The organism is Variovorax sp. J2L1-78 (assembly GCF_030317205.1).
In the GTDB taxonomy this organism is placed as follows: Bacteria; Pseudomonadota; Gammaproteobacteria; order Burkholderiales; family Burkholderiaceae_C; genus Variovorax; species Variovorax arabinosiphilus.
Genome location: NZ_JASZYB010000001.1, coordinates 392,942 through 449,541, shown reverse-complemented (window position 1 = coordinate 449,541; position 56,600 = coordinate 392,942). Strand labels below are relative to the sequence as shown.

Annotated in this window: 49 protein-coding genes (1 of these 49 cut by a window edge); 14 read left to right on the top strand and 35 right to left on the bottom strand. The window is 68.9% G+C overall.

The annotated features are described in order from the left end of the window. The 3 genes from QTH86_RS02140 to ompR all read right to left on the bottom strand — a co-directional run. Positions 1–1,087 carry the 5' portion of a peroxidase family protein gene (locus QTH86_RS02140; protein WP_286646307.1) on the bottom strand. It extends 503 nt beyond the left edge of the window, so only the first 1,087 of its 1,590 coding nucleotides appear in the window; its start codon is at positions 1,085–1,087; its stop codon lies beyond the left edge, outside the window. A 311-nt stretch (positions 1,088–1,398) separates the two neighbouring features. Next, positions 1,399–2,730 carry an ATP-binding protein gene (locus QTH86_RS02135; protein ID WP_286646308.1) on the bottom strand — a complete coding sequence of 444 codons (1,332 nt, stop codon included), beginning with the start codon at positions 2,728–2,730 and terminating at the stop codon, positions 1,399–1,401. After that, positions 2,727–3,488, bottom strand: coding sequence for an osmolarity response regulator transcription factor OmpR (ompR, locus tag QTH86_RS02130; RefSeq protein ID WP_286646309.1), 762 nt, complete (start codon positions 3,486–3,488; stop codon positions 2,727–2,729). Before ompR ends, QTH86_RS02135 begins: the two co-directional genes overlap by 4 nt. A gap of 189 nt (positions 3,489–3,677) precedes the next feature. Between ompR and QTH86_RS02125 the strand changes: the two genes are divergently transcribed. The 4 genes from QTH86_RS02125 to QTH86_RS02110 are packed head-to-tail and all read left to right on the top strand — an operon-like array spanning position 3,678 to position 6,263. After that, positions 3,678–4,208 carry a hypothetical protein gene (locus QTH86_RS02125; protein ID WP_286646310.1) on the top strand — a complete coding sequence of 177 codons (531 nt, stop codon included), beginning with the start codon at positions 3,678–3,680 and terminating at the stop codon, positions 4,206–4,208. Between the two features lie 24 nt (positions 4,209–4,232). Then, positions 4,233–4,547, top strand: a complete 315-nt coding sequence (locus QTH86_RS02120; protein ID WP_286646311.1) for an EF-hand domain-containing protein — start codon at positions 4,233–4,235, stop codon at positions 4,545–4,547. Between the two features lie 10 nt (positions 4,548–4,557). Beyond that, the gene (locus QTH86_RS02115; RefSeq protein ID WP_286646312.1) at positions 4,558–5,418 is read left to right on the top strand and encodes a sterol desaturase family protein; all 861 of its coding nucleotides are present in this window, start codon (positions 4,558–4,560) and stop codon (positions 5,416–5,418) included. Beyond that, positions 5,415–6,263, top strand: coding sequence for an alpha/beta hydrolase (locus QTH86_RS02110; protein WP_286646313.1), 849 nt, complete (start codon positions 5,415–5,417; stop codon positions 6,261–6,263). The genes QTH86_RS02115 and QTH86_RS02110 overlap by 4 nt, the downstream gene beginning before the upstream one ends. 9 nt (positions 6,264–6,272) lie before the next feature. On the opposite strand, the gene QTH86_RS02105 is transcribed toward QTH86_RS02110, so the two are convergent. Together QTH86_RS02105 and QTH86_RS02100 are read right to left on the bottom strand one after the other, a co-directional pair. Further along, complete coding sequence (locus tag QTH86_RS02105; RefSeq protein ID WP_286646314.1) at positions 6,273–8,648, bottom strand: Tex family protein; 2,376 nt, start codon at positions 8,646–8,648, stop codon at positions 6,273–6,275. Positions 8,649–8,743: 95 nt separating this feature from the next. Continuing rightward, positions 8,744–8,962: a hypothetical protein gene (locus QTH86_RS02100; protein ID WP_286646315.1), complete on the bottom strand. Its 219-nt coding sequence runs from the start codon at positions 8,960–8,962 to the stop codon at positions 8,744–8,746. An 89-nt stretch (positions 8,963–9,051) separates the two neighbouring features. Between QTH86_RS02100 and QTH86_RS02095 the strand changes: the two genes are divergently transcribed. Next, positions 9,052–9,675 carry a DUF938 domain-containing protein gene (locus tag QTH86_RS02095; protein WP_286646316.1) on the top strand — a complete coding sequence of 208 codons (624 nt, stop codon included), beginning with the start codon at positions 9,052–9,054 and terminating at the stop codon, positions 9,673–9,675. On the opposite strand, the gene QTH86_RS02090 is transcribed toward QTH86_RS02095, so the two are convergent. From QTH86_RS02090 to QTH86_RS02080, 3 genes are read right to left on the bottom strand one after another with little or no spacing between them, the layout of a single operon-like run. Further along, on the bottom strand, positions 9,672–10,109 hold the full coding sequence (locus tag QTH86_RS02090; RefSeq protein WP_286646317.1) for a hypothetical protein: 438 nt from the start codon (positions 10,107–10,109) through the stop codon (positions 9,672–9,674). The genes QTH86_RS02095 and QTH86_RS02090 overlap by 4 nt on opposite strands. Before the next feature lie 46 nt (positions 10,110–10,155). Continuing rightward, the gene (locus tag QTH86_RS02085; RefSeq protein WP_286646318.1) at positions 10,156–12,912 is read right to left on the bottom strand and encodes a galactose oxidase-like domain-containing protein; all 2,757 of its coding nucleotides are present in this window, start codon (positions 12,910–12,912) and stop codon (positions 10,156–10,158) included. 19 nt (positions 12,913–12,931) lie between these two features. Further along, positions 12,932–14,899, bottom strand: coding sequence for a galactose oxidase early set domain-containing protein (locus QTH86_RS02080; protein WP_286646319.1), 1,968 nt, complete (start codon positions 14,897–14,899; stop codon positions 12,932–12,934). 35 nt (positions 14,900–14,934) lie between these two features. Here QTH86_RS02080 and QTH86_RS02075 point away from each other — a divergent pair, with 35 nt between their 5' ends. Then, the gene (locus tag QTH86_RS02075; protein WP_286646320.1) at positions 14,935–15,150 is read left to right on the top strand and encodes a hypothetical protein; all 216 of its coding nucleotides are present in this window, start codon (positions 14,935–14,937) and stop codon (positions 15,148–15,150) included. A 29-nt stretch (positions 15,151–15,179) separates the two neighbouring features. On the opposite strand, the gene QTH86_RS02070 is transcribed toward QTH86_RS02075, so the two are convergent. Next, positions 15,180–15,752: an OmpA family protein gene (locus QTH86_RS02070; RefSeq protein ID WP_286646321.1), complete on the bottom strand. Its 573-nt coding sequence runs from the start codon at positions 15,750–15,752 to the stop codon at positions 15,180–15,182. 52 nt (positions 15,753–15,804) lie between these two features. Next, entirely contained in the window at positions 15,805–20,130 is a 4,326-nt protein-coding gene (locus QTH86_RS02065) for an autotransporter outer membrane beta-barrel domain-containing protein (protein WP_286649371.1), read from the bottom strand. 487 nt (positions 20,131–20,617) lie between these two features. Here QTH86_RS02065 and QTH86_RS02060 point away from each other — a divergent pair, with 487 nt between their 5' ends. Continuing rightward, positions 20,618–21,916, top strand: coding sequence for an MATE family efflux transporter (locus QTH86_RS02060; protein WP_444813781.1), 1,299 nt, complete (start codon positions 20,618–20,620; stop codon positions 21,914–21,916). 34 nt (positions 21,917–21,950) lie between these two features. On the opposite strand, the gene QTH86_RS02055 is transcribed toward QTH86_RS02060, so the two are convergent. The 3 genes from QTH86_RS02055 to QTH86_RS02045 all read right to left on the bottom strand — a co-directional run bounded on the left by QTH86_RS02055 (position 21,951) and on the right by QTH86_RS02045 (position 24,990). Beyond that, positions 21,951–22,310 (bottom strand): hypothetical protein, encoded by a 360-nt coding sequence (locus QTH86_RS02055; protein ID WP_286646326.1) that lies wholly within the window; start codon positions 22,308–22,310, stop codon positions 21,951–21,953. Positions 22,311–22,414: 104 nt separating this feature from the next. Further along, the gene (locus QTH86_RS02050) at positions 22,415–24,280 is read right to left on the bottom strand and encodes a sensor histidine kinase (protein WP_286646327.1); all 1,866 of its coding nucleotides are present in this window, start codon (positions 24,278–24,280) and stop codon (positions 22,415–22,417) included. 53 nt (positions 24,281–24,333) lie between these two features. Continuing rightward, complete coding sequence (locus tag QTH86_RS02045) at positions 24,334–24,990, bottom strand: response regulator (RefSeq protein ID WP_286646328.1); 657 nt, start codon at positions 24,988–24,990, stop codon at positions 24,334–24,336. A 133-nt stretch (positions 24,991–25,123) separates the two neighbouring features. Between QTH86_RS02045 and QTH86_RS02040 the strand changes: the two genes are divergently transcribed. Both QTH86_RS02040 and QTH86_RS02035 read left to right on the top strand, forming a co-directional pair. Then, entirely contained in the window at positions 25,124–25,726 is a 603-nt protein-coding gene (locus tag QTH86_RS02040; RefSeq protein WP_286646329.1) for a CHAP domain-containing protein, read from the top strand. A 218-nt stretch (positions 25,727–25,944) separates the two neighbouring features. Next, on the top strand, positions 25,945–27,681 hold the full coding sequence (locus QTH86_RS02035) for a methyl-accepting chemotaxis protein (RefSeq protein ID WP_286646330.1): 1,737 nt from the start codon (positions 25,945–25,947) through the stop codon (positions 27,679–27,681). A gap of 198 nt (positions 27,682–27,879) precedes the next feature. Here QTH86_RS02035 and QTH86_RS02030 read toward each other — a convergent pair whose 3' ends face one another. From QTH86_RS02030 to QTH86_RS02005, 6 genes are read right to left on the bottom strand one after another with little or no spacing between them, the layout of a single operon-like run. Then, positions 27,880–28,506 (bottom strand): PqiC family protein, encoded by a 627-nt coding sequence (locus QTH86_RS02030; RefSeq protein ID WP_286646331.1) that lies wholly within the window; start codon positions 28,504–28,506, stop codon positions 27,880–27,882. Continuing rightward, positions 28,503–30,158, bottom strand: coding sequence for a PqiB family protein (locus QTH86_RS02025; protein WP_286646332.1), 1,656 nt, complete (start codon positions 30,156–30,158; stop codon positions 28,503–28,505). Before QTH86_RS02025 ends, QTH86_RS02030 begins: the two co-directional genes overlap by 4 nt. Next, entirely contained in the window at positions 30,155–30,820 is a 666-nt protein-coding gene (locus QTH86_RS02020; protein ID WP_286646333.1) for a paraquat-inducible protein A, read from the bottom strand. Before QTH86_RS02020 ends, QTH86_RS02025 begins: the two co-directional genes overlap by 4 nt. Beyond that, entirely contained in the window at positions 30,817–31,470 is a 654-nt protein-coding gene (locus QTH86_RS02015) for a paraquat-inducible protein A (RefSeq protein ID WP_286646334.1), read from the bottom strand. The genes QTH86_RS02020 and QTH86_RS02015 overlap by 4 nt, the downstream gene beginning before the upstream one ends. Before the next feature lie 10 nt (positions 31,471–31,480). Then, the gene (locus QTH86_RS02010) at positions 31,481–32,923 is read right to left on the bottom strand and encodes an MFS transporter (protein ID WP_286646335.1); all 1,443 of its coding nucleotides are present in this window, start codon (positions 32,921–32,923) and stop codon (positions 31,481–31,483) included. A gap of 1 nt (position 32,924) precedes the next feature. Continuing rightward, a complete protein-coding gene (locus QTH86_RS02005; RefSeq protein ID WP_286646336.1) occupies positions 32,925–34,142 on the bottom strand; it encodes a multidrug effflux MFS transporter in 1,218 nt (405 codons plus the stop codon). A 315-nt stretch (positions 34,143–34,457) separates the two neighbouring features. On the opposite strand from QTH86_RS02005, the gene QTH86_RS02000 reads away from it, so the two are divergent. Further along, a complete protein-coding gene (locus QTH86_RS02000; protein ID WP_286646337.1) occupies positions 34,458–34,808 on the top strand; it encodes an alpha/beta hydrolase in 351 nt (116 codons plus the stop codon). A gap of 31 nt (positions 34,809–34,839) precedes the next feature. Here the strand turns inward: QTH86_RS02000 and QTH86_RS01995 are convergent, their stop codons facing one another. Beyond that, positions 34,840–35,400, bottom strand: coding sequence for a methylated-DNA--[protein]-cysteine S-methyltransferase (locus QTH86_RS01995; protein WP_286646338.1), 561 nt, complete (start codon positions 35,398–35,400; stop codon positions 34,840–34,842). Continuing rightward, positions 35,397–36,323, bottom strand: a complete 927-nt coding sequence (locus QTH86_RS01990; protein ID WP_286646339.1) for a LysR family transcriptional regulator — start codon at positions 36,321–36,323, stop codon at positions 35,397–35,399. Before QTH86_RS01990 ends, QTH86_RS01995 begins: the two co-directional genes overlap by 4 nt. Before the next feature lie 78 nt (positions 36,324–36,401). Between QTH86_RS01990 and QTH86_RS01985 the strand changes: the two genes are divergently transcribed. From QTH86_RS01985 to QTH86_RS01970, 4 genes are all read left to right on the top strand, one after another. Next, positions 36,402–37,586 (top strand): MFS transporter, encoded by a 1,185-nt coding sequence (locus QTH86_RS01985; RefSeq protein ID WP_286646340.1) that lies wholly within the window; start codon positions 36,402–36,404, stop codon positions 37,584–37,586. A 33-nt stretch (positions 37,587–37,619) separates the two neighbouring features. Continuing rightward, positions 37,620–38,651, top strand: a complete 1,032-nt coding sequence (locus QTH86_RS01980) for an aldo/keto reductase (protein WP_286646341.1) — start codon at positions 37,620–37,622, stop codon at positions 38,649–38,651. A gap of 61 nt (positions 38,652–38,712) precedes the next feature. Then, the gene (locus tag QTH86_RS01975; protein WP_286646342.1) at positions 38,713–39,354 is read left to right on the top strand and encodes a dioxygenase family protein; all 642 of its coding nucleotides are present in this window, start codon (positions 38,713–38,715) and stop codon (positions 39,352–39,354) included. A gap of 76 nt (positions 39,355–39,430) precedes the next feature. After that, positions 39,431–39,910 carry a VOC family protein gene (locus tag QTH86_RS01970; RefSeq protein ID WP_286646343.1) on the top strand — a complete coding sequence of 160 codons (480 nt, stop codon included), beginning with the start codon at positions 39,431–39,433 and terminating at the stop codon, positions 39,908–39,910. Between the two features lie 46 nt (positions 39,911–39,956). Here the strand turns inward: QTH86_RS01970 and QTH86_RS01965 are convergent, their stop codons facing one another. The 14 genes from QTH86_RS01965 to QTH86_RS01900 all read right to left on the bottom strand — a co-directional run bounded on the left by QTH86_RS01965 (position 39,957) and on the right by QTH86_RS01900 (position 56,417). Then, positions 39,957–41,771: a pectate lyase gene (locus tag QTH86_RS01965; protein WP_286646344.1), complete on the bottom strand. Its 1,815-nt coding sequence runs from the start codon at positions 41,769–41,771 to the stop codon at positions 39,957–39,959. 236 nt (positions 41,772–42,007) lie between these two features. After that, complete coding sequence (locus tag QTH86_RS01960; protein WP_286646345.1) at positions 42,008–42,913, bottom strand: hypothetical protein; 906 nt, start codon at positions 42,911–42,913, stop codon at positions 42,008–42,010. 42 nt (positions 42,914–42,955) lie between these two features. Further along, positions 42,956–43,858 (bottom strand): SDR family oxidoreductase, encoded by a 903-nt coding sequence (locus tag QTH86_RS01955; protein WP_286646346.1) that lies wholly within the window; start codon positions 43,856–43,858, stop codon positions 42,956–42,958. A 91-nt stretch (positions 43,859–43,949) separates the two neighbouring features. Then, on the bottom strand, positions 43,950–45,749 hold the full coding sequence (locus tag QTH86_RS01950; RefSeq protein ID WP_286646347.1) for an FAD-dependent oxidoreductase: 1,800 nt from the start codon (positions 45,747–45,749) through the stop codon (positions 43,950–43,952). A gap of 53 nt (positions 45,750–45,802) precedes the next feature. Then, entirely contained in the window at positions 45,803–46,741 is a 939-nt protein-coding gene (locus tag QTH86_RS01945) for a glutathione S-transferase family protein (RefSeq protein ID WP_286646348.1), read from the bottom strand. A 29-nt stretch (positions 46,742–46,770) separates the two neighbouring features. Then, positions 46,771–48,411 carry an isovaleryl-CoA dehydrogenase gene (locus QTH86_RS01940; RefSeq protein ID WP_286646349.1) on the bottom strand — a complete coding sequence of 547 codons (1,641 nt, stop codon included), beginning with the start codon at positions 48,409–48,411 and terminating at the stop codon, positions 46,771–46,773. Between the two features lie 22 nt (positions 48,412–48,433). Next, a complete protein-coding gene (locus QTH86_RS01935) occupies positions 48,434–49,450 on the bottom strand; it encodes an NADP-dependent oxidoreductase (protein WP_286646350.1) in 1,017 nt (338 codons plus the stop codon). Positions 49,451–49,464: 14 nt separating this feature from the next. Beyond that, positions 49,465–49,935, bottom strand: a complete 471-nt coding sequence (locus QTH86_RS01930; protein ID WP_286646351.1) for a PaaI family thioesterase — start codon at positions 49,933–49,935, stop codon at positions 49,465–49,467. Then, positions 49,932–50,723: an SDR family oxidoreductase gene (locus QTH86_RS01925; protein WP_286646352.1), complete on the bottom strand. Its 792-nt coding sequence runs from the start codon at positions 50,721–50,723 to the stop codon at positions 49,932–49,934. The genes QTH86_RS01930 and QTH86_RS01925 overlap by 4 nt, the downstream gene beginning before the upstream one ends. A gap of 16 nt (positions 50,724–50,739) precedes the next feature. After that, positions 50,740–51,018 carry a Dabb family protein gene (locus tag QTH86_RS01920; protein ID WP_286646353.1) on the bottom strand — a complete coding sequence of 93 codons (279 nt, stop codon included), beginning with the start codon at positions 51,016–51,018 and terminating at the stop codon, positions 50,740–50,742. Further along, positions 51,015–51,239, bottom strand: a complete 225-nt coding sequence (locus QTH86_RS01915; protein WP_286646354.1) for a hypothetical protein — start codon at positions 51,237–51,239, stop codon at positions 51,015–51,017. Before QTH86_RS01915 ends, QTH86_RS01920 begins: the two co-directional genes overlap by 4 nt. 19 nt (positions 51,240–51,258) lie before the next feature. Continuing rightward, complete coding sequence (locus QTH86_RS01910) at positions 51,259–53,091, bottom strand: acyl-CoA dehydrogenase (protein WP_286646355.1); 1,833 nt, start codon at positions 53,089–53,091, stop codon at positions 51,259–51,261. Positions 53,092–53,101: 10 nt separating this feature from the next. After that, positions 53,102–54,277, bottom strand: a complete 1,176-nt coding sequence (locus QTH86_RS01905; protein ID WP_286646356.1) for an acetyl-CoA C-acyltransferase — start codon at positions 54,275–54,277, stop codon at positions 53,102–53,104. Between the two features lie 34 nt (positions 54,278–54,311). After that, positions 54,312–56,417: a 3-hydroxyacyl-CoA dehydrogenase NAD-binding domain-containing protein gene (locus QTH86_RS01900; RefSeq protein ID WP_286646357.1), complete on the bottom strand. Its 2,106-nt coding sequence runs from the start codon at positions 56,415–56,417 to the stop codon at positions 54,312–54,314. Between the last annotated feature and the right edge of the window lie 183 nt (positions 56,418–56,600).

Sequence of the window (56,600 nt, the reverse complement as noted above, 5' to 3'; positions counted from 1 at the left end):
GGCCCAGGTCCGGGAAGAAGCCGCTGAAGTCGAGCAGCCAGTTCGTCGGGTACTGCAGCAGCGGACCGCCAGGCGCCGTAGCAAAGCCGTCGCCGGTGAAGGCGAAGGCCAGACGGAAGTCGGTGCCCGCGGCGAACACGCGGTTGAACTCGTACTTCGAGCGCACCATGCTGTGGCCGAAGCGGTACGCCGCCCCCGAGAACTCGAGCGGAATGAAGGGCTCGGTGGCCAGCTCGCCGGGGCCGATGCGATAGAACTTCAGTTCGGTCATCGCATCGTCGACCGCCTGCTGCCCCACGACGAGCGGCAGGAACTGGTTGAGCAGGATGCGCTGGTAGTGGTGGATCACCAGCCGGCGCACGTCGAGGAAGGACTTCTCCGGGAAGGCCAGGCAGATGGCATTGTGGAAGTGCAGCATCGTGCGGTGCAGCTGCGCGACGATCAGGTTCTCGTCGTTGCGCTTGTCCCCGAGGATGGCCGTCGCATCGCCCTGCAGGAAGCAGGTGCGCGGCAGGTCGTACGCCGCGCCGTCGAGCGCATGCACCTGCGGCAGTTCGGTGCCCGGCCCCGGTCCGGAGTCCTTCACCGGCCCCAGGATGAACTGGTTCGCGTTGGTGTCCGTCTGCCGCCGGTAGAGGAAGGGCTGGTCGCGCGGCCCGGAGCCGTAGAGGCTGTCCAGGTCGAGCGCGGGCGAGCGGAAGTTGACGAGGTCCGCCACATCCACCGCGTTCTCGCCGATGCTGGTCGGATCGAAGGTGATGTCGTGGTCGACGAACTGCCCGAAGTAGGTGAAGCCCGCCGGGATGACGCCGGGCGTCGGGTTGGTCACCGGCGCGTGCATCGCGGCGCCCAGTTCCTCGGCGACCTGTGCATCGGTGGTCGGGCTGCCGGTGGTCCATGGGCTGGTGGACAGCTCGGGAAACAGGAAGCCGAAGCGGCCGGGCTTGACCATGTTGCTGCGCACCGGGTCGGCGTTGGCGGTGCTGTAGCCGTGGCTGCGTGGTGGTGGCAGCGGGGAGGACGAGGCGTGCGATTTACCGGTCGACTTGGTGGCAGGCATGGACGTCGGCGGGGCGGTCTTCTTCATGGCGGGTCTCCTTCGGGATGGGGCGTTCATCGTGGAACTCCGCGTGCTGGCGCGGAGGTGTCGGCCACCCGTGCGGAACGGACGCCGATGCAGCGCAGGCCTCAAGGCGCGAGCGATACCCGCGTGCCCATCGAGGCGTGCCTATTGAAAGCCCATCACCCGATTTGTCCAACGCCTCCACGGCGTGCATCGGCCATAGGCCGACTCCCCGAAAGTCGGGGACCTCCTCTCGCAGAAGTGGTAGTGCTGGCGTGCGCGCAACGCGCGCTGTGACAGCGTGTGTGCGAGCCCTTCAGCCGCGAAGGAGTTCGTTACGACGTGCGGCCGAGGCCATGATCGGACGGCGGCAGGCTCACCCGCGCCCGCAGCCCGCCGCCCTCTCCCGGCAGCAGTTCGAGACGGCCACCGTGGGCCTGCGCCACGCGCTGGACGATGGCCAGCCCCAGCCCGGCCCCCGCCGGCCCGCCGCGCGCATCGCCGGCGCTGCGGCGGAAGGGCTGCTTCAGGCGTTCGGCCTCGGCCGGGTCGATGCCATGGCCCCGGTCGAACACCTCGAACCACGGGCCTTGCGGGCCGCTGCCCGTGGCGATGCGCACCGGCGCGCGTCCGTGTCGCCAGGCGTTCTCGACCAGGTTGACCATGGCGCGGCGCATCGCGGCGGCGCGCAGGGGTGTGGCCGGTACATCGCCCAGGTCCAGGCCCACCTCCCGGCCGTGGTCGGCATTGCTCGCGGCCACGTCGCGTGCCACCGCATCGAGCGAGGTGGGCACCGGCGCCTCGTCGGCCTCGCTGCGTGCGAAGTCCAGAAACTGGCCGACGATGGCATCCATCTCCTCGATGCTGCGGACCATGCTGGCGCTGACCGCCGGTTCGCTGGCCCTCGCCATGATCTCGACGCCCAGGCGCAGTTTCGCCAGCGGCGTGCGCAGGTCATGCGACACGCCGGCGAGCATCAGCGCGCGCTCGCGCTCGGTTTGCTGCAGGCTGCCGACCAAGTGATTGAAGCTGCGGCTCACGGTGGCGATCTCGGTCGGCCCGTCCTCGGGCAAGGGCGGCGGCACCTGGCCGCCGGCCAGCGCACTCGCCGCCTGCACCACCCGCGCCAGCGGCCGGTTGAGCCGTCGCTGGAACCACAGCGCGCCGATCACCGCCAGCAGGCCGCTGCCCGCCGTGACGGCGAGCCAGGCACCGGTGAAGTCGCGTGCCGGCAAGGCGCCGGGCAGTGCGATCCAATGGTCGGTGCCGTCGATGGTCATGCGCACCGCGAGGCCACTGCCGCCCTCGCGCCGCCACACGGCCTCGGTGCCCTGGGACGCGATGCGCGCCGACACCGCCCGCACGAAATTGCGTTCCATCGGCGTGAGCAACGTGCGGGCACGGGCACCCGTCCCCTCACGCTCGGTGGGCAACGCCGCGCGCTGATTGAAACGTTCGATGAAGCCGTTTCGCTCGGCCGCAGGCAAGGCGCGCAACCCGTCGCGCAAGGCATTGACGGTGCGTGCCACGCTGTCGGCCGCCTGCTCGACGCGGGGACGGATCACCATCTGGCGCACCAGCAGCGCGCCGCCCAGTTGCCCCAGCGCGATGAGCGCCACGATCAGCAGCGCGTTGCGGCCCAGCAGGCTGCGCGGGAACAGCCTCATGCGTCGTCGCCCGCGGGTGGGACCGACGCGCGCCCCGCTGCTCGACCGTCGGGCACGAAGACATAGCCCTGGCCCCACACGGTCTGGATGTGCCGTGGCTGGGCCGGGTCGGTTTCGATCAGCCTGCGCAGTCGCATCACCTGCACGTCGATGCTGCGGTCGGTCGCCGCATGGTCGTGACCGTGGGCCAGCACCATGAGGCGGTCGCGGCCCAGCGAACGGTTCGGGTGCTGCGCCAGCGCCTGCAGCAACTTGAATTCGACCGTGCTCAGGGGCACGTCCTCGCCATCGCGTTCGAGCCGGCGCTGCGACAGGTGCAGCGCGTACGCACCGAAGCGCACGGTGCCGGCGTCGGCGGCCGGCCCGGCATGCGCGCCCAGCACGCGCTGCCGCCGGATCAGCGCCTGGATGCGCGCGAGCAGCTCGCGCGGCGTGAAGGGCTTGGGCAGGTAGTCGTCGGCGCCCATCTCCAGGCCGACGATGCGGTCGATGGGGTCGCCGCGCGCCGTGAGCATCAGGATGGGAATGGTCTCGCCCTGTGCGCGGAGGCGGCGGCACAGGGCCAGCCCGTCTTCGCCGGGCATCATCACGTCGAGCACCAGCACATCGAAGCGCTCGCGGGCCAGCAGCCGTTCCACCGGTTGCGCGTCTTCGACGGTGCGCACCACCAGGCCCTGGTCACCCAGGTAACGCTGCAGCAGCGCGCGCAGGTCGGCTTCGTCGTCGGCGATGAGGATGCGGCCCGGTGTGGCGGTCATGACGCGATCGTAGTCGCGGCCCTGCCCACCGTACCGCCACGAAACCATGACAAACGATGACACGCCCGCCCCGGCTGTCATGGCTTGCCACCGACCACGACCGCCGTGACACCCTTTCCCGGCGAGGCGCGGCGACAGTGAGGCCACGGTGCCGCACGGTGTGGCGCCGGCCCTCGAAGGAGTCGTCCCATGACACACGCCCTGTCCATTTCCGCCCTCGGCGCCGCGCTGCTGGTCGCCGGCTTCGCCATCACCACCGACGCCGAAGCGGCCAGCCGCCGCGTCGTGCGCCCCAACGCCGCCGGCGGCACAACCGCCACGGCGGCCGTGGTGCGCCAGGGCCCGTATGGCGGCGGCATCGCCCGCGGCCGCGCTGTCGCGACCGACGGTCAGGGCAACGCCACAGCCGTGCGCGGCGGCGTCGCGCGCGGCCCGAACGGCGGCACGGCTTCGCGCGCCGGCACCAACACACGCAACGCCGACGGCTCGGCCACCCACCAGAGCAGCCTGTCGGCCAGCGGCAGCCAGGGCAGCGTACAGAGCAGCGGCAGCGCCAGCCGCGACGCATCCGGCAACGTGACGCAAAGCCGCAGCACCAGCGCCACCAATGCCGCGACAGGCAACAGCGTGCAGAGCAGCAGTTCGTACAACAGCGACACCGGGCTGACACGCAGCGCGACCTGCTACAACGCCAGCGGCGCCGTCATCGCCTGCCGCTGATTGCCGCACCTGTAGGAGAAGACCATGAAGATCACCCGCTCCATCCACCGTGTTGCACCCGGCGCACTGGCTACCCTGCTGGCGCTGACGAGTGTCGCCGCCTGCGCGCAGGCGCCCGCCGGCCAGCGCGCCGAACGCATGCAGACCGAACTGCGCAAGCGCTTCGGCGCGGCCGACACCAACGTCGACGGCCAGCTCACCCGGGACGAAGCCAGCAAGATGCCATGGGTGTCCAAGAACTTCGATGCCATCGATACCACCCGCAAGGGCAGCGTGACCCTGGCCGAGATCGAGGCCTACGCGATGACGCAGCGCGGTATGCGTCAGGCCGGCAAATAAGGAGCGTTGCATGTCCCTCCATGCCCTCGGCGAATCGCTGGGCGCCGACGCCCTGCGCTGGCTGGCGCTGCTGCCGCTGGTGGTGATCGGCATCGCCACGCTCGAAGGGCTGGTGCACTCCTTCTGGCTGCGCCGCGCCTACGACTGGCGCGCCTTCGCCGCGTCGATCGCCGATGCGCTGGGCCGTCGTGCCATCGATGCGCTCGGCCTCTCGCTGGCCACGCCGCTCCTGCTGTGGGCCCACGAGCACCGCCTGCAGACGCTGGCGCTCTCGACGCCGCTGGCCTTCGGGCTGCTCTTCGTCGGGCAGGAGTTCTTCTACTACTGGTACCACCGCAGCGCGCACCGGGTGCGCTGGTTCTGGGCCACGCACGCGGTGCACCACTCGCCCAACGAGCTCACGCTGGCGGCGGCGATGCGCCTGGGCTGGACCGGCAAGCTCACCGGCACCGCCCTCTTCTTCACGCCGCTGGTGTGGCTGGGCTTTCCGCCGAATGCGGTGCTCGCGAGCGTGGCGCTCAACCTGCTCTACCAGTTCTGGCTGCATGCGCCGTGGATGCCGCGCCTCGGCCCGCTCGAATGGGTGCTGAACACGCCGACCCACCACAAGGTGCACCACGCCTCGAACACCGAGTACCTCGACTGCAACTACGGCGGTGTGCTGATCATCTTCGACCGGCTCTTCGGCACCTTCGTCGACGAGCGGGCCGAGGTGCCGATCCGCTACGGCCTGACGACGCCGCTGCGCACGCACAACCCGCTGCGCATCGCCTTCCACGAATGGCTGAACCTGGGGCGTGATCTGTGGGCGGCGCGCGGCTGGCGCGCCCGGCTGCTGACCGTGTTCGGCCCACCGGGAGCCCGACCATGAAATGGAGGACGCATGCCGCCGCGGCGATGCTGCTCGCCCTCTTCGCCTTCGGAGCCCAGGCGGCACTGCCTGACGACATCCGCCGCCTCGACGACCTGCCCTACGGCCCCGACGCCCGCCAGCGCATGGACATCTTCCTGCCGGCCGCGCCGCAGCGCGCGCCGATGCTGCTGATGGTGCACGGCGGTGCATGGATGGTCGGCGACAAGTCGATGTCGCGCGTGATCGACGCCAAGGTCGCGCACTGGGTCGGCGAGCGCGGCTACATCGTGGTGTCGATCAACTACCGCATGGTGCCGGACATCGATGTGCAAGCACAGGCCCGCGACGTCGCCCGTGCGCTGGCGGCGGTCCAGGCCCGCGCCGGCGAATGGGGCGGCGACGCCTCGCGCGTGGTGCTGATGGGCCACTCGGCCGGCGCACACCTGGTGGCGCTGCTGAGTGCCGACCCGACGCGGGCCGCTGCCGAGGGGGCGGGGCCGTGGCGCGGCACGGTGGTGCTGGACTCTGCCGCCATCGACACGGTCGCGCTGATGTCGCGCCGGCACCTGCGCTTCTACGACCGCGTGTTCGGCGCCGACCCGGCCTACTGGCGCAGCGTGTCGCCGACCGCCGCGTTCACGCCGCGCGCCGTGCCGACGCTGGTCGTGTGCTCGACGCTGCGCCGCGACGATTCGTGCGGCCAGGCGAAGGTGTTCGTCGACCGCGCCCGGGCCCTGGGCGCAACCTCCGAGCTGTTGCCGCAGGCACTCGACCACGCAAGCGTCAACGGCGAACTTGGCCTGCCGGGTGCGTACACCGCATCGGTCGACGCCTTCATCGACCGGCTCCTGGCCGCCCGCTGACGCCGGACCTTACTTGCGCAGCCCCTGCAGCTTGGCGAAGGCGCTCGCCATCTGCCCCGCAGGTTGCGGCGCGTTATCGCGGCGCGCGCCCTGCTGCTGGCCGCGGCCCGCGCCCTCGAAGCGGTTCTCGCGCGGGCCGTCGCGGCGCGCGGGGGCCGCGTCGAGCCGCATCGACAGCCCGATGCGCTTGCGGGCCACGTCGACTTCCATCACCTTGACACGCACGATGTCGCCGGTCTTGACGATCTCGCGCGCGTCCTCGACGAACTTGTTGGCGAGCTGGCTCACGTGCACCAGGCCGTCCTGGTGCACGCCCAGATCGATGAAGGCGCCGAACTGCGCGACGTTGCTCACGGTGCCTTCGAGGATCATCCCTTCCTTGAGGTCGGCGATGTCGTCGACGCCGTCGTTGAAACGCGCCACCTTGAAGTCCGGGCGCGGGTCGCGGCCGGGCTTCTCGAGTTCGCCCAGAATGTCCTTGACCGTGATAACGCCGAACTTCTCGTTGGCGAACAGTTCGGGCCGCAGCGTCTTGAGCATCTCGGCGCGGCCCATCAGCTCTGCGATGGGCTTGCCGGTCTTGGCCATGATCTGCTCGACCACCGGGTAGGTTTCCGGGTGCACGCCGGTCACGTCGAGCGGGTTGCTGCCGCCGCGCACGCGCAGGAAGCCGGCACTCTGCTCGAAGGCCTTGGGGCCGAAGCCGGTCACTTCGAGCAGTTGCTTGCGCGTCGCGAAGGCGCCGTTGGCCTCGCGCCAACGCACCACCGCCTTGGCCACGCTAGCCGACAGGCCCGACACGCGCGACAGCAACGGCACGCTGGCCGTGTTGAGGTCGACGCCCACGGAGTTCACGCAGTCTTCCACCACCGCGACCAGCGTGCGCGCGAGCTCGCTCTGGTTCACGTCGTGCTGGTACTGGCCGACGCCGATCGACTTCGGGTCGATCTTCACCAGCTCGGCCAGCGGGTCCTGCAGGCGGCGCGCGATGCTGGCGGCGCCGCGCAGGCTCACGTCCACATCGGGCATCTCCTGCGAGGCGAATTCGCTGGCGGAATAGACCGAGGCGCCGGCCTCGCTCACCACCACCTTGTCGATGGCCATCGGCGGTGCGCCGGCCTGCTCGGCCATCTTCGCGAGCAGCTTGATCAGGTCGCCGGCCAGCTTGTCGGTCTCGCGGCTGGCGGTGCCGTTGCCGATGGCGATGAGGTTCACGCCGTGCTTGGCGCACAGCTTGCCCAGCGTGTGCAGCGAACCTTCCCAGTCCTTGCGCGGCTCGTGCGGGAACACGGTGGCGGTCTCGACCAGCTTGCCGGTCGCATCGACCACCGCGACCTTCACGCCGGTGCGGATGCCGGGGTCCAGCCCCAGCACCACGCGCGGGCCGGCGGGCGCGGCCAGCAGCAGGTCGCGCAGGTTGTCGGCAAAGACCTTGATGGCGACCTTCTCGGCCTCTTCGCGCAGACGGGTGAACAGGTCGCGCTCGGTCGAGAGCGCGAGCTTCACGCGCCAGGTCCAGGCCACGCACTTGCGGATCAGGTCGTCGGCCTTGCGGGCCGAATGGCTCCATCCGAGATGCAAGGCGATCTTGCCTTCGGCGATGGACGGCTTGCCCGGCTCGGGTTCGACCGGCAGCACCAGCTTGGCATCGAGGATGTCGAGCGCGCGGCCACGGAATACGGCCAGTGCGCGGTGCGACGGCACGCGGCCGATCGGCTCGTCGTAGTCGAAGTAGTCGCGGAACTTGGCGACGTCGGCGTTGTTCTCGTCCTTGCCCGCCATCAGCGTCGACTTGAGCAGGCCCTCGGCCCACAGCCATTCGCGCAGGCGCTGCACCAGCGCCGCGTCTTCGGCCCAGCGCTCCGACAGGATGTCGCGCACGCCGTCGAGCACGGCCGGCACGGTGGAGAAGTCGGCGCCGGGCTTGCCGTCGTCGAGCGTCTCGGGCGGTTTGAGAAAGGCCTGCGCCTCGACGGCCGGGTCGAGCGTCGGGTCGGCGAAGAGCCTGTCGGCCAGCGGTTCGATGCCGAACTCGCGCGCGATCTGGCCCTTGGTGCGGCGCTTCTGCTTGAAGGGCAGGTAGAGGTCTTCCAGCTCCTGCTTGGTGGTCACGTTCGCGATGGCGGCTCGCAGCGCGTCGGTCAGCTTGCCCTGTTCGTCGATGCTCTTGAGTACCGCGCCACGGCGGTCGTCGAGCTCGCGCAGGTACGACAGGCGCGCCTCGAGTTCGCGCAACTGGATGTCGTCGAGGCCATCAGTCACTTCCTTGCGGTAGCGGGCAATGAAGGGCACCGTGGCACCGCCGTCGAGCAGCTCGATGGCCGCCTTCACCTGGTGCTCGCCGACCTTGATCTCGGCGGCGAGCTGGCGAATGATTTTCTGCATGTTCGAATGAGTCCCTGGGGCGCAATGAAGCGCGGAAGTTTGCCATAGGCCTCCGGGGGCGCGGGGTCGTGATCGCAGGCGCCTACCGGCTCTCTCTAGGTGAAGACGGTGTCACCGGCCCCGAGCAAGGGCGGACGCGTCAGGTCCTGGTCGATGCCCATGACCTCGCTGGCGCGTTCGACGGCCTGCCAGAGCGGCGCGGGCATCTTGAGAATGTCTTCGGGCGAGTTCGCGCGCGCAATCCAGTCGCCGATCTGGCGGTGCTGCTCAGGGGTGAGCAGGTCGAGGTTCAGCATCTCGTCGATGGTCTTCATTGGGGGGAGTAGAACAGTGGCGTGTCAATGGGCTCATCAGCGAACGCCGATGGCGGGGGGTATGGCCATCGTGCCGCAAAATCCGGCCGATGACCGATCTGCCCCTCAGCACCGCCGCCGAACGCAACAAGCAACCCATTCTCGACGCCCTGCGCGAGCTGCTGGGCGAGCGCGGTAACGCCCTCGAGATCGCCTCCGGCACGGGCCAGCATGCGGTGTGGTTCGCCGCGGGGCTGGAGGCGTGGATCTGGCACCCCAGCGATGTCGATGCCCAAGCGCTGCCGGCGATCGCCGCCCGGATCGCGCAGAGCGGCCTGCCCAATCTGCGGCCGCCGGTGCGGCTGGACGTCATGTCGGCGCCGTGGCCCGCCGCGGATGCCCCCTTCGCCGAGCGCTTCGACGCCATCTTCTGCGCCAACATGCTGCACATCGCCCCGCCCGCCACGTGCGCCGCGCTCATGCAGGGTGCGGTCCGCCATCTGCAGCCGGGCGGTGTGCTGATCACCTATGGACCTTATCTGGAGGACGGTCCGGTCGCGCCGAGCAATGAGGCCTTCGATCGGAGCCTGCGGGCGCGTGATCCGGCCTGGGGCATCCGCAGGCTGGACAACGTGGTGCGCGAAGCGGCCCAGGCGGGCCTCGCGCTGCGCGCACGGCGTCCGATGCCGGCGAACAACCTGTTGCTCGTGTTCGGCGGCGCCGCGGTGGCCTAGCGCTTTTTCCAGGTTCGCCCGTCCACGGAGCGGTAGGTGCCGCCCGTGGCACAGCATCCGCCCGCGCCGATGGCCATGCGGCCGAGCGTGACGGTCAGGACGCCGGCGTCGAACGACAGGGACTGGCGTTGGCACACGGTCCAGAACGGGTAGAACTCGGGCGCCAGAACACTGACCCAGCGGACGCCGCCCTCTTCCCGGCGCTCGACCCGGTACACCTCGCAGTCGTGCAGCACCAGGAACGTAGGTTCACCGGCCAGCCGGCCCTGAAAGACGCGCTCGGCAGGCGCTTCGCGCGTGGCGATGGCCTCCTTGCTCATCAAGGGATCGGAAGGCGTCGCCGTGAACGGTTGGAGGTCGCAACCCGACAGGCTGCCCAACGCCAGCAGCCAACCCAAGGCACGACACAGTTTCGCGGTCATGGCCTCGAGCATGCCACCGCTGCCGGCAGCGACATCGGCGCCCGCAGCCCCTGCCCGCTCACTGCTGCGCGGCGAGGCCCGCTGGCAGTGCGCCCGCGGAGCGCCAGACGGCCGTGCCGTCGGCCCGGTAGAGCGCCAGGACGCCGTCGTTGCCCAGCGCCGCCGAGGCCCCCCCCGATCCGGTGTTGCCGCTTTTCCAGATCGGCACGAGGTCGAGTCCGTACAGCACCAGATTTCCCTCGCTGCCCAGCGCCAGGCGCGCCGCCGGCGTGCCCGCGGTGCCTGACTGCCAGCGCACGGTGCCGCTGGCGTACTCGGTCAGCACGAGGTTGCCGCTTTCTTCGAGGGTCAGGCCGAAACGGCCGTCCGGCGACACCAGGCGCTGGCCCGGAATCAGTTGTTCGCCCGCCGCCAGGCGATCCTTCGCCGTCGGCGAGGCGCCGGCCACGAAGCTCCAGCTGTCGATCTGATGGGCGGTGGCCTGCTGGCCATTGGCGGCCGTGAAGCCGAAGTACAGCTTGGCACTGTCAACCACTCGCTCCAGGTTGATCTCACGCTGCAGCACAGGCTGCGCCGGCTTGACGGCGGTGGCATCGCGCGAAAGAAACACCGACAGCCTGCGCGAGCGCGCGTCGTAGTCCACCCACATCGTGTGCGCGAAGCCGTCCGCCAGGGTGAATGGCGCGTCGACATAGGCATCGGCCAGCAGGCTGCCGTTGAGCAGGATGCCGACGTGGTTGCCGTTCGGGTCCTGCCCCAGCGTGGCGCGCGTGTCGAGCTTGACGGCCACGCTGCGTCGGATGCCGCCGTAGCCGAGGGCGCTGCCGCCTTCGCCCAGCGTCGACGAGTCGTTGCCCTGCACCACGAAGGTCATGCCCTCGCCGCCACCAGGGCCCATCTTGAACTGGAACCGGGTGCTGAACGAGGTCTCCCCGCCCAGCGCCACCGGCGCCCGGTAGAAGGCAGAGCCCAGTTGCCCGGCCTTGGGATCGGTCAGCATCAGCACCCCGGCGCTGTCGATATGCGCCGAGCCGTTGCGGCCGACGTCGGCGGTGCCGAGGAAGGACGGCAGGTGCGCCGCCAGCGTGAACTGGGCCGGCACCGCCGTGCTGCCGATGCGCACGATCTTCGCCACGGAGGGCACGCCGGCATCGTCGAAGGCGAACACCATGTAGTGCCCCGGTGGCACCACGTTGGCGTTCTCGTTCAGCTTGATCTTGAGGCGGGCGCCGTCCTGGGTGAAGGGCAGTTCGAGGAAGCGTTGCTCGAAGTCGTAGGAGTGGGTCACCGAGCCGGTGCGCACCAAGGTCACGCGCTGGATCGGGTGTGCCGCGATCACCGACATGCCGAAGTCCTTGCCCAGGGTCAGGTCGCTCTCCCCCGCCACGATGATCGGGCGCGGCAGGCGCCGGCCGCTGCCGTCCTTGGCGAACAGGTAAGGCGGCGCATAGACCTCGCCGTTCAACTGCACCACCGGCCCGGGCGAACCGCCGCCGACCGTGAGCACGGTGGCGTCGGGCAGCAGCAGCGCCGTGGAATGGTAGAGGCGGTACTTCTGCGCCGAGGCGCCGACGCTCCATTTGCCGGTCTTCGGGTTCCAGATGCTCGCCGCGAGCGATACATCGAACGCCACATTTTCCCGGCCCGAACCGCCGGTGGCCAGCACTTGGCCGTCGGGCAGCACGGTGGTGGATGCCCAGATGCGGTTGGTCCCGATGCTCTCGGTCTCGGTGACGACCGGCGTGGTGGTGTTGACGTCCACCACCGAGACCTTGCCACCGGCGCGCACGAACAGCGCCTTGCCCTTGTCGAACATGGCCCAGGGGAGCTGCCATCGGACGTCGGAGGGCAGCGCGCCGATCTGGGCGATGGCGCCATTGCCGTCGGTGTTGATGCCATAGAGCGTGCTGCCGCTGGCCACGACCAACTGGCCGGTCGGGGCGAGCATCGTGCGCGGATAGAACAACTCGCCCGGCCAGCGGATGCCGGTGAGCGTGCGCCAGCCCTGCCCGGCGGTGTAGACCTCCGGATACTCGGCGCGCGCGCCGCTGGCTTCCATGCCGGCGAGCACGAACACGCGGCCATCCGGCAACGTGGTCAGCGTGTCGTACCAGCGCGAGTAGTTCATCGGCGTGCCCGAGGCCTTGATGGACTGCGCCACCGGATCGAAGAGATTGACGTCGGCCACGCCGGTGTTGACCAGCAGGTTGCCCGCCGCGTTGCGCAGGTTCTGCCCTCGTACGTCGCCGCCCGCGAGCAGCACCTGGCCCGACACGGGCAGCACCAGCTGGGCATTGCAGAAGAGGTCGGTGCCGGTGGTGTGTTGCAACAGGGCATGGGCCTTGGTCACCGGGTTCCAGACGTCGTAGTAGAGCTGAGCGCCCTGCTCTCCGCTGGGGTTGCTGCCGTAGGTCATCACGTTGCCGTCGGGCGTCAGCACCGCATGGATGGCGTTGATGGGCCAGGTCTCCGGTGCCGACCACAGACCCTTCGTACCCGCCTCGCGCAGCTCCTGCGTGAGTGCCGGCACCGGCTGGGGCGGCCCGGGGGGCGGGGGCGGCGACACCGGCGGTACCGGCTGTGGCGGTGGCGGCGTCCCGAGGTCGACCGGCGCACCCGGCGTGTCCTGCTCGGCCGCGACGATGGCGGCGACCTCCGGCGTCATCGCGGCGGTGCCGGCGCTCGCGCCGCCCCCCTGCCCGCCGTCTCCGCCACCCCCGCCACAGCTGGCCAGCATGGCCGCCGCCGCGACGAACACGCCGGTGCGCGTCCACACGCGTACGGCTGCCGCCTTCCTATCGATCCATGCGTTCATTCGACGCCTCCCTAGTAACTCAGCGGATGTTGACGGTGCGCGCAACGCTGGGCACGCCCTGAGCATCGAGCGCGAACAGCATGTAGTTACCGGTGAGAAGCATCCCGCGATCGGACGGAATCGAGAGTGCGTAGTCGCCCGCGCTGCCGGTGAAGCTGACCGGAATGCGCCGTTGGTCGGTGTTGACCGAATGCGTCGTCGACGCCATGCGCACCAGCGCGAAGCGGCTCACCGCCCGATCGGTCTTGACCGCGATGGTTTCGCCCCATGTCGCTTTCGCGGGCGCAGCGGTGAGTGCCGGGCGCGGCGCGGGCGAGCCGTCGGGCGCGAGCAGATAGGGCGGTGTGTAGATCTCTGCGTCGGCGTGGTCGCCGTCGCAGTTGCATAGGCCACCACCGCCCGACATCACGCGGCCGTCCATCAGCAGCAGTGCGGTGCTGTGATAGTTGCGGGCCGTCTTCATGGCCGGCAGCGTGATGAACGTCTCGGTGATGGGGTTCCACAGCTCCGCCGCCAGCACGCCGTAAGCGTCCGAAAAGCCCACGGGCTGCGTCTGGCCGCCGACGACGATCACTTCGCCGTTCGGCAGCACCACGCTGTTCAAGAAGGTGCGGCCATAGGCCAGCGGCGCGACCTTGCGCACCGTCGCGGGCTTGGGCGGGCCGGCGTTGATGTCGATGATGTAGGCGCTTTTGAACGCTTCCCCCCAGTCATGGTTGGGCGCGCCGCCCAGCTTGAGGATCTTGCCGATGTCGTACATCACGGCGCTGCCGGTCATGGCGTAGGGGTCGTCGCCGCGCGGGCCGGCCTGGATGATCGCGCCCTTGCCGCGCGTGTCGATCCAGTGCATTGCGGCACTCGGTCCGGCCTGGAACACCCAGCCGCCCGCCTGGCCGAACAACCACATGTGGTTGTCGGCGCGATAGACGCCTCGGCCGTCGGATCCGTTGAGCGGCGGGTCAGCCACGTTGCTGGCGTCCGGCATGTTCGCCGGCACGCCGGGCAGCGTGCGCCAGGTCTTGTTGGTGACCGACCAGACCTCGCCGACCTTGCCGCCCTGTCCACCGCTCCATGAACCGCCGACCGTGAAGACCGAGCCGTCGGACATCGTGGTGCTGGCGTTGTAGGCCCGCGGCACGTTCAGCGTCGCGCTCCTTGTCCATTTGGCCGTCGTGGTGTCGTAGAGGGAGGTCTGGCCCGCATCGTTGCCGCCCGACACCATGATGGCGCCGTCGGCCAGCATGCTGAGACCTTCGCAGAACATTTCGTGGCCGGGGTTGATCGCGGTGGCCGCAGTTGCCCTCTTTTCGACTGGATCGAACACCGAGGTGTAGGTGGCCGTGCTCTCGGGTCCAGGACCGAAATATGTGGGGGCGCGCGCCGACCAGATCAGGATCTTGCCGTCGGGCAAGTTGGCTGCCGATGCCGGCACCAGGGGCAGCGCGATCGGGTCGGTCCAGGGCTTGGCCGCGGCGGTCGACTGCGCGGCGGTGTAGCCGGCCGCGGTGAAGCGGTAGTCCACGGCAGGGAGCCAAATGTCGCCGTGGCGGGTCTGCAGGTGGGCGATCAGTTCGCCGCCATCAACCGGCAGTCCGGCCACGGCGAGGTGCGTGTCGGCGGTCGTGCCGTCAAACAGCAGGGCGGTGGTGCCGGGCCGTTCGACTGTGAGCCGGTAGGCGTCCGCGTCGCTGGCCGTCCAGTCGAAGGTCACGCGCGCGCCGCCGAGCTTGCTGGGCGCGCCGGGACTCAGTAGGGTGGCGGCCTGCGGGGCAGGCGCGGGCGACGGCGACGGCGACGGTGCGGGCGATGGGGCTGGCGAAAGCGGCAGCACCTCGCTACCGCTACCGCTGCCGGATCCGCCGGCCGTCGTGCCGCCGTCTCCGCCACCCCCACCGCAGCTGGCCAGCATGGCCGCCGCCGCGACGAACACGCCGGTGCGCGTCCACCCGCGTACGGCTGCTGCATTCCTGTCGATCCATGCGTTCATTCGACGCCTCCCTGGTTGAATGAAGCGTTTATAGATTGAACACAAAAGTTCACAAAATTGAATCCTCTTCCCTGGCCCGACTTCGTGCGGTCGTGCACACGATCCAGGATTCGCAGGCCGAAACGCTGGATGAAGATCGGATGGTCCGGCGGCTTTTCCGCACCGGGCGGTGGCTTTGCCGAGCTGTGCATGCTGACAAAGAAGGGGCGCGGCCCCTTGGCACCGCGCCCCTGTTCGACGACAACAACTGACCGGGCGATAAGCACCCGGCCGGTTGCGGCTATGGCGTCGTCGCCATGCCGTGGATGTCGACCGACACACGGCGATCGGGCTGCAGACAAGCGATCAGCGCCGCCGTGCGTGCGTCCCCCTTGCAGCCGGTCGTGACGGGCTCGCGCTCGCCCATGGCCTTGACCTGCATGGGCGCGCCCACACCCTGCGCCTTCAGGTAGTCAGCGACGGTGTTGGCGCGCTGAAGCGCGAGGGCGTCGTTGTAGGCAGCGTCGCCGAGCCGGTCGGTATGGCCGGTGATGACCAGGCTTTGCACCTGCATCTCCTGCCCTCGCAGGGCGCGTGCCAGCGCGTCGAGCTCGGCCTTGCCCTGGGGCAGCATGTCGGCCGCGCTCGAACGATCGAACACGAACAGCGTGTCCGCGCTGAGATTCACGCGCCGCAGCATCGGTGCTGCAGGTGCGGCGGCCGGCGCCGGTGCAACAACCTGCGCGACGGCACAGTTCTGCCCCTGGCACCAGTTGTAGCGTTCGTCGTGCAGGCTGCCGCAACCGGCGAGCGCAAGACTGGCCAGTGCCGCTGCAGCGAGCACCAGATGGCGTGGAATGTGATGGGTTGGCATGGGATGTTTCCTTGGGATGGTCCTGGGGATGGGGTCGGTGATGCGCCGGTGCTCACCACGCGACGCGCACGCCGAGCTGCCCCGACACGCCTTCGCGGCTGCGATCGCCGAGCGAGCGCTGGTACTGCAGGCCACCGTAGAGGTAGGTCGACTTGCTCAGCGGCAGCTGTGCGCCCACGCCGACCTCGGCCCAGGTCTTCTTGGCCCAGTCCTCGCGCACCGAGGTGCCACCGACGGTCACTGCCTCCGGATCCATGAACTCGTGCAGCAGGTTGGCCGTCACATAGAAGGTGTTGGTGCGGGTGAACTTGTCGGCGCGTTCCGCCTTGTCGTTCCAGGCCAGGCGCCCGCCCAGGCGCGCACGCAGGCTCTGGCCGGTGAAGCCGTCCACCGAGGACACGTCATCCGAGAAGCCCTTGTAGCGGGTCGCCTGGTAGCTCAGCTGCGCCTGCGGCTCGATGAGCCACTGGCTCTCGCCGATCTGCCAGGGCCGGCCCACCTCGGCGCTCAGGCCGAAGCCCGCGCCCTTCTGGGTGCCCTCGCCGCCGTACTTGTCGGTGTACTTGTTGTGCACCGCATGCAGCTGGCCGACCAGGTCGAGGTAGCTGCCGTTGTCAGCATAACGCGTGTGGTACGCCCCCAGCGTGGCCATCTGGCCCTTCATGTTGCCGGTGTCGTAGCCCATGCCGGCGTCGCCGCGGCGGCGGTCGCCGAAGTCGGTGGTGGTGCGGCCGTAGCCCATGCTCAGGCCGGTGTGCGTGCGCGACTTGTCGCCCGGGTCGCCGCTGTAGGCGATCGAGAGGTCCTTGCCGAACTGCACGAACTGCAGGTCCTGCTCGGCGCCGAACTGGCGCTTGCCGTCGATGTCCAGGCGCTGTGCATGCAGACGGCCCCAGACCTGGTCGGCCGGCGCCTTGTCGTCGCAGCCGCAGTAGTCCCACTTGGCGGTCTGCTGCTCGCCCACACGCTTGTGCAGGCTGCCGAGCAGGCCCAGGCCCAGCTCGTTGCTGGCGACCTGGCCCAGCACGTAGCCGGGGACGGCCGGGCGAAGCACTTCCGGGGCTGGGGCCGGTGCGGGCGTCGGAATGACCTCCGGCGTCGGCGGCGGCGCATAGACGCTGCTCAGGTAGAAGCTGTTGGCGTCGCCGTCGGTGCGGCCGCCTCGGTGCAGGCCGTATTCGAAGGCACCGGCTTGCACCGGCGAGGCCAGGGCGAAGTTGCCTTCGCTCGAGCTGCCCGTCACCTGCACCACCTGGATGCCGTTGACGGTCGGCGCGCCGGCGCCGCCAGCGTTGGTCACCTGCAGCCGTGTCGTGCCGCTGGTGTTGCCGTTGACCACCAGCTTGTCGGTGGCGCTGGCGTCGTTGCCGAGCGCCGTGTTGATCCTCACCAGCCCGTTGGTGCCGGCGTAGTTGCCGTTGACCGTGAGCGCGTTGCCGGGCGTGCCCGAGGGGTTGCGCAGGTCGACCACGCCGGCGTTGTGCACGTCGCCGGTGATGGCGAAGGTGCTCGCGCCCATCAGCACGGTGCTCGTCGGGTTGATGAAGAGGCCCAACGGCGCACCACCGGCGTCCAGCCCGGCACCCACCGTCAGCGGGGCGCCCGCCAGGGTGAGGCGCGTGTTGTCCAGGGTGATGGACTCCCAGTTGAGCAACTGGGCACCGCCAGCCGTGGCGGTGACGCCCTGCAGCGTCAGCCGGTCGACCCAGCCGTCGGCAATGGCAACATCGTCGCCACCGTCGAGGATGGTGCTGCCGTTGTAGGCAGGCGCCACGACCAGTGCGGTGTCCGAGCCGTTCTGGCCGTAGAAGCCACCGGTGAGCGTGCCGCCGGTCCAGCGGAAGCTGTCGTTGCCGTCGTTGGCGCTGGCCACGCGGTCGTCGCCGTAGAGGTTGCCGCTGAAGCTGCCGCCGGTGAGCGCCAGGCTGTCGTTGCCCAGGCCGAGGATCGCATCGCCGGTCACGGTGCCGGCGGTGGTGACCACCGCATTGCCGCCCAGGGCGTCGGTGCCGCTGCCCGTGGCGTCGCCGTCGCGGATCGCAATGCCGGAGGCGGCGCCGTTGAGGGTGGCGCCCGCGCCGACATTGACGGTGCCGCCTGCCGCCGCCAGGGTGTGGATGGCCGCCCCGGCGCCGCTGCCGCTGGTCACGCTCCCGCCCGTGGCGTCGACCTGGTAGGTGCCCGCAGCCGCTTTGGCCTGCAAGCCGTCGGCATTCGCGCCCGTCGCCGTCACCGTGCCCGCGTTCATCTGAACCGCAGCCAGGCCCAGGCCGGCGTTGGAGCTGACGATGCCGGCGGCAGAGGTGCCCGATGTGTTGACCGTTCCGCCGTTCATGATGGCCGTCGCCGTCGAGGAGCTGGTCACCGTTCCGACGCTCGCCGAAATACCGACCGCATCCTGGCCAAGCGTGGTGACCGCCCCGGTGTTCGACGCGGTTGCATTGCCCACAGCGCCCTGATCAACGGCTGCCTGTATGCCTTGGGCTGCGATACCCGTGGTGGATATCGTCCCTTGATTCACCGCCGTGGCGTCACCGGCCCCATACAGCACGCGGGCTGTCGTGCCGTTCGCGAACTGCCCCTGGGTCGCGATGGCCCCCTGGTTGGTGGCAACCGCATCCCCATAGCCCATGACGTCCGCAAAAACACCAATGCCGTAGGGAGACCCATTCGTCGCAACGGTTCCTCCGGCCTGGAGCGTTGCAATCGCCGTGCCGTGCTTCGACGCATCGCCGTTGTCGATGTGCGCGCCGATCCCTGTGGAGTAGGGACCATTCGTCGTGACGGCGCCGCTCGAGGTGGCCGTCGCGATGCCATTGCCGTTTGCGACTGCATACACGCCATAGCCGAACGTCCCGCCGGTCACGATGGTGCCGGTGTTGGCTGCTGTCGCATTGCTGTTCACCGCAGCGGCATAGACGCCGAAATTTCCATCCAGACCGGAAGCACCGGTCGTCAGCACGTTTCCGTTGTTGGTCGCCGTTGCAGTTCCGGTTCCCATGGCATGGGCAAAGATCCCCTTGGCACCGTCCATGCCGCTGGTCTGGATGAACGTGCCCGCTGAGGAACTGGCGACGGCATTGCCGGCCCCCACTGTGCCGGCATAGAGCCCGTAGCCGTAGCTGCCCGCCGTGCTGATGCGGCCGTTCAGCAGCGTGGCTGTGGCCGTGCCATTGCCTTCGTTGCGTGCATAAATACCAGCGCCGGCGGTGCCGATGGTGGTGACCGTCGACGCTGCGGCATCCATGGTTGCCGTTGCTGCGGCGGTGCTGGCCGGGTTCAGGACCATGGCCCAGATGCCGTAGCCGTTGCTGCCCTGGGTCGCGATGCTGCCACCCGTCATGGATGCGGTCGCGGCGCCCGTGCCGGTGGCCAACGCGGCCAGCCCGACGCCGCCCGCTCCGTTGGCGATCACCGTCCCCCCCGTCTGGCTGGCAATCGCGTCGCCAGACCCGGAACCGACCGCGACAACGACCGAGCTGGCGCCGTTCGTCGTCGCAGTGCCGCCAGACATGGTGGCGTACGCATCGCCGGAGCCCTGTGTCGCGGCGACGACGACCGAGTTATTCTCGACCTGTGTGGAGGCAACACCGCCCGTCATGGTGGCCACAGCATCGCCATTGCCACGCGCTAGCGCGAAAGCCGCGTGCGACCCGCCTGCCGGAGTGCCGGTGCTGATCGAACCGCCGTTCACCGTGACCGTCGCCGTGCCGATGCCGTACGTTTCGGCAGTCAGACCGACCCCTGAACCTTGCGTGCCAGTGGTGGAGATGGAGCCGCTGTTGAGGATCGAGGTTGCATTGCCGTTGCCGACGACGCTGGTGGCGACGCCAGAAGCGTATTCGCCTTTGCTGGTGATGTTCGCGCCATTGATGACGATGCTCGCATTGCCGTTACCGCCCGATGTGTTGGCCAGCACAGCCCAGGCTGCACCGGTAGCAGGATTTCCCGCCGGGGTGGTCAGATTGATCGTGACGGGGCCGTTGATTTCAATCTGTTGATTGCCTACGCCGCTGCCGCCTGAAAAAACGCCATTGGCGGTTGTCGGCGTGGTGACTGGCGCGATGGTTAAGGGTGTCGCGGTGCCGTCCACGATGACTTTGATGTTGTCGGTGCCATAGAAAATGCCGGTGGTGTTCGGGTTGGCGTCCCCCACGGGCGTGCCATCGCCCTGGCAAGTCACCGTGCCGCCCGAAGCGACAACACCGCACTCGTTGGCCGCCCAGGCCGACGATGCGCTGCCGCAGACGACCGCAGCCAAGAGGCCCGCGGCCAACACGCTGCTCGACGATCTCTTGCCACGCGCCTTGCAAAGCTCGCTGGTCGCCACCCAAGCGCCGAGCGACTCGTTCCAGATTGACCTGTATGTGCTGTTCATGTGTTTACCCTCGTCATGTTTCAATTGCGGTCGGGCAGACACTGCGGACTGCTCTGACCATCACTCCCTGATGGGGCCGGATGGTGTCGAGCACGGTGGGGTGACGGGGGAAAATGCGAGGTTTCGCGAGATTGCGTATCCTTTGTTAACCAGTAGTGCCGACTAGTTGGCACACTGCAGCGCTCATCGCGGCACGCATGTGGTGTGGACGGTGAGCCCTCGAGCAGGCCTCGGTCGATGCGACCGCAACAGTCGCAACAGCGCAGGCATACTTCCCTGCCCGGTTTCCGCCGGGCACGTAGATCTCCCTCGAAAGCGCGTGTGTTCGACCGCCCTGGCGGTGGCCGGCATGCCTCATTTCCAAGCGCCCATGACGTCTTCTCTCGACCGCCCTACCCCGAGCGTCGCGGCTCGGTCCGGTGAGCTTCACGCGGCCGGCGAGTTCGCCGTGCCGCTGTGGAAGACCTTTGCGTTCTTCCTCGCCCCCATGCTGCTGAGCAACATCCTGCAGTCGCTGTCGGGCACGCTCAACAACGTGTACGTCGGGCAGATGATCGGCGTCGGTGCGCTGGCGGCGGTGTCGAGCTTCTTCCCGGTGATGTTCTTCTTCATCGCCTTCACCATCGGCCTGGGCGCCGGCGCGTCGGTGCTGATCGGCCAGGCCTGGGGCGCGCGCGACATCGCCAAGGTCAAGGCGATCGCAGGCACCACGCTGACGGTCGGCATCGCCTTCGGACTGGTGGTCGCGGTGTTCGGCGGCGCCTTCACGGCACCGCTGCTCAAGGCGCTGCACACGCCGCCCGACATCCTGGCCGACGCGACGCGCTACGCCCGCATCATCCTGATCGCGATGCCGGGGCTGTTCGTCTTCCTGCTGTCCACCGCGATGCTGCGCGGCGTGAGCGACACGGTGACGCCGCTGTTCACGCTGGGCATCTCCACGCTGGTCGGGCTGGTGCTGACACCCGCGCTCATCCGCGGCTGGGGCGGGCTGCCGATGCTGGGCGTGGCCAGCGGTGCCGCGGCGACGGTGGTGTCCTTCGTGGTCGCCACCGTCTGGCTGGCCTTCCGGCTGCGCCGCATGAAGAGCCCGCTGGCGCCGGACCGCGCGTTCGCGCGCAGCATGCGCATCGACTTCGCGATCCTCAAGATGGTGATGCGCGTCGGTGTGCCCACCGGCGTGCAGATGATCGTGATCGCCCTGGCCGAGATCGCCCTGCTCTCGCTGGTCAACAGCTACGGCTCCGAAGCCACCGCCGCCTACGGCGCGGTGAACCAGGTGGTGGCCTACGTGCAGTTCCCGGCCATCTCGATCGCCATCACGGCCTCGATCCTCGGCGCCCAGGCCATCGGCGCGGGCCGCACGGCGCAGCTCGGCGCCATCGCGCGCACCGGTCTGCTGATGAACCTGGTGCTCACCGGGTCGCTGGTCGTGCTGGGCTACCTGTTCTCGCGCCGGCTGATGGGCTTCTTCATCACCAGTGCGCCGGTCATCGAGCTGGCGCAGACGCTGCTGCACATCATGCTGTGGGGCACCGTGGTCTTCGGCATGGCGTCGGTGCTGTCGGGGATCATGCGGGCCAGCGGCTCGGTGCTGGTGCCGACCGCGATCTCGATCGTCTGCATCGCGCTGGTCGAAGTGCCGGTGGCCTACGTGATGAGCCATCGCATCGGGCTCAACGGCGTGTGGATCGCCTACCCGGTCGCCTTCATCGCCATGCTCGCACTGCAGACGGCGTACTACCGCCTGGTATGGCGCAAGAAGGCGATCCGGCGGCTGGTATGAAGCGGCACTTGTGGCGAGTGTTTCGCCGCAGCGGTCAGCGGCTGAGCATCACCGCGTCGGGCGTCGCGCGTGCGGCCTGCTTCCACTGCGTGCGGCGCCGCATCGCGATCACCGTGACCGCACCGCAGCCCAGCAGGTTGACGAGCGAGATCACCACGAAGAAGCCGTCGACCACCACCAGCGTACCGTAGAGCACCGCCGTCACATGCGAGAGCACCCACGAGCCCCAGGTCAGCAACGAGATCGACAGCGCGCCGTCGCTGCAACGCCAGACCGCCGCAATCTGCGGCAGATAGGTGAACACGCGGACGGCATTCGTGACGAGGTAGGCCCATGCGATCGCCGACAGCAGGGCGCTGTCGTGCAGCGGAATCGAGACTGGGGACATGCTCATGCCAGCGCCTTTCGAGTGATTCCGACGTCGACGCCGGACCGATAAGACTCTAGGCAGCCCGCTGCGCTGCGGCCATGCCGCATCCGCGTGCCGGCATCGCGTGTTCACGCGATGGTCTGCAGGGCCAGTCCCGTGCTGGAAGGCGCCACCACCGGCACGCGTGCCAGCACGCGGGTGCCACGGTCGCTGCGCTCGAAGATCAGTTCACCGCCGAGCTGCGTCGCCCGGGCACGCATGTTCGCCAGGCCACGGCCGCCGTGCCGCTGCGGTGCGACGGCGCTGCGGCCGTCGTCCTGCACCTCCACCTCGACGCCACCGGCCCAGGGCCGCAGCGCCATGTGCAGCTGCGTCGCCTGCGCATGCTTGAGCACATTGGTGAAGGCCTCCTGCATGATGCGCAGCAGTTGCAGCAGACGCTGCGGTGCCAGCGGCGGCGCCCCTTCGGGCCAGTCGATGGTCCATGCCGAACGCACGCCGGCGTCTTCCAGCTGTTCTTGCCAGCGGAACAGGAAATTGCCCAGCACCACGCGGAAGTCTTCCTCGCCCGGCGTGAGCGCATCGAGCGCGAGACGCATGTCGCCGATGCAGTCGCGCAGCGCCTCGGCGATCTGTGCTTCGTCCATGTCGCCGCGTTCGACGCGCGACAGCGAGGTGAACAGCCGTGAGCCCAGGCCATCGTGGATCTCCCGCATGATCAGCTGACGCTCCTGCGCGGCCGCATGCTGCTGCTGCAGCGTTGCCATGCGCGAGAAATTGGCCGCCAGGTGCCGCTCGCGGTCGGCCACCCGCGCCTCGAGCGTGAAGTTGAGCTGCTCGAGCGCGGACAGGGCGCGAACGAAGCGCACAGTCAGCAGCCCGCCCATGACCAGCAGCAGCAGGTTGGCCCCGTGGTGCAGCAGAAAGATGCGCTGCTCGGTCCAGTGCGGCAGCGCCGCCATCAGCGGCACGACATCCCAGGCGAGCAGGTAGTCGTGCACACCGGCCACCACCGGGAAGACCAGCGCGGCCGGCAGCAGCGCTGCGGCCCAGGTGCGCTGGCGCAACAGGTTGTAGAGCGACACGCCGAGCACCGACAGCCCCACCGGAATCAGCCCGGCGCTCCAGAAGCGGTTGATGAAGGGCTCCGCCGCCCGCCCCTGCAGGCCCAGCCAGAGCGGGCCGACGAGTGCGTAAAGCAGCAGGCCGCGCTCGATCCAGGGCCGCCGGATGCCGGCGAAGCGCAATGCGAAGATGGCCATCAGCACGACGAAGCCGCCGGTCGCCCCCAGGTAGGCCATGCGCCACAGATGCCACTGCGCGACCGGCATCTGCTCGATGACGAAGGTGAGCGTGCGGATGCCCCAGAGCGCGGCGGTGATGCCGAACAGGCCGTAGAGCATTTCGCTGCGCCGTCGCCACCAGATGAAGAGCACGAAGCCGGCCATCAGCAGGCAGACGGCCGTGGTGATCTGCGGCAAGGTGCGGGCCCAGAACATCCGCCGGTCGTAGGTGGGCTGGAGCGCGTCCAGCGGGCCGATGCTCACCCGCGGCATGCGGCGCACGTTGCCGGCCGGCAGCGCAGCCGCACGGATGGCAAGCGCGTTCTCGCCGCTGCGCAGCAAGGCGGCCGGCAGGTTGACGAGATGAGGCCGCTCCCAGCGCACCTGGACCGTCGCGCTGCTTTCCGGCACGCTGGCGACCTGCAGCCCGTTGAGCCAGAACGAGCCGCCGTCGTAGAAGAACGGCAGGTACACCGCCCACGAGGCGGGCGGCGCGTCGGCGGGCGGGCCGTTGAACACCATGCGGTACCAGACCGACTCCGGCTGCGGCCGGTCCCGGTTCGCGGCACCGCCGTCGGGCAGCGAGGCCGGCAACCAGGCGCGCTCGGCGTCGGGCGGTGCGCGCTCGTTCGATGCCAAGCGCTGCACCCGATCGATCACCATCACCGCAGGAGCCGCCTGCGCGGCGGCACACGGCAGTGCGAGTGCCACCACCATCGGCCATCGCAGCCAAGGGCGCCACCCCGGCGCCACCGCCCACCGGCTCACAGCAGGCCCATCTGGCTGGCTTCGTAGACCGCTTCGCTGCGTGAGTGGACCGCCAGCTTGCGGTAGATCTTCTTCACATGCGCGACCACCGTGTGCGGCGAGATCTCCATGACCTGGCCGATGGTGTCGAAGGTGAAGCCCTTGGCGGTGAGCCGCAGCAGCTCGGTCTCGCGTGCTGTGAGTGGCGAGCGTTCGCCGGCCAGGCCGGGTTCGCTCGGTGGCGGGGGCTTGGGCGCCAGCCGGAAGCGCGCCAGCACGCGCCGCGCGATGCCCGGATTGATGGGCGAACCGCCGGCGCAGAGTTCGTGGATGCTGGCGGCGATGCGCTCTTCCGAGGCGTCCTTCAGCAGGTAACCGGTGGCACCGGCCTCGATCGCCGCCACCACATGCGCGTCGTCGCCGAACATGGTGACCACCAGCACCTCGCACTTGGGGTGGCGCGACGCGGCGTAGCGGATGACCTCGACGCCGCTCACGTCGGGCAGGCCGAGGTCGACCAGCAGCACGTCAGGCCGCTGCAGATCGAGCATCGCATTCGCAGCCAGTCCGGTCGACACGGCGGCGACCAGACTGAACGCCGGATCGTTCAGCACCGCGCTGGAGAAGCGGCGCATGAATTCCGGCTCATCCTCGACGATCAACACCCGTGTCATCGCGTCTCCTTTGGCGACGGTACAGGGTGTCGATCTTCCCATCGGCACGGCACCGAAGGCATAGCGCGAACGCGCTATCGCCAACCGCAGAGGCCGCGGCTAAGGTGCGTTGCTTTGCAAGCGCAGGTGCCCCATGACGACCGTCGACGCTCTCCTCCTGCGTGCCCGCACGATGCTGGAACGTGGCACGGTCTATTGGGCCGGTGCTGGCGGCGAAGACCCCGACGCCGCATCGGCCGCACGGGCCGTGCAGGTCGCGGTGGCGTGGTCGGCGCTGTCGGCCGCCGAACAGGCCGAGCTGCAACCGGTGGCCGAGGCGGCCGGCATCGACCTGGACGACCCGGCGCTGGAGCTGCCGGCCTGCGACTGCTCGGGTTTCGTGAGCTGGGCGCTCGGGCTGCCGCGCCATCTGTCGCCGCCGCTGCCCGGCTTCGGTGAATGGATCTTCACCGATGCCATCCACGAGGACGCATTGCACGGCCAGCGGCTGTTCACGCGGCTCGATGCAGCGGTCCCCGGTTGCCTGATGGTCTACCCCAAGCCGGCGGACATGCGCTTTGGCCACGTCGGTATCGTGAGCGAGGTCGTGGCCGGCCGCGCGGTGCGCCTCCTGCACTGCTCGGCCGACAATTTCCGGATGGCGCCCTTCGATGCGGTGAAGGAGAACGCGACGACTGCCTTCGCCGACCAGCCGGCGTCCATCCCGGTGTGGTGCCGCCAGGTCTCCGCACGGTGAGCGATGGCGTGGTGGCGGGCACGCCTCTCAAGTTTTCACGCCCGGTGCCGATATCCGGAGAACCGCCCCTTTTCCGAATGGCGCAGGCCAGGCCCGCAGCCCGCCCTGCGCTTCGATCGGCCGACGGGAACGCTCGAGCTTCGATGGAAAGCCATCTGGGCTTGGCGAGCGCGACCCTTGAAAAATCCAGTCTCCTCCTTCGAACCTAGGGCTTCACCATGTCTCAACGCTCCCGCCTCACCCTGCGAAAAAAGCTCGTCGGGTTGATTCTCTTTTTCGTCGCCACGCTGATTGCGGTCGGTGCGATCGGCATGCAGCAGCTCTGGAGCGTCAGCCAGAGCCAGCGCGCCATGTACACCGAGACGGTGGTGCCGGTGCGCATCGTCATGGATGCAGCGCGCCAGGGCGCGACGCATTTCCGCCGCATGTACGTGTACATCCTGAACGCCGACCGGAAGGCGCGCGACGGCGAGCTCAAGTTCAACGAGCAGTCGGAACAGACGGTGCTCGAAGCGATCCAGCGGCTGAAGGACAACCAGGCTGACGCGCCGCTGCGCGAACTCGGCGCCAAGCTCGCCGGCACCTGGACCAACTACAAGGCCGCCGTCGCCAACGTGCAGGCCCTGGCCGACAGCGGCGATCCGACCGCGATGGACGTGCTCCACAAGGATGCCGCCGGCCTGCACGTGGCGGTCCGCAACATCCTGCTCGAGGCCAGCAAGCGGCAGGAAGAACTGGCCCGTCTCGAGACCGAGAACGCCGCGGCTGCCGTCGAGCGGACCTTCTGGGCCCTGTCGGCACTCATCCTGCTCAGCGTGGTCGTGAGCACCGTGCTGGGCCTGTGGCTCGTGCGTTCGATCATGCGGCAGCTGGGCGGCGAACCGGCCTACGCCGCGGAGATCGCGCAGGAAGTGGCCAAGGGCAACCTGGCCGTGGCCGTCGCGCTGCGCCCGGGCGACGACGTCAGCGTGCTGGCCGCCATGGATGGCATGCGCGCCAACCTGGCGCAGCTCGTGAGCGAAGTGCGCCACTCCAGCGAATCGATCGCGACCGGGGCCCACCAGATCGCCACGGGCAATGCGGACCTGAGCCAGCGCACAGAAGAACAGGCGTCGAGCCTGGAAGAGACCTCGGCCTCGATGGAAGAGATGAACGCGACCATCAAACAGAGCGTCGACACCATGCACACGGCGTCGCAGCTGGCCAACTCGGCCAGCGTCACGGCCACGCGCGGCGGCGAGGTGGTGCGCAACGTGGTGCACACGATGGAAGAGATCACGACCAGCTCGCGCAAGATCGGCGACATCATCGGCGTGATCGACTCGATCGCCTTCCAGACCAACATCCTGGCGCTGAACGCCGCCGTGGAAGCGGCCCGCGCGGGCGAACAGGGCCGCGGCTTTGCGGTCGTGGCGAGCGAAGTGCGCAGCCTCGCGCAGCGCAGCGCCGAGGCCGCCAAGGAAATCAAGCACCTGATCGGCGAGAGCGTGGGCAAGGTCGAGACCGGCTCCGCGCTGGTGAACGAAGCCGGCAGCACCATGGGTGACCTGGTGGGCCAGGTGCAGCGCGTGGCGGACCTGATCAACGAGATCGGCACGGCGACGCGCGAACAGGGACAGGGCGTCTCGCAGGTCAACGACGCGGTGAACCAGCTCGACCAGACGACGCAGCAGAACGCCGCGCTGGTGGAAGAGTCTGCCGCCGCCGCCAGCAGCCTCAGCGAGCAGGCCGCCAAGCTGGTGCAGCTGGTGAGCGTCTTTCAACTCGCGACGAGCGACGCGCCCCTGGCCCGACCTGCCGCGCGTGCATCGCTGGCACGTCCTGGACCGAAGGCGGTACCCGGGCCGGTGCGGCTGCACGCGAGCTCCGCGCCCCGCGCCACCAGCCAGCGACTGGCCGCCGCGCCCGCCAAGGCCACGGCCGTCACGGCAGGCGACGACTGGGAAACTTTCTAAGCGCCGTTCCCTATCCCGGTCATGAAGATCTTCAAACCCATGGCCGGGCGCGTTGAACGATCATGGCGCCAAGGAGAAATGCCATGAAAGTCCTTCGTCTCTGGGTCGGCAGCGCGGTGTCGTTGTCGGGCGCCGCGATCCTGCTGTCCCGGTTGTTCTGATCCGGGTGCGCTGATCCGGCACAAGGCGGCCGCGACGCTACAGCGCCGCGCAGGGCGTGCCGGGGTTTTGCTGTAACTGCGCGATGTGCCGTGCGATGGCCTCCGACGCGCTCGCTGCCACGCGTTGCGCTCCCAGCGCCAGCGCGTCGATACCACGGCCGACGGGCTCGCTGGTGCGCCACTGGCAGGTTGCGCTGAGGTCGGCGTCGGACCGGCGCACGGTCCAGCTCAGGGCCGCGTCCACGCGCGTGTTCTCCACCGCATCGAACTGCCGCACCTGCACCGCGATGCGCCACGCGGGCGTGCTCGGCTGACGGCCGCCCTTCGTGACGTCGATGGCGCCCAGGCGCGTGGCGATGCCGCTCGATAGCGCATCGCGCAATTCGTTCTCGAAGGACGAGGACCAGCGGTGCTGTTCCAGCAGCGCCACCTCGGCGCTCTGGCCCGCCGCCTGGTGCACCACCATCTGCGGCCGCGCGAGGCGTTCGGGCACGGCGACCGGCGCCAGTTCGATGAAGACCGGTGCGCCGGACGTAGGCGCCGCACTCGACGAACCGCCGGGCGCTGCCAGGGTGTAGTAGCGGTCCGGCGCACTGGCACAGCCCGCGACGAGCACGGCGACCGCGAGGCACGCCGCAACAAGAGAAGTCGGATATCGCGTCATTTCTTCGTGTCTTCCGGTTTGCCGCGCAGGAGCGACTCGGGGTGGCGTTCGAGGTAGTCGGTCAGCACGCGCACGGAGCCTGCGGCGCGCGTGAGCTCCTGCAGCGTCTGGCGCATGTCCTGTTGCAGGGGCGAGTCCTGCGCCAGCGTGCGCTCGGCGGAGTTGATGGTCTTGCGCGCGTCCTTCATCGCCGCGGTGATCTCCGGCGACACGTCGTTGTTGAGCGTTCGCGTGAGCTGCTCGGCGCTCACCAGCGTCTTGTTCAGCGTCGCCAGCGCGGTGCGCACGTCGGTGCCGATCTGTTCGAAGGGCACCTTGTTCACCTTGGTCACGATCTCCTGCACCTGTGCCTGCAGTTCATCGAGGCTGTTCTGCATCGTCGGCATCTCGACCGTGTCCTTCTCGACATCGATCGTCACCTTCGGCGCATTGGGGAAAAAGTCGAACGCGATGTAGTTCTGGCCGGTCAGCAGGTTGCCGGTCCGCATCTGTGCGCGCAGCCCCTTGCCGATGAGAAAGCGCAACCGCTGCCGCTGCACCGCGCGCGACTCTTCGGTCTCGCCGGGCTTGCGCGAGCGCAAGCGGTCAGGGTAGACGGTGGCGACCACCGGCATGCGGAACTCGCGCTCGTTCCGGTCGAACTGGATGCCGATCGACTTCACCTCGCCGATCACCACGCCACGGAAGTCGATCGGCGCACCGGGCGACAGGCCGCGCAGCGACTGGTTGAAATGCAGCAGCACCGTCTCGGCCGGGCCGTCCGGCGGCTTCATCGCGGCGCCCTCGTCCTCGGCGAGCGCGAAGGCGGTGTTCTCGCCCGCGACCGGCCCGTTCTCGTTTTCCGGCGCGCCGAAGGCGATGCCGCCGAGCAGGATGGTGGCGAGCGACTGGGTGCGCAACGTGATGCCGCTGGCGTTGAGCCGCATGTCGAGCCCGCTGGCCTGCCAGAAACGCGAGTTGCCGCCGACGAACTTGTCGTACGGCGCGTTGACGAACACCCGCAGCGTCACGCCGCGTCCGTCCTCGTTCAGCTCGTAAGCCGCCACCTGGCCCACCTTGATGCGGCGGAAGTACACAGGCGAGCCGACGTCGAGCGAACCGATGTCCGACGCGCGCAGCAGGAACTGCTTGCCCGAGGCGTCGCGCGTGACGATGGGCGGCACTTCGAGTCCGGTGAACTCCTTGGCGCTCTCTTCCGAGGTGCCGGCGTCGGCGCCGATGTACGCGCCCGACAGCAGCGTGCTCAGGCCGGAGATGCCCGAGGTGTCCAGCCGCGGCCGCACCACCCAGTAGCGGGTGTCCTCGGCGGTGAAGGCGTTCGCATCCTTGTTGAGCTGCAGCGTCACGCGCACATGCGAACGGTCATGCGCCAGGCGCAGGCTCTGCACCACGCCGATCTGCACGTCCTTGTACTTCACCGCGGTCTTGCCGGCCTCCAGGCCCTCGGCGGTCTTGAAGGTCAGCACGATCTCGGGGCCGCGGTCGATCAGGATGCGCGCCACCAGGAAGATGCCGACCAGCGCAGCCACCACCGGAATCAGCCAGATCAGCGACGGCATCCAGTCGCGTCGCCGGGCCACGCGCGGCGGCGGCAAGCCGCCCGAATCCGCAGGCGCGGATGACGGCGCGGGACGTGGATCGTTTTCACTCATGTGCGTACTTCCGTTGTGTGTTCTTCATCATCCGTTGCACCGTCCCATGTGAGCTTCGGGTCGAAGCTCAGCGACGCGAGCATCGTCAGCACCACCACCGCGCCGAAGGCCGCGATGCCGACACCCGCCGTGATTTCGGCGAAGCCCTGGATGCGCACCAGCCCGGCCAGCAGCGCGACCACGAAGACGTCGAGCATCGACCAGCGGCCGATGATCTCGATCAGGTGATAGAGCTTGGCCCGTTCGGCGCGCCGCCAGTTGCTGCGCCGCTGCGCGCTCACCACCAGCACGAACAGGGCCGCCAGCTTGAACAGCGGCACCAGGAAGCTGGCGATGAAGACGATGGCGGCCAGCCCGTAGGCCCCCGTCACCCAGAAATAGATCACGCCGCTCATGATCGTGTCGTCGCTCGTGCCGAACAACGTGCGGGTGATCATCACCGGCAACAGGTTGGCCGGCAGGTACATCAGGCAGGCGGCGATCAGGAGGGCCCAGGTGCGGTTCAGGCTGTCGGTCTTGCGGATGTGCAACGGCGTGCCGCAACGGGCGCAGGGCGCGCCCTCCTCCGCGTCCTGCCACACGGTGCCGCAATGGCGGCAGCCGATCAGGCCGCTGTCGATGGCGCGGGCGGTACGTGCAGGAGGGGTTGCCGGTGCCGTCACGCGGCTTCCTCGCGCCCGGCGGCTTCTGCCTCGGCCTTGCGCATCGCACCCTCGGCCATCTCCCAGAAGCCGCGCGGGTCGAAGGCCAGCACGGCGGTCAGCAGGACCGTCAACGCCATGAAGGCATAGAGCGCCGGACCCGGCAGCACCGTGGCCATGCTCGAGAGCTTGACCAGCGCCACCAGCACGCCCAGCAGAAACACCTCGATCATTCCCCAGGGCCGCAGCGACTGCATCGTGCGCACCAGCCAGGCGAAGCCGGCCACCACGCGTTCGTGCCGGCGCAGCGGCACCAGCAGCCAGAGCAGGATCAACAGTTGCAGCAGCGGGAAGAGGATGGTCGTGGCCAGCACGAGCAGCGCGACCAGCGACATGCCCTCGCCCGCCAGCGCCACCACGGCGCCGGCCAGGGTGGTCTGGCTGCGCAGGCCGCGCAGCTCGATCTCGACGATGGGGAACAGGTTGGCCACGCCGAACATGATGAGCCCGGCCACGGCCAGCGGCAGGATCCGCTCCTGCTGGCCGCCCAGGTGGCGCTCGAGTTCGGTCCCGCAGACCGGGCAGCGGGCGACCTCGCGCTCGCGCAGCGCGGCGCGGCCATAGACCGCGTCGCAGCCCTCGCAAACGATCGCCTCGGGAATTTCCTTCATCGGCGCGAGCTTAATGGCTCGCCGGCGGCGGCACCCTCAGACGAAGGCTGCTGCAGATGCCAGCCAGCGCCGCGCAGCTGGCCGCCAGCACCAGCGCGATGACCGGCCCGCGGCCGTCATGGGGCGTCCAGAGGCTGAACACGGCCGCCACGACGACCGCGCCGAGGGTCTGACCGGTCAGGCGCGCGGTTCCCAGCATGCCGCTGGCCGCGCCGCTGCGATGCCGCGGCGCCGAGGTGACGATGGTGTGGTTGTTGGGGGACTGGAACAATCCGAACCCAACGCCGCACAGGGCCATGCGCCAGGCGATGTCCAGGTCGCCGGGATGCGCCGGCAGCGCCGCGAGCAGCGCCAGCCCGCAGGCCAGCAGACCCAGCCCGATGCCGCCGAGCAGGCCGTCGGGGTAGCGGCCGATCAGCCGCCCGACGATCGGCGCCATCACGACGATGGCCAGCGGCCACGCCGTGATCAGCAGGCCCGCCTGAAGGTGCGTGCGGCCGTAGACGTCGAGAAGCAGGAAAGGCAGCGCGATGTACGACAGCATCTGCGCGGTGAACGCGGCCACCGAGGTGCCCATCGACAGCGCGAAGACCGGGATGCGCAGCAGGTCGACCGGGAACAGCGGGAGCACCATCGTGCGTTGGCGGCGCAGGTAGACGAAGCCCACCGCCAGGCCGGCCCCCAGCAGCGCCCAGCCCATGGCCGGCGTCCCGGTGGCCCCGCCTTCGCGCACGCCCAGCCGGTCGACGCCCAGGAAGACGAGCGAGAACATCAGTATGTTGAGCAGCACATCGACGGCCGAGAAGCGCGTGCCCGGCACGGCGGCGGCGCGTTGGTTGGACGGCAGCGCCCGCAGGCCGATCGCCAGCACCACCAGCCCCAGCGGCACGTTGAAGGCGAAGAGCCAGGGCCACGAGGCCACCGACAGGATCGAAGCCGCCACCGACGGGCCGGCGACCGAGGCGGTGGCCACCACCATGGAATTGATCGCCATGCCGCGCCCCAGCTGGGACGAGGGGTAGATCAGCCGCACCAGGGCGGCATTCACGCTCATGATGCCGGCGGCGCCCAGGCCCTGCAGCGTGCGCGCCGCGATCAGCGTGCCCATCGAATTCGACAGCACGGCGGCCAGCGAGGACACGGTGAAGAGCCCCATGCCGAGCAGGTAGATGCGGCGGTAGCCAAACAGGTCGCCCAGCGACGCGAGCGGCAGCAGCATGACCAGGATCGCGATCTGGTAGGCATTGACCACCCAGATCGCGTGCGATGCGCTGGCGCCCAGCTCGCGCGCGATGCTGGGCAGCGCGAGATTCATGATCGTGCCGTCGAGCACTGCGACCGCGATGCCGAGGATGATGACCGCCATCGCACGCCCGCGCTGCGGCGTGGGCAGACCGTCGGGCACGGCGGCATCGTGGTCCAACTTCGCCACGGCGGGCAGGGTGGCTGTCATCTCACGCGCTCCGGCCCGCGAGCGCTTGCACACCACGTGCGGCGCCGCCGAGCGTCAGCCAGGTCAGCAGCAGGGCCACCAGTGCGCCACCGGCCATGCCCGCCACCATCGGCAGCGGCCTCCCGTCGGTGAACAGGCCGACGATGGCCATGACCACCGCGCCGGTCAGCATCTGCAAGGTGCCGAGCAGCGCCGACGCGGTGCCGGCGATGGCGCCGTGCTTTTCCAGCGCCAGCACCGAGGTCGTCGGGATCACCAGCCCCATCAGGCCGCTGGCGATGAAGTACAGCCCCAGCAGCACCCACATCGAATCGCCGCCCAGCAGGAAGTACAGGAACATCGCGACCATCACCGCGCCGCAGGCACCGACCGCGCCCTTGACGACCCGCACCAGCCCGAAGCGCTCGCCCAGGCGCCCGTTGAACTGCGCCGCACCGAAGAACGAGGCGGCATTCACGCCGAAGGCCACGCTGTAGACCACCGGCGACAGCCCGTAGTGGTCGATCAGCACGAAGGACGAGTTGGCCAGGTAGGTGAAGAAGCCGGCCATCGCAAAGCTGCCGATGAAGACCAGGCCCAGGTAGTGCCCGTCGCGCAGCAGCACGCCGTAGGCGCTCAAGGCGCTGCGCAGGCTGCTCTCCACCCGCTGGTGGGCCGGGCGCGTCTCGGTGAGGGAGGTGGCGATCAGCACCAGCCCCGCGACCGCCGCGAGCGTGACGGCCCAGAACACGCCGCGCCAGCCCGCCACCGCGATCACGCCGCTGCCCACCAGCGGCGCGAGGATGGGCGAGATGCTGAAGACCAGCATGAGCAGCGACATCAGCCGCGCCGCGTCGTTGCCGGTGTGCAGGTCGCGCACCACCGCGCGCGGGATCGCCATGCCGGCCGCCGCGCCCAACCCCTGCAGGAAGCGCAGCACGATCAGCGTCTGGATGTTGTCGGCCAGCGCGCAGCCCACGCTGGCGATGGCGAACAGCACGAGCCCGAAGTACAGCGGCGGCTTGCGGCCAACCATGTCCGACACCGGGCCGTAGAACGGCTGGCCGGCCGCCAGCGCCAGGAAGAAGACGGTGAGGCTCATCTGCACCGCACCGATGTCGGCGCGCAGGCTGGTGCCGATGGCCGGCAGCGCCGGCAGGTACATGTCGATGGCGAACGGGCCGATGGCGGACAGCAGCCCGAGCACCAGCGCGATCCGGAAGAAACGCGGAGAGGTCATGGACCGATTGTCGCCAAGGCTGCATAGGCAACCGCGAGCGCCGTCCGCACAGCTGTGCTAGGGCGTCTGTCCCTTGTGGCTGGTGGACGCGTGCAGCCGCCGATACAGCCGCGATTGTTTCCAATGCCCGAACGCCGTGATTCCTTCGAGAGGCGTTGCGAGGCCCTTTGCCGTCGCACACTTGATCCCACAGACCAACAGCACACGTTGATCTGGGTGAACAGGCCACCGAGCGAGCGGGCCGCCTCGACAACGACGCGGAACACCCACCCAAGACCGGTTCGACATCATCCAAATCATTTGAAGGACATCATCATGAACACCCGCAACATCCTCGCCGCCGCAGCCCTCTCCCTCTTGGCCGCAGCCGGCGCACACGCCGAGACCTACGACGGCGTGCTGACCGTCACACCGTCGGTGAGCCGTGCCGCCGTGCAGGGCCAGGCCGTCGCGGCCGCCCGTGCCGGCGACGTCTTCGGCGAAGGCTACGCCAGCGGCGTGCAGACCGTGAACACGACGGCCGACCGCGGTGCCGTGCGCAGCCAGGCCGTGGCCACGGCACACGACCCGCTGCAAAGCCTGAACGCGAAGTCGTACTACCGTGACCAGATCCCGGCCGAGTACAAGAAGACCAGCCTGTCGTTCACGCGCCAAGCGGCGTACTGAGCCTGAAGCACCAGGCTCTCCTGGCGCTTCCTCATAGCTCGTCGAACAGGGGCGCGGTGCCAAGGGGCCGCGCCCCTTCTTTCGCCAGCATGCGCAGTTTGGCCAAGGCGCCACCCGGGGCGGAAAAGCCGCCCGGCCGACCGTCGGCCGCCAGCACGCGGTGGCACGGCACGAGGGGCGCGAAGGGGTTGCGCCCCAGCGCCTGGCCGACCGCCCGCGCCAGGCCCTTGCTGCCCAAGGCCTCGGCCACTTCGCCATAGGTGCGTGTTTCGCCAGGCGGGATGCGGCGCGCGAAGTCGTACACGCGCCGATGGAAGGCCGGAACACCCGCATCGTCCAGCGGCACCTCCAGCAACAGCTCCTTCGATGTGCCTGCCAGCACGGCGACGAGGGCGTCGATGACGGCCTGCACCGACGGCGGCGGTACCGCCTCCTCCCCTGCAGGAAAGCGCGCGGCCATGCGGGCCAGCGTCGCGGCCGCATCGTCCTCGGCCTCCGGCAGCTGTGCGCCAGCGATGCCGCGCGGGCTCCAGGCGATGCCGCAGGTGCCGACGGCCGTCGGGAAGATGGCGAAGCCGTGGGTGGCCGTCATGCCATGCCCCGGGTCGCGCCGTCGAGCTTCACGTGCGCGACCAGAAAATCCAGCATCGCGCGCACCCGCGCCGGCAGCCGGCCGGCCTTGCCCAGATAGACCGCATGGATCGGCTCCATTTCGTGCGGGTTGAACGCCTCCATGACCTTCACCAGCCGGCCCGCGTCGATGTCGGCCTGCACGTGGTACAGCGACAGCCGCCCCAGACCAACGCCGTCGAGCACCAGCCGCCGCAGCGCCGAGCCATCGCCGACGCGCATGTTGCCGACGATCGGCATCTCGACGAACCGGCCGTCGACCGACAGCGGCCAGTCGGGCACCGCGCGCCGGTAGCTGGTGCCCAGGCGGTTGTGAGCCTCCAGTTCTTCCGGCGTGTGCGGCGTGCCGTAGCGCGCGAGGTAGGCCGGTGAGGCCACGATCGCCTGGCCGGTCTCGCCGAGCCGGCGCGCGACGAGGTCCGACGAGGGCAACTGCCCCCAGCGCACCGCGATGTCGGTGCGCTCGTCCATCAGGTCGACCACACGGTCGGTCAGCGAGACATCGACCGTCACCTGCGGGTGCCCTTCGAGAAAGCGCGGCATCAACGGCAGCAGCACATGGTGGCCGAAGGGCACGCTGGCGTTGATGCTGACCCGGCCACGCGGCGCGGCGCCGGAGGCGGCACAGCGTTCGGCCTCGTCCATGTCGGCCAGCACCCGCACGCTGCGCTCGTGGAACTGCTGGCCTTCGGGCGTCAACGTGAGCTTGCGGGTGGAACGGTGCACCAGTTGCACCGCCAGGCGGGACTCGAGCCGCGCGACCAGCTTGCTGACCGCGGAGGGCGTCATACCGAGCGCGCGTGCCGCGGCCGAGAAGCCGCCACGCTCGACCACCTGCACGAAAGCTTCCATCTCGCCGGAACGGTTCACGTCGATGCGGGGCATATGTGATTTCAATTCACAGCAGTCGATCCGGCGGGCATTCTAGTCACAGCGCAGGAGCGTCGGCACATTCGACGCATCATGCCCATCGCTCTTCTCGCCCTCACCGTCGGTGCCTTCGGCATCGGCACCACCGAATTCGTCCTCATGGGCCTGCTCCAGCAGGTCGCGGACGACCTTCATGTGTCCATCGCCGCTGCCGGGCTGCTGATCTCCGGCTATGCGGTCGGCGTCGCCATCGGCGCGCCGGTGCTGACCCTCGCCTCCCGCCGGCTGCCGCGCAAGACGGTGCTGCTCGCGCTGATGGCGATCTTCACGCTCGGCAATCTCGCCTGCGCACTGGCACCGAGCTACGGCTGGCTGATGGCGGCGCGCGTCGTCACGGCGCTCGCGCACGGCACCTTCTTCGGCGTCGGCGCTGTCGTGGCGACCGGCCTGGTCGCGCCGGAACGCCGCGCCTCGGCCATCGCGATCATGTTCACCGGCCTCACGGCGGCGACCATCCTCGGCGTGCCGGCGGGCGCCTGGCTGGGTCTGCACCACGGCTGGCGCGCGTCGTTCTGGGCCGTCACGGCGATCGGCGTGCTGGCCTTCGTCGTGCTCGCGCTCTTCGTGCCCCGCGGCCGGCGCGATGGCGTGCTGCCGCCGCTGCGCGACGAACTCGCCGTGCTGGGCCGGCCGCAGGTGCTGCTCGGCCTGGCGATGACGGTGGTCGGCTACGCCGGCGTGTTCGCCGTGTTCACCTACGTGCAGCCCCTGCTCAACCGCCTGACCGGCTTCTCCGACGGCGCGGTCTCGGCCGTGCTGCTGCTCTTCGGCGGCGGCATGGCCATCGGCAACCTGCTGGGCGGCCGGCTGGCCGACCGCGGCGTGATGCGCGCCGTGCTCTGGACGCTGAGCGTGCTCGCCCTGGTGCTCGCCACGCTGCAGTTCGCCATCGGCTCGGCCGTGCCGGCGATCGTCTTCTTCGCCGTGCTCGGCGTCGCGTCCTTCGCGACCGTGGCGCCGCTGCAGATGCGCGTGCTCGAGAAGGCCTCGGGCGCCGGCCAGAACCTGGCGTCGAGCCTGAACATCGCAGCCTTCAACCTCGGCAACGCCATCGGCGCCTGGGTCGGCGGCGTGACGATCGAGCGCGGACCGGGGCTGGCATCGCTCGGCTGGGTGGCGGCGGCGATCACGTTGGTCGGCCTGGGCATCGCCCTGTGGAGCCGCGCGCTCGATGGCCGCGAGTCGGCCATGCCGGTGTGCGCGCCAATGAAGGCCTGACTTTCCTTTTCATTCAACACGAGAACACATCGCATGGACTATCGCTACCTCGGCCGCTCCGGCTTCCAGGTGCCCGCCCTCGGCTTCGGCGCCGGCACCTTCGGCGGGCACGGCCCACTCTTCAGCGCCTGGGGCAACACCGACGTGGCCGGCGCGCGGCGCATCGTCGACCTGTGCCTGGACGCCGGCGTGACGCTGTTCGACACGGCCGACGTCTACTCGAACGGCGCGTCGGAAAGCATCCTCGGCGCGGCGCTCAAGGGGCGGCGCCACCAGGCGATCGTCTCGACCAAGCTGTCGCTGCGCGCGGGCGACGGCCCCAACGACGCGGGCGCGTCGCGGCACCACCTGCTCGCCGGCGTCGATGCGGCGCTCAAGCGCCTCGACACCGAGCACATCGACATCCTGCAACTGCACGCCTTCGATGCGATGACACCGGTCGAGCAGGTGCTGCGCACGCTCGACGACCTGGTGCGCGCCGGCAAGGTGCGCTACATCGGCGTGTCGAACTTCTCGGGCTGGCAATTGATGAAGTCCCTCGCGGCGTCCGACCGCCTCGGGCTCGAGCGCTACGTCGCCAACCAGACCTACTACTCGCTGATCGGCCGCGACTACGAATGGGAGTTGATGCCGCTGGGCATCGACCAGGGCGTGGGCGCGATCGTGTGGAGCCCGCTCGGCTGGGGCCGCCTGACCGGCAAGATCCGCCGCGGCCAGCCCCTGCCGGCCGACAGCCGACTGCATGCGACCGAAGGCTTCGCACCACCGGCCGACGCCGAGCGTCTGTACCGCGTGGTCGACGCGCTCGACACGGTCGCAGCCGAGACCGGCAAGACCGTCCCGCAGATCGCCATCAACTGGCTGTTGCAGCGCCCCACCGTCGCCAGCGTGCTGATCGGCGCGCGCGACGAGGCGCAACTGGTGCAGAACCTGGGTGCGGTGGGGTGGTCGCTCACGCCTGAACAGGTAGCGCGGCTCGATGCCGCGAGTGCGGTGACGCCGCCCTACCCCTACTACCCGTACTGGAACGGGCAGTTCGCCGAGCGCAGCCCGGTGGCGGTGTGAAGCCGCCGGCCATGCGGCGACCTCTGGGAACTTGCAAGGGCCGCGCGTCATCCGAGGGGCCATGAACGCGACATCCGCCCCAGGCTCTGCCGGTCTGCCCCGCCGCACGGTGGCCGCCGCGCTCGTCGCCGCGCCGGCACTCTGGCTCGGCGTTCGCGCGCAGCCCGCGACGACGCGCGTGGCCACACCGGCGCAGACCGAAGGGCCCTTCTACCCGGTGCAGTTGCCGGCGGATGCCGACAACGATCTCTTGCGCAACGGCACCCTGAACTACCGGGGCGGTCAGCCGACCTGGGTCGATGGCGTGGTGACCGACCTCGACGGCCAACCCTTGCGCGGGGCACAGGTCGAGATCTGGCAGTGCGACGAGCACGGCCACTACCACCACCCGGGCGATGGCGACCGCGCCGACGCCGCCTTCCAGGGCTTCGGCCGCGTCAACGTGGCCGCCGACGGCAGCTACCGCTTCCGCACCATCCGGCCCGTGCCCTACACCGGCCGCACGCCGCACATCCACGTCAAGGTGAAACTCGGCGCACGCGAACTGCTGACCACGCAGCTCTACGTGGCGGGCGATGCCGGCAACGCCCGCGACTTCCTGTGGCGCAACCTGTCGCCGGCAGCGCGCAATGCGGTCACCGTGCCCTTCGAGCGCAGCGCGGACGGATGGCGGGCGCGCTTCCCGATCGTCGTGACGACCTGATCGCAGGCCACCCGCACACGGCGTTACATCGCGTCGACGCCCGCTGCTTACGATGGCGAGTCTTCAGGAGACCGCCATGACGAGCAAGAACACGATCTGCCTCTGGTACGACAGTGACGCTGTCGAGGCTGCAACCTTCTATGCCAGGACTTTTCCCGACAGCGCCGTGGGCGCGGTGCACCATGCGCCGGGCGACTACCCCGATGGCAAGCAGGGCGATGTCCTGCTGGTCGAGTTCACCGTCATCGGCATCCCGTGCATCGGGCTGAACGGCGGCCCGCACTTCAAGCACAGCGAAGCCTTCTCCTTCCAGATCGCAACCGACGACCAGGCCGAGACCGACCGCCTGTGGAACGCGATCGTCGGGAATGGCGGCCAGGAGAGCGAGTGCGGCTGGTGCAAGGATCGGTGGGGGCTGTCGTGGCAGATCACGCCGCGGGTACTGATCGACGCGCTGACCAACCCCGATCGCGCGGCAGCCAAGCGCGCCTTCGACGCGATGATGACCATGCGCAAGATCGACGTCGCAACGATCGAGGCGGCACTGCGCCGCTGAGCCCGTGTCCGGGTCGACGGCGCCGCGCCGCGCAGCGCACCTCGGCTCAACTCACCGGCGAAACGAAGGAGATCAGCCGCCCCATGCGGGCGATGAAGTTCGAGGTGATGATGAACTGCGGCCGCTCGCGCGGCACATAGGGTGCGATGTCCGGCGGCACATCGGCCGGGTATGGGGAGGTGTCGTAGATGTCGCCCACATGGCGGCTGCGGTAGGCGGTGCCGGTGTACGGCGTCGTGGGGCCGTCTCCGCGGTAGGGGTTCACGATCTCGGGCACCGGTGCGGTCCAGTACTTGCCGTCGACCAGGGCACCGATGATGGTCTGCACCTCGGACTCGGGCACCGTCGGCGTCTTCAGTACCGCCCCTTCGAAGAGATCCGGAAAGTCGACTTCGCGCACCGCCGCGAAATACTTCGGCAGCGCCCGCGACGTGCTCGCCCGAAGCGGCGACTTCGCGACCATCGTATCGACCTGCGCCTGGCTCATGGCGTTGTACTCGTCCAGCCGCTTCTGCAGCCCGGCGGGGTCCACCGTGCGGCCCGACGAGTAGTGACTGATGGTGTTCGTGATGTCCTTGTCGAAGAAGTAGGCGCCGTTGTGGATGTTCGACCCGTAGCGATGGATGAACAGCGGGTCGTTGGTGTCGAGCTCGATGAAGGTCGCCACGTTGCGACCCGCCAGCAAGGGATTGAGCGTCGCGACATTCGCCGGCAGCTGGATGGACGGCGACTTGAGCCAGTCGATCGCCTTCTGCAGTTGCGACAGGTACTTGCGGTCGCCGGTCAGCGTGAAGTAGCCCAAGAGCTGCTGGACGTTGGTCTGCGTGGTGTGCGTGGCGAGCGACCGGGGCTCGTACGAGCGGGCACCCGCCGGAGCCCCGGCCAGCCGGCCGCCGGTGTCGCGCGACAGATGCTGCAGGCTCCAGCCCGACTGCAGCGGCTGCACGGCCGAGGTCCATTGCATGCGCTGCATGCAGTCCATCGCGCGGGTGATGCGGGTCACCAGGTCGGTCCGGCCCAAGGCCATCACGCACATCGTCAGGAACTTGATGTTCTCGCCCATCACGTCGTCGTTGAAGGTGACGTGCAGCGTGTAGTCGCCGTCTTCCATGCCCGTTCGCGCGCCCGCCGGCACCTGCGACGGGTTGGGCAGCGGCATCGAACTGATTGCATTCGGGTTGTGCGGAAAGCGCTGCGGCCAGCCGCCGTCGGCCACGCCGAACTGCGGCCCGAACTGTGCGTCGGTGATGAACTGGATGGCCTTGTCGGTCGCGGCCTGATAGACCGGATCGCGCTTCTCCAGGTACATGCGCAGCATCAACTGCGAGGCCACGGCGGTGGTGGCGTCGTCGAAGGTGGCGTTGCCGTAGTAGTGCTGGAACTCCTCCAGCCGCCAGCCGTTCTTGCCGACGGTGTCGTACCAGTGCTTGAGCGATTCCTCGCCGGCGAAGTCGTAGATGTAGTTCCAGCCGCCGGAGGCATGCTGGGCGGCAGCGACCGCCTTGGCGGTGCGGTCGGCGGCCTGGTAGAAGCGCTCGTCGCCGGTGGCATGGTAGGCGTCCAGGTAGATGTGGCCGATGGACGACGTGCCTGGCGGCTGCAGCCACAGCATGGTCCGCTTGGCTTCCATCTCGCCGAAGGTCTGCGTCAGGTCGGGGGAGTACGACCAGACGTAGCCGCCGCGGTAGGAGACCACGTCGTCCATGTAGCTGGCAGCGCTCTTCAGGGCGGCGGTGGCGGTGGCCTGGGGGGTCGGCGCCGGAGCGGGCGCGGGTGCCGGTGGGGAGTCGTCGCCACCGCCGCCACACGCGGCCAGGGCGAGCGGCGACAGCGCCGCGATTGCAAAGTCTCTGCGTTTCATGAAGGACCTCTTTGGGTTTGAATGCCGGCCACATGCCGGGCCCTGGTCGTCTGATGTCGTATGACATCAGTTGTCTCGACGACACGGGCCACCGGATTCTTGCGGTCAGCTCCCAGTCAGGTCAAACGAACTTCCCTGTTGCGGACGCGGTGAAAACTTGCACGATGTCGTACAACGACGTAGGCAGCGTCAGAACGCTGTCGCCTTCGGGGCGCCACCAGACCTTGTTCCGGCGCTCAACCGCCCTGCCTGAGGCGCCGGTATTCGCTCTTCTTCATCGCCAGGTAATCGGCACGTTCGGTCTCGTGCAGCTGGCGCGCGTACTGCTCGGTCGCGTCGAACCAGGCCGCCAGCCGGCGGTCCAGTTGCTCGGGCTTCGGCGCACCGAGGAAGGCGTCGATCGCCAGGTAGTAGCGCATGGTGTTGCGCTCGACCACGCCGCGGACGCCGCCGATCGGCGCCGCCGCACCCTGCCGCCCCTGGCCGCTGGTGACGGTGAAGCCCACCTTGCCGCTGCCCAGCGTCCCCAGATAGGCCTTCATCGCGAATCGCGCTGCGGTGCCGTAGGCATAGGAATAGGCCAGGTGCACGAAGGACCGGCCCTGCGACAGTGGCACGGCCTCCAGGACGATGCGATAGTCGCGCGTGGACAGCGGCCCTTCGTTTGCGGACAGCTGCACCGACAGGTAGTCCGCGCTGTTCGCCGCCCGCGTCCAGGCGAAGGCCACGCGCTGCGCCTGATCGAGCGGCTGGTCGAACTTGCGGCCCACCGCCACCTCGATGGTGGTGCCCTGCCCCTCGCCCTTCACGGCGCAGTGCTTGGTGTTCAGGTGCAGCATCAGCACCTCGCACCAGTTGGCAGGCGTCGCGAGCGCGCCGGTCTCGGCGAAGGGATGGTCGACCACGGCGTAGATGTCGCCGCTCAGGCGCTCCGGACTTTCAGCCGAATCCAGCACCAGCGGCCGCTTGAACGGGTTGTCCGCCAGCCGTGCGGCGAGCGCGCCATGCTTGGCCTGAAGCGACGCGCCATCCTGCGCCAGCGCCGGTCCGATGAACGCCAGCGCCAGCAGTGGTGCCCCGACGAGGAGCGACAGACGGGGGTGGCGGAGCGCGGCGGGCGCGCGGTTCTTGCGGTGCAGCATGGTCGGGCCAAGCTAGCACGCCGCCGACGCTCGGCGTGTAGTTCAGGACCGCAGTTGCGCGCGCAGCTGCTGGCCGATGTCGGGCCGCTCCAGGAAGGGATCGGCCGGGTTGGTGATCGACACGATGCTGTCCATCCGGCTCTTGACGTTCCCCAGCGCCTTCGGGTGGCTGAAGATGTAGAACTGGTTGGCGGCGATGGCGTCGAACACCTTGCCCGCCACGTCGGCAGCGCTCACCTTGCCGCTGCTCACCGCCTTGGCCGTCATGGCCTGGCCGATCAGCTGGCTCTTGGTGAGCTCGCCGGCGGGTAGCGTGCCGGGGCGGTTGCGTTCGCTGCTGTGGATGCCGGTCGCGACGAAATACGGGCACAGCAGGCTGGCGCCGATCTGGTCGGTAACCAGCGCCAGGTCCTGATAGAGCGTCTCGGTCAGGCTCACGACCGCGTGCTTGCTCACGTTGTAGACCCCCATGTTCGGCGGCGTCAGCAGGCCGGCCATGCTGGCGGTGTTGACGATGTGGCCGCGGTACGACGGGTCCTGGGCCGCGGCGGCCAGCATCATCGGCGTGAAGAGGCGCACGCCGTGCACCACGCCCCACACGTTGACGCCCAGCACCCATTCCCAGTCGGCCACGCTGCTTTCCCAGACCAGGCCGCCGGCGCCGACCCCCGCGTTGTTGAAGACGAAATGCGGTGCACCGAAGCGCGCCTGCACCGCTTCGGCCAGTGCTTCCATCTGGTCGGCCTTCGACACGTCGACGCGCCGCGCCAGCACCTGCGCGCCGGCGGCCTCCATCTCGGCCTGGGCCCGATCGAGCGCGTCCTGCTGCACGTCGACCAGCACGAGGTTCATGCCGCGCGCCGCCCCGATGCGCGCGCATTCGAGGCCGAAGCCGGAGCCGGCGCCGGTGAGAACCGCTGTCTTGCCCTTGAAATCCTGGATCATGGATGCGTCCTTGTCTGGTCTGTCTCTGTGGCTGCGTATTGAACCGCGTTGCGATGCCGGGCGATGTCCTGCGTGCGACCTCGGCCGCCGCTCAGGCCAGCCGCGTGAACCCGTCGGCGCTCCACGCCTCGCTGCCCACGCCGTGGTGCACGCAGAACAGGCCGTCCGGGTCGTAGCGCAACTTCACCGCCTGCAGGCGCGCGTGGTTGGCGCCCCAGAAGGCCTGCTGCCAGTTCGGCTCGAAGAAGTTGCTCTCCGCAAGGTACGCACCGGTGTCCGGCGCCACGCGTCGCAGTTCCGCCGCGGCGCGGCCGACGGCCTCCGCCTGGCGGCGGGCGAGTGCCACGTCGGGCTCATGGCCCGCGACACCGGGATAGGCCGGCGGGCCCTCGGTGCCGAGGATGGCGAGTGCGAAGGCATCGATCACGTCCGGGTTCATCGCGGTGTCGCGCGCACCGGCCAGCGCTTCGTCCGGCGCACCGGCCAGGCCCTTGTTGACGTGCAGGGACACCGGCCAGTGGCGCGACGCCGCGAACAGCGCATCGGCCAAGGCATCGCGCTGCTCAGGCTGCAGCAGCGCGGCCGGCAGCCAGGCGGACTGAAACGCATGCAGCACCTGCCCGGCCTGTCCCTGGTCGCCGGGCCAGAAGACGTTGGTCTTGGGCGCGCCGGGGCGGTCGTCGGTGCGCAGGAAGCCGAGCGCGCGTTTCATCAGTGTCGGCGACCAGAACTCGCGTGCGGAGGTCGAGATGATCGCCAGCGGCGCGAAGTCGACCTCGAAGTCATCGGGCGCCTGCGCCAGCGCATCCCGAAGCGGCTGCCAGACCGCCTGCGCCTGGCTGCGGGTGAGCCCCTGGAACACCATCGACACCTGCACCGTGTTGTTGCGTCGCAGGCGGATCTGCTCACCCCAGTGCGGGTTCATCAGCGCCTCGGCATAGAAGCCGAGCACCATGCCGATCAACGTGCGGAAGGCGGGGGTGGACTTGGCGCGGATGGTGAGGTTCACGGCCCCGAAATCGTCCGGCAGCTCATGCACCCGCAGCGTCAGCCGCGTCACGATGCCCAGGCTGCCGCCGCCACCACCCTTGAGCCCCCAGAACAACTCGGGGTGCGTGCAGGCGTTGGCGATGCGCACCTCGCCGTCGGCCGTCACCACCTCGGCTTCCAGCAGGCTGGACGATGCCAACCCATAGCGCTTCGAAAAGCTGCCGAAGCCACCGCTCTGCACCAGGCCGGCAACGCCGACCGACAGGCAGCCGCCGCCCTGCACATAACCGCCCGCCTGCGTGCTGACCGCGTCGTACACCTGGGCCCACAGCGCACCACCCCCGACCGACACCGCGCGCTGCGGCGCCGCGCTGCCCTCGCAACCCGCGGCGACGAACGCATCGTGCATCTCGATGGCATTCATCCCGCGCATCCACACCAGCAGCGAATCCGGTGCGTTCGAGGTGCCCTGGTAGCTGTGGCCGCCGCTGCGCACCACCAGGCGCAGGCGGTGCTCGCGCGCGAAATCGACCGCAGCCACGACATCCCCGGTTTCGCGCGCTGCCACAACGAAGATGCTGGGCATCGATGTCCAGGCGTCGACCCAGCAGAGTGTCTGGGTAAGCGCCGGGTGGTCGCTGATGAAATACGGGTTCTTCACGGCACTGAAGAGCCGCGCGCATTCCGCAGCTGCGGGCGTGGCGCGGCAGGCCATCAAGGGCGAATCGATCACCGAAAGCCGCCCGTTGGTCCGTCGGCTCAGTTGCTGCCATGCGGCCGCCGACGGCCAGCCCGGCTCGCCGGGCCGCACGCGCGCCAGGGTGGCCGTCGATGGCTGGGCGTCCGCGGCCGTCCATGCCGAGAGCGGCACCCACGGCAGCGTGGCCGCGATCCGCAGCATCCGCCTGCGCCGGTTGTCGGTCGAGCGCAGGTGCGGCGGCCCCGCCTCTGGCATCAGGCCTGGACCTGGCGCAGCACGTAGCCGATGCGCGGGAAGTGCACATGCAGCGTGCCCGCGCGCGGGTCGGTGCGGCGCAGCGTGTAGTGGGTCCGCGTGGCGGCCATCAACTCACCCTCGGTCGGCTCGGGGCCGAAGCTTTGCGAGGTGATGCTCACGCGGCTGCCCAGCGCAATGCCATGCTCGTCCTGGAACGTGCTGTCGGTCAGCCGCGTGTGCGGCACCGATGCCGCGGCATGCGCGATGGCGGTGGCGGCGTCGGTCGTTTCCATGGTGCCGTGGCCGATGGCCGCCATGCGGTCCATCCAGTCCAGCACCGCGGGCGTGAGCTGCAGCACGCCGCTCATCGACGGCGTTCGCTTGCGCGTGAACCACAGCGGGTGGTAGCAGGCGAAGTCGGCGATGGTCGGCACCTCCCCCAGCAGGTAGGGTGTGTCGTCGAGCATGTCCGACAGGCGGCGCAGGTACGACTTGTAGGCGCCGGTGGCATCGGCCGGGCGCAGCCGGACCATGTTCGTGCTCATGGCACGGCGGTCGTCGGCGAAGGCCTGGGCCGCGCCCGGCGGCGCCTTGGCAAACAGGTCCTCGACCCCCTTGGGACTGAAGCTGTGCGCCATCCCCGTCCAGAACAGGGTGTCGTCGGCCCATTGCGCCAGCGTGCGCGCCAGGCCCTTGCTCGGCTCCGGATAGAGATAAGGCTCGGGCTGCAGATGCTCCAGCACATCGCAGATGAGCGCGCTGTCGCAGTAGATGTCGGCACCGACCTGCAGGAAGGGCGTCTTGCGGTAGCCGCCGGTGAGCGCCTGCACATCGGGCTTGGGCATGATCTGCGGCACGATGACGGAGCGCCAGGCCAGCTTTTTGTAGCCGAGGACCAACCGGATCTTCTCGGAGAAGGGCGAGGTGGCGTAGTGGTGCAGGATCAGGTCGGACATCGTGGCTTTCTCCGGGGCATTCTTGAAGTTCAGTGCGGCATCGCGCGGGCGATGATCGCGTCGAGATCGGCACCGGTGCCGAGCGTGCCGAAGGCATGGCCCCAATCGCCGCCCAGCCGTGAGGCGCAGAAGGCGTCGACCACGGCCGGCGGTGCGGTCTGCGCCAGCAGCGCGGCCTGCACCGCCAGCGCCACGTCCTGCGCCAGGCGGCGCGCCTCGGGCTCGGTGGCCATCGCATCGATGCGCGACGGCAGTGCGTCGGCCAGCCGGTCGAGCGCGGCATGCGCGCCGCGGGCGGGCGCCAGCTCATGGGCCAGCGCAGCGACCACGTCGCCCTTGCGCGTGGCGCGCAGCAGGTCGAGCGCCATGATGTTGCCGGCGCCTTCCCAGATCGAGTTGAGCGGCATCTCGCGGTAGATGCGGGCCATCACGCCCTCGCCGCCCTCCTCCACGTAGCCGTTGCCGCCCAGGCATTCCATCGCCTCCTGGGCGAAATGGCTGCCGCGCTTGCAGATCCAGAACTTGGCGACCGGCGTGAGCAGGCGCGCCATGAGGCGCTCGTGCGCATCGTCGGCGCGGTCGAAGGCGCGCGCCAGGCGCAGGGCGAGCGCGGTGGCGGCCTCGCTTTCGAGGGCCAGGTCGGCCAGCACGTTCTTCATCAGCGGTTGCGCGATGAGCGGCTTGCCGAAGGCGTTGCGCTGCGCGGTGTGGTTCAGCGCGAGGGCCAGCGCCTGGCGCATCAGCCCGGTGGTGCCGAGCGCGCAATCGAGCCGCGTCATCGTGCCCATCTCGAGGATCTGCGGAATGCCGCGGCCCTCTTCGCCGACCCGCCAGGCCCTGGCGGCGTGGAACTCGACTTCCGAACTCGCGTTGGCCTGGTTGCCCAGCTTGTCCTTCAGGCGCTGAATGCGGACCGCGTTGCGCGTGCCATCGGGCAGGACGCGCGGCAGGAAGAAGCAGCTGAGCCCGGCGGGTGCCTGCGCCAGCACCAGGAAGGCATCGCACATCGGCGCCGAGAAGAACCACTTGTGGCCGGTCAGCACATAGCGCTCGCCCCAGGCGTCGCTGCCGTCGCGCACCGCCTGCGTGGTGTTGGCGCGCACATCGGAGCCGCCCTGCTTCTCGGTCATGCCCATGCCCATGGTCACGCCGGCCTTGTCGCGCCAGGACACCAGCGCCGGGTCGTAGGCGTGGCTCGTGAGCTTCGGTCCCCAATCGGCGAAGACCGCCGCGTTGCCGCGCAGCGCCGGCGTCGCGGCGTAGGTCATCGAGATCGGGCACAGGGTGGACGGCTCGAGCTCGGTGAAGAGCATGAAGCCGGCAGCGCGCTGGACATGTGGCGACGCACTGCCACCGGCCCACGGCGTGCCGTGCAGGCCGGCGCCGACGGCAGCGCCCATCAGTGCGTGGTAGCTGGGATGGAACTCGACCTCGTCGATGCGCCGGCCGAAACGGTCGTGCGTGTGCAGCACCGGCGCGTTCGTGTTCGCGAGCCGCGCATGCGCCTGCATTTCGGGCGTGCCGACCGCAGCGCCCAAGGCGTCGAGCGGTGCCGGATCGAGCTGCGGCGCATTGAAGGCCAGCGCGTCGCGCAGCGCGTGGTTCGTCCGGAACAGGTTGTAGCCCGCGAGCGGCGCAGGCTGGTTGAAGACCTCGTGCGTCGCGTCCATGGGGGCCTCCGGTCCTCGTCGGCTAGACCAGCTTCACCAGTTGCTTGCCGAAGTTCCTGCCCTTGAGCAGACCGAGGAAGGCTTCGGGCGCCGATTCGATGCCCTGGGCCACCGATTCGCGCGGTCGCAATTTGCCGCTGGCGACCAGGCCGCCCAGTTCCTTCAACGCCTCGGGCCACACGTCCATGTGCTCGCTGACGATGAAGCCTTCGACCTTGAGGCGGTTGATGAGGATCAGCGCCGGGTTCGCCAGCGGCATCGGCGCACCGTCGTAGCCGGCGATCATCCCGCACAGCGCGACCCGCGCGAAGGCGTTGGTGCGCAGCAGCACCGCGTCGAAGATGTAGCCACCGACGTTCTCGAAGTAGCCGTCGATGCCGTTCGGGCACGCTTCCTTGAGCGCCTTGCTCATCGTCTTGATGTCCGGGTGCGCGCGGTAGTCGATGCAGGCGTCGAAGCCCAGTTCGTCTGTGACGTAGCGGCACTTGTCCGGGCCACCCGCGATGCCGATCACCCGGCAGCCACGGGCCTTGGCCAGCGCGCCAAAGGCACTGCCGACCGCGCCGCTGGCGGCCGTGACCACCACCGTGTCGCCTGCCTTGGGCGCGATGATCTTCACCAGGCCGTACCAGGCGGTCACGCCCGGCATGCCGACCGCGCCGAGGTAGTGCGACAGTGGCACGTGCGTGGTATCGACCTTGCGCAGCGCGCCGACCTGCGCGCCGTCGACCACGCTGTATTCCTGCCAGCCGCCGAAGCCGACCACTTTGTCGCCCACGGCGTACTTCGGGTGCTTGCTCTCGACCACTTCGCCCACCGTGCCGCCTTGCATCACTTCACCCAGCGGCTGCGGCTGCGCGTAGCTTTTCGCATCGTTCATGCGCCCCCGCATGTACGGGTCGAGGCTCAGGTAGTGGTGGCACACCAGAACCTGGTTGTCCTGCAGCGGCGGGGTCTCGGTGGTCACCAGCTTGAAGTTGCTGGCGACGGCCTCGCCCTCGGGGCGGTTGTCGAGATGTTGCTGGCGGTTGGTGGGCATGGGGGTCTCCGGGGTCAGTCCGTCGAGGGCGGACGTTGGGCGTTGGCGCTGGCCGGGCCAGTGGGCAGGCGGCGCGTCACGTACTTGAAGGTGCCGGTCGAATGCGCGCAGGCCTGGTCCTTCGCATCGTAGATCGTAGCCTCGACGAAGGCCATGGTGGCGGTGCGGTGCATCAGTCGACCGCGGGCATGCAGCGGCCCGACGGAAGGCCGCATGAAGCTGGTCTTCATCTCGATGGTGACGACGCCGGACTCGGGTGACACGCTGCGCGCCGCCGCCGCCATCGTGATGTCGAGCAGCGTCATGCAGGCGCCGCCGTGCGTCACGTCGAAGGTGTTCAGATGCTCGGGCTTGGCGGTGTAGAGGATCTCCGACTCGCCGCCCTCGAACTTGGTGAGGTTGAACCCCAGCAGGCGCGCGAACGGGATCTGGCTCATGTACGAGCGGATGCTGATGTCACTCGCGCTCGCGTTCGCATCGCTCATGCCAGCACCACGCTCACGCCGCCGTCCACGGCCATCCACTGGCCTGTGATGTGCTTGCCGGCGTCGCTGGCGTAAAGCACGGTCAGGCCCTTCAGGTCCTCGTCGTCGCCCAGGCGGCCGAGCGGCACGGTGGCGGTCATCTTCTCTTCGCCGATGTTCTGGATCAGCTTGGTCGCCATCTTCGTCATGAAGAAGCCCGGGCAGATCGCGTTGACGTTGATGTTGTACTTGCCCCATTCGGCGGCCAGCGTCTTGGTGAAGCCGATCACGGCGGTTTTCGACGTGTTGTAGGCCAGCGTCTGGATGTCCGGCGGGTTGCCGTTCAGCCCCGCGATGGAGGCAATGTTGATGATGCGCCCCGTCTTCTTCGGGATCATGTACTGGTTGGCCACTTGCTGCGACAGGATGAAGTAGCCGCGCACGTTGAGGTTCATCACCTTGTCCCAGGCCTCGACCGGGTGCGACTCGGCCGGGGCGCCCCAGCTGGCGCCGGCGTTGTTCACCAGGATGTCGATGGCGCCCATGCGTTCGAGCGTCTGGTCGGCCAGGCGGCGGGTGTCTTCTTCCTTCGAGCAGTCGGCGGCGATCCAGCGCGCGTCGATGCCGGCGGCTTGCAGGTCGCCCGTGGCCTGCTCCAGGTCGTCGGCCTTGCGCGAACTCAGCATGATGCGGGCGCCGGCTTCGCCGAGCGCGTGGGCCATCTGCAGGCCCAGGCCGCGCGAGCCGCCGGTGACGAGCGCGGTCTTGCCCTTGAGGTCGAAAAGTTGCTGGACGGTACGTTGGCTCATGGACGCGGTTCCTCGGTCAAACGGCATAGTCGAAAACGCTGCGCGAGACGCGCGCCGGCAGCGTGGCCACCACCTCCTGGTGGCGTGGGTGGACGATGTAGGCCTGGAGCGCAGCCGCGTCGTCGAACACCGCGTAGAGCGCCACGTCGTGGTTGGCCTCCAGGCCATCGGCACGCACCGCCACCTCGAACTCGCGCATGCCGGGCACGATGCCCTTGCAGGTGTCGAGGATCTCCTTGAAGCGCGGCGCCTCGGCCGCGTCCGCCAGATTCCACATCACGATGTGCTTGATCATTGCTTGTCGTCCTTCAAGCGCGAACGCACGTAGATGAGCACCACGCCGACCGCCGCCGCGATGGCGCCAGGCGTGGCGATGCTCCACCCGAGCGCCGCGTCGGTGCGCGACGTGGCGAAGCCAAGAATGAAGGCGAACAGGCCGCCGTAGATCAGGAGCCAGATCCATTTTTCCAGCCGCGCATGCGGCTTGGAGGGTTCGGTCGAGCGTAATTTGGGCATGTAGCTTCCGCTGTGCATATCAGAATGCCTCCTCGGGCAGTTGGGCGCAAACCGGGTCGCGTGTCTCGACCACGTTGAGCCAGGCGCCGATTGTCGGCAGTTCGTAGTGAAAGAAATAGCTCGCAGCCGCAAGCCGTCCGACGGTGGCCGGCGCCGATGCCGCGGGGTCGCCCCCCAGGGAGCGATGCGCGACGTCGAGCCAGATCCACGCCAGCACGGTGTGGCCGAAAGCCTGCATATAGGGTACCGCGTTCGCGAGGGCCTCTTTCGGATCGCCGGTCGACCATGCGGCTTTCGTGGCCGCGCCCACCTGCGCGAGCGCCTCGCCCAGCGCCTTCGCGTGCGCAGCGAGCGATGGCACGGCGGCCGCGCGGCGCGCCGTATCGGCGATGCGCGCGGCCAGCAGCGCCATGCCGCGGCCTTCTTCCATCAGCACCTTGCGGCCCAGCAGGTCGGCCGCCTGGATGCCGTGCGTGCCCTCGTGGATCATGTTCAGGCGGTTGTCGCGCCAGTACTGCTCCACCGGGAAATCGCGCGTGTAGCCGTAGCCCCCATGCACCTGGATCGCCAGCGAATTCGCCTCCAGGCACCATTCGCTGGGCCAGCTCTTGGCGATGGGCGTGAGCACCTCCAACAGCAGCCGCGCTTCGTCGGCGGTCGAAGCATCGGCCGTCTTCTGCTCGTCGACCAATCGTGCGCAATAGAGCTGCAGCGCCAGCGAGCCTTCGCAGTACGACTTCTGCGCCAGCAGCATGCGACGCACGTCGGCGTGTTCGATGATGCGCACCTGCGGTTTCGCCGCGTCCTTGCCTGCCGGGCCCGCGGGCCGGCCCTGTGGGCGCTGCTTCGCATAAGCCAGGGACGCTTCGTAGCCGGCCATGCCCAGCATCGTCGCCGCCATGCCGATGGCGATGCGCGCCTCGTTCATCATGTGGAACATGCAGTGCAGGCCCTTGCCGGGCTGCCCCACGAGGTAGCCGATGGCACCGGCCCGGCCGCCGACCGGGTACTTGCCTTCGCCGAAATTGAGCAGCGTGTTGGTGGTGCCACGCCAGCCGAGCTTGTGGTTGAGCCCGGCCAGCGCCACGTCGTTGCGTTCGCCGGTGAGCTGCCCCTGCACGTCGACCATGCGCTTGGGCACGATGAACAGCGAGATGCCACGGGTGCCGGGCACCAGCTTGCCCTCGGCATCGGGAATCTTCGCGAGCACGATGTGCACGATGTTCTCGGTCAGCTCGTGGTCGCCCGAGGAAATCCACATCTTGTGGCCGGTCAGGCGATAGCGCGGGCCGAGCGGATCGCTCTCGAAATCCGGCCCGTCCGGCACGGCGCGCGTGGCCACGTCGCTCAGCGAAGAGCCGGCCTGCGGCTCCGACAGGCACATGGTGCCGGCCCAGCGTCCCGAGAACTCGTTGAGCGCGAACACCTCTTTTTGCAGCTCGGTGCCGTGCACCATCAGCAGATTCGCATTGCCGCTGGTCAGCATGTTCGAGCCGATGCTGACCGACGCCTTCGCGAAGAAGGCATTGGCCGCCGCCTGCACCGTGTAGGGCAGTTGCATGCCGCCGATGTCGTAGTCCTGCGCCGCCGCGAGCATGCCCGATTCGACGAAGGCCGCGTGCGCGTCGTGCGTGGCCTGCGGCAGCACCACCTTCTCGCCGTCGAAATGGGGCTCCTGCGTGTCGACCGTGCGGTTGTGCGGCGCGTACTTCTCGCGCGCGATGCGCTCGCAGGTGTCGAGCACCGCGTCGAAGGTTTCGCGCGAGTGATCGGCGAAACGCGCCCTCCCGTTCAGTGCGGCGGCATCGAGCCAGTCGTAAAGGAGGAAGTCGAGGGTGGGACGCAGGCTCATCGCAGCGCGATCAGATCACTTCGAAGACACCGGCAGCCCCCATGCCGCCGCCGATGCACATGGTGACCACCACCTTCTTTGCCCCACGGCGCTTGCCTTCGATGAGCGCATGGCCGGTGAGGCGCTGGCCGCTGACGCCGTAGGGGTGGCCCACGGCGATGGCGCCGCCGTCGACGTTCAGCCGGTCGCCCGGAATGCCCAGCTTGTCGCGGCAGTAGATGACCTGCACCGCGAAGGCTTCGTTCAATTCCCACAGGTCGATGTCGTTGACCGTCAGGCCCAGCTTCTTGAGCACCTTCGGGATCGCGAAGACCGGGCCGATGCCCATCTCGTCGGGCTCGCAGCCCGCCACCGCGAAGCCGAGGAAGCGGCCGAGCGGCTTCAGGCCCTTGCGCTCGGCGTAGCGCTCGTCGACCACCACGCAGGCGCCGCCGCCGTCGGAGAACTGGCTGGCGTTGCCGGCCGAGATCACACCACCCGGAATCGCCGGGCGGATGCCGCTGATGCCTTCCTTCGTGGTGCCGGGACGGATGCCCTCGTCGTTCTCGACGGTGACTTCCTTCGTGCGCAGGCCCATCACCGGATCGGCCACGCCGGCCAGCACGGTGATCGGCGCGATCTCGTCCTTGAAGCGACCCGCCTCGAGGGCGGCCGTGGCCTTCTGCTGGCTGGCGGCGCCGTACTCGTCCATCGCGTCGCGGCCGATGTGGTAGCGCTTGGCCACCTGTTCGGCGGTCTGCAGCATGTTCCAGTAGATCTCGGGCTTGTGCTTGACCAGCCAGGGGTCGTGGATCATGTGGCGGTTGGCCTCGTTCTGCACGCACGAGATGCTCTCGACGCCGCCGGCCACGTACACGTCGCCCTCGCCCGCGATGATGCGTTGCGCCGCGGTCGCGATGGTCTGCAGGCCCGACGAGCAGAAGCGGTTGATGGTCATGCCCGAGGTGGTGATCGGCAGACCGGCGCGCAGCGCGATCTGGCGCGCGATGTTCGAGCCGGTCGCGCCTTCCGGCGTGGCGCAGCCCATGATCACGTCGTCAATCTCGGCACCGTCGATGCCGGCACGCTGCACCGCGTGCTGCACCGCGTGGCCGCCGAGGGTGGCGCCGTGGGTCATGTTGAAGGCGCCCTTCCAGCTCTTGGCGAGCGGCGTGCGGGCGGTGGAAACGATGACGGCGTTGGTCATGTGCTTGTCCTTGATGTGATGTGGGCGTTCAGACTCAGCTGAACGACTTGCCGTCGGCCACCAGCTTCTGGATGAGTGGTGCCGGCTCCCAGAATTTGCCGTCGTCGCGCGGGTTCTTGGCGAAGCGCTTCATGGCCTCGGCCACGTTGTACAGACCGACCTGGCTCGCGTAGTGCATCGGACCGCCTCGCCAGATCGGGAAGCCGTAGCCGGTGAGGTAGACCATGTCGATGTCGCCGGACTTGCTGGCGATGCCGTCTTCCAGGATGTGCGCGCCCTCGTTCACCAGCGCGTAGACCAGCCGCTGCACGATCTCTTCATCACTGATCTTGCGCGGCACGATGCCTTCGTCCTTGCGGTGCTGCGCGATCAGGTCGAGCACGACCTGGCTCGGGATCGCGTCGCGTTTGCCCGCCTGGTAGTCGTACCAGCCCGCGCCGGTCTTCTGGCCGAAGCGGCCCAGTTCGCAGAGCTTGTCGGCCGTGCGGCTGTACTTCATGTCGGCACGCTCGGTGGCGCGACGCTTGCGGATCGCCCAGCCGATGTCGTTGCCGGCCAGGTCGCCCATGCGGAACGGGCCCATCGCGAAGCCGAACTTCTCGATCGCCTTGTCGACCTGCTGCGGCGTCGCGCCTTCGTCCAGCAGGAAACCGGCCTGGCGGCTGTACTGCTCGATCATGCGGTTGCCGATGAAGCCGTCGCACACGCCCGACACCACGGCCGTCTTCTTGATCTTCTTGGCCACGCCCATCACGGTGGCCAGTACGTCCTTGCCGGTCTTGGCGCCGCGCACCACTTCCAGCAGCTTCATCACGTTGGCCGGGCTGAAGAAATGCATGCCGACCACGTCCTGCGGGCGCTTCGTGAAGGCGGCGATCTTGTCGACATCGAGCGTCGAGGTGTTCGACGCGAGGATGGCGCCGGGCTTGGCCACTTCGTCGAGCTGCTTGAAGACCTGCTCCTTCACGCCCAGCTCCTCGAACACCGCTTCGATGATCAGGTCGGCGTCCTTCAGGTCGGCATAGCTCAGCGTGGTCGTGAGCAAGGCCATGCGCTGCTCGTAGGCGGCCTGCTTGAGCTTGCCCTTCTTGACCTGCGCTTCGTAGTTCTTCTTGATGGTGGCGATGCCGCGGTCGAGCGCGTCCTGCTTCATCTCGAGGATCTTCACCGGGATGCCGGCATTCAGGAAATTCATCGAGATGCCGCCGCCCATGGTGCCGGCGCCGATCACGGCCACCGACTGGATCTCGCGCTTGGGCGTGTCGTCCGGCACATCGGGGATCTTGCTGGCAGCCCGTTCGGCCATGAAGAGGTGGCGCAGCGCGATCGATTCGGGCGTGAACATCAGCATGGTGAAGAGCCGCCGCTCTTCGGCCAGGCCTTCGTCGAACTTCAGCTTGGTCGCAGCCTCCACGGCATCCACGCACTTGAGCGGCGCCGGGTAGTTCTTCGACATGCCGCCGACCATGTTGCGCGCGAACTGGAAGTACGCATCGCCCTGCGGGTGCTGGCACGGCAGCTTGCGCACCAGCGGCAGTGCGTCGCCCCGCTTGCCGGCGACCGACTTGGCGTAGATCAGGGCTTCGTCGAACAGCGATTCCGCCGACGCCGCCAGGTGATCGAACAGCTTCTGGCCGGGCAGCGCGGCGAGCACCTCGCTCTTCACCGCTTCGCCGCTGACGATCATGTTGAGGGCAGTTTCCACGCCGAGTAACCGTGGCAGGCGCTGCGTGCCACCGGCACCGGGCAAGAGACCCAGCTTGACCTCTGGCAACGCAATGCTGGTGCCCGGCGCGGCCACACGGTAATGGCACCCCATCGCCAGTTCCAGGCCGCCGCCCATGCACACCGAGTGAATCGCCGCGACGATCGGCTTGGCCGACGCCTCGAGCGCGAGGATCACGCTGAGCAGGTTCGGGTCCTGGATCGCCTTGGGCGTGCCGAACTCCTTGATGTCCGCGCCGCCCGAGAAGGCCTTGCCCGCGCCGGTGATGATGATCGCCTGCACCGCGTCGTCGGCGTTCGCCTTGGCCAGGCCGTCGGTGATGCCCACCCGCGTCGCGTAGCCGAGGCCATTGACCGGCGGGTTGGCCAGCGTGATCACGGCGACCTCGCCGAGCACCTTGTATTCAGCCGTCATGCTGCGTTCCTTCGAGTAAGAAGTTGGGAAGAGGAAGAGCGGCGGAGCACGACCCGCGCGGCACATGCGGTGCCCCGTGTCCTGTCTCCGAAAAGAACGAGTGTTCTTTTTTTCTTCGGGAATTCTAGGCATTTCCGGCGACCGGACAACGTCGCCCAGTCGCTGGAGGGACAAAGGGAATCC

Bases quoted from the DNA above. Each gene is read 5' to 3' on its own strand.
- QTH86_RS02135 (WP_286646308.1), bottom strand. From the start codon at position 2,730: ATGAGGCTGTTCCCGCGCAGCCTGCTGGGCCGCAACGCGCTGCTGATC.
- ompR (WP_286646309.1), bottom strand. From the start codon at position 3,488: ATGACCGCCACACCGGGCCGCATCCTCATCGCCGACGACGAAGCCGAC.
- QTH86_RS02125 (WP_286646310.1), top strand. From the start codon at position 3,678: ATGACACACGCCCTGTCCATTTCCGCCCTCGGCGCCGCGCTGCTGGTC.
- QTH86_RS02120 (WP_286646311.1), top strand. From the start codon at position 4,233: ATGAAGATCACCCGCTCCATCCACCGTGTTGCACCCGGCGCACTGGCT.
- QTH86_RS02115 (WP_286646312.1), top strand. From the start codon at position 4,558: ATGTCCCTCCATGCCCTCGGCGAATCGCTGGGCGCCGACGCCCTGCGC.
- QTH86_RS02110 (WP_286646313.1), top strand. From the start codon at position 5,415: ATGAAATGGAGGACGCATGCCGCCGCGGCGATGCTGCTCGCCCTCTTC.
- QTH86_RS02105 (WP_286646314.1), bottom strand. From the start codon at position 8,648: ATGCAGAAAATCATTCGCCAGCTCGCCGCCGAGATCAAGGTCGGCGAG.
- QTH86_RS02100 (WP_286646315.1), bottom strand. From the start codon at position 8,962: ATGAAGACCATCGACGAGATGCTGAACCTCGACCTGCTCACCCCTGAG.
- QTH86_RS02095 (WP_286646316.1), top strand. From the start codon at position 9,052: ATGACCGATCTGCCCCTCAGCACCGCCGCCGAACGCAACAAGCAACCC.
- QTH86_RS02090 (WP_286646317.1), bottom strand. From the start codon at position 10,109: ATGCTCGAGGCCATGACCGCGAAACTGTGTCGTGCCTTGGGTTGGCTG.
- QTH86_RS02085 (WP_286646318.1), bottom strand. From the start codon at position 12,912: ATGAACGCATGGATCGATAGGAAGGCGGCAGCCGTACGCGTGTGGACG.
- QTH86_RS02080 (WP_286646319.1), bottom strand. From the start codon at position 14,899: ATGAACGCATGGATCGACAGGAATGCAGCAGCCGTACGCGGGTGGACG.
- QTH86_RS02070 (WP_286646321.1), bottom strand. From the start codon at position 15,752: ATGCCAACCCATCACATTCCACGCCATCTGGTGCTCGCTGCAGCGGCA.
- QTH86_RS02065 (WP_286649371.1), bottom strand. From the start codon at position 20,130: ATGAACAGCACATACAGGTCAATCTGGAACGAGTCGCTCGGCGCTTGG.
- QTH86_RS02060 (WP_444813781.1), top strand. From the start codon at position 20,618: ATGCTGCTGAGCAACATCCTGCAGTCGCTGTCGGGCACGCTCAACAAC.
- QTH86_RS02055 (WP_286646326.1), bottom strand. From the start codon at position 22,310: ATGAGCATGTCCCCAGTCTCGATTCCGCTGCACGACAGCGCCCTGCTG.
- QTH86_RS02045 (WP_286646328.1), bottom strand. From the start codon at position 24,990: ATGACACGGGTGTTGATCGTCGAGGATGAGCCGGAATTCATGCGCCGC.
- QTH86_RS02040 (WP_286646329.1), top strand. From the start codon at position 25,124: ATGACGACCGTCGACGCTCTCCTCCTGCGTGCCCGCACGATGCTGGAA.
- QTH86_RS02035 (WP_286646330.1), top strand. From the start codon at position 25,945: ATGTCTCAACGCTCCCGCCTCACCCTGCGAAAAAAGCTCGTCGGGTTG.
- QTH86_RS02030 (WP_286646331.1), bottom strand. From the start codon at position 28,506: ATGACGCGATATCCGACTTCTCTTGTTGCGGCGTGCCTCGCGGTCGCC.
- QTH86_RS02025 (WP_286646332.1), bottom strand. From the start codon at position 30,158: ATGAGTGAAAACGATCCACGTCCCGCGCCGTCATCCGCGCCTGCGGAT.
- QTH86_RS02015 (WP_286646334.1), bottom strand. From the start codon at position 31,470: ATGAAGGAAATTCCCGAGGCGATCGTTTGCGAGGGCTGCGACGCGGTC.
- QTH86_RS02010 (WP_286646335.1), bottom strand. From the start codon at position 32,923: ATGACAGCCACCCTGCCCGCCGTGGCGAAGTTGGACCACGATGCCGCC.
- QTH86_RS02005 (WP_286646336.1), bottom strand. From the start codon at position 34,142: ATGACCTCTCCGCGTTTCTTCCGGATCGCGCTGGTGCTCGGGCTGCTG.
- QTH86_RS02000 (WP_286646337.1), top strand. From the start codon at position 34,458: ATGAACACCCGCAACATCCTCGCCGCCGCAGCCCTCTCCCTCTTGGCC.
- QTH86_RS01995 (WP_286646338.1), bottom strand. From the start codon at position 35,400: ATGACGGCCACCCACGGCTTCGCCATCTTCCCGACGGCCGTCGGCACC.
- QTH86_RS01990 (WP_286646339.1), bottom strand. From the start codon at position 36,323: ATGCCCCGCATCGACGTGAACCGTTCCGGCGAGATGGAAGCTTTCGTG.
- QTH86_RS01985 (WP_286646340.1), top strand. From the start codon at position 36,402: ATGCCCATCGCTCTTCTCGCCCTCACCGTCGGTGCCTTCGGCATCGGC.
- QTH86_RS01980 (WP_286646341.1), top strand. From the start codon at position 37,620: ATGGACTATCGCTACCTCGGCCGCTCCGGCTTCCAGGTGCCCGCCCTC.
- QTH86_RS01975 (WP_286646342.1), top strand. From the start codon at position 38,713: ATGAACGCGACATCCGCCCCAGGCTCTGCCGGTCTGCCCCGCCGCACG.
- QTH86_RS01970 (WP_286646343.1), top strand. From the start codon at position 39,431: ATGACGAGCAAGAACACGATCTGCCTCTGGTACGACAGTGACGCTGTC.
- QTH86_RS01965 (WP_286646344.1), bottom strand. From the start codon at position 41,771: ATGAAACGCAGAGACTTTGCAATCGCGGCGCTGTCGCCGCTCGCCCTG.
- QTH86_RS01960 (WP_286646345.1), bottom strand. From the start codon at position 42,913: ATGCTGCACCGCAAGAACCGCGCGCCCGCCGCGCTCCGCCACCCCCGT.
- QTH86_RS01955 (WP_286646346.1), bottom strand. From the start codon at position 43,858: ATGATCCAGGATTTCAAGGGCAAGACAGCGGTTCTCACCGGCGCCGGC.
- QTH86_RS01950 (WP_286646347.1), bottom strand. From the start codon at position 45,749: ATGCTGCGGATCGCGGCCACGCTGCCGTGGGTGCCGCTCTCGGCATGG.
- QTH86_RS01945 (WP_286646348.1), bottom strand. From the start codon at position 46,741: ATGTCCGACCTGATCCTGCACCACTACGCCACCTCGCCCTTCTCCGAG.
- QTH86_RS01940 (WP_286646349.1), bottom strand. From the start codon at position 48,411: ATGGACGCGACGCACGAGGTCTTCAACCAGCCTGCGCCGCTCGCGGGC.
- QTH86_RS01935 (WP_286646350.1), bottom strand. From the start codon at position 49,450: ATGCCCACCAACCGCCAGCAACATCTCGACAACCGCCCCGAGGGCGAG.
- QTH86_RS01930 (WP_286646351.1), bottom strand. From the start codon at position 49,935: ATGAGCGATGCGAACGCGAGCGCGAGTGACATCAGCATCCGCTCGTAC.
- QTH86_RS01925 (WP_286646352.1), bottom strand. From the start codon at position 50,723: ATGAGCCAACGTACCGTCCAGCAACTTTTCGACCTCAAGGGCAAGACC.
- QTH86_RS01920 (WP_286646353.1), bottom strand. From the start codon at position 51,018: ATGATCAAGCACATCGTGATGTGGAATCTGGCGGACGCGGCCGAGGCG.
- QTH86_RS01915 (WP_286646354.1), bottom strand. From the start codon at position 51,239: ATGCCCAAATTACGCTCGACCGAACCCTCCAAGCCGCATGCGCGGCTG.
- QTH86_RS01910 (WP_286646355.1), bottom strand. From the start codon at position 53,091: ATGAGCCTGCGTCCCACCCTCGACTTCCTCCTTTACGACTGGCTCGAT.
- QTH86_RS01905 (WP_286646356.1), bottom strand. From the start codon at position 54,277: ATGACCAACGCCGTCATCGTTTCCACCGCCCGCACGCCGCTCGCCAAG.
- QTH86_RS01900 (WP_286646357.1), bottom strand. From the start codon at position 56,417: ATGACGGCTGAATACAAGGTGCTCGGCGAGGTCGCCGTGATCACGCTG.